This window comes from uncultured Roseobacter sp. (genome assembly GCF_947496515.1).
In the GTDB taxonomy this organism is placed as follows: Bacteria; Pseudomonadota; Alphaproteobacteria; order Rhodobacterales; family Rhodobacteraceae; genus Roseobacter.
Genome location: NZ_CANMDB010000008.1, coordinates 54,945 through 108,682 on the forward strand (window position 1 = coordinate 54,945; position 53,738 = coordinate 108,682).

At 64.6% G+C, this 53,738-nt stretch carries 58 protein-coding genes and 1 riboswitch (2 of these 59 cut by a window edge); of the genes, 44 read left to right on the forward strand and 14 right to left on the reverse strand.

The window, feature by feature from the left end:
* Both Q1A53_RS14525 and Q1A53_RS14530 read left to right on the forward strand, forming a co-directional pair.
* Positions 1-577, forward strand: the end of a protein-coding gene (locus Q1A53_RS14525) for an AAA family ATPase (RefSeq protein ID WP_299968436.1). Its footprint begins 2,879 nt before the window's first position; only the last 577 of its 3,456 coding nucleotides appear in the window; its start codon lies off the left edge, out of view; it ends in the stop codon at positions 575-577.
* 60 nt (positions 578-637) lie between these two features.
* A complete protein-coding gene (locus Q1A53_RS14530) occupies positions 638-1,006 on the forward strand; it encodes a hypothetical protein (protein WP_299968100.1) in 369 nt (122 codons plus the stop codon).
* Positions 1,007-1,370: 364 nt separating this feature from the next.
* On the opposite strand, the gene Q1A53_RS14535 is transcribed toward Q1A53_RS14530, so the two are convergent.
* Genes Q1A53_RS14535 through Q1A53_RS14545 form a run of 3 tightly spaced genes read right to left on the reverse strand, consistent with a single transcriptional unit; the run spans position 1,371 to position 4,409 of the window.
* Positions 1,371-2,531, reverse strand: coding sequence for a lytic murein transglycosylase (locus tag Q1A53_RS14535; protein ID WP_299968103.1), 1,161 nt, complete (start codon positions 2,529-2,531; stop codon positions 1,371-1,373).
* Positions 2,532-2,553: 22 nt separating this feature from the next.
* Positions 2,554-3,459: an adenosylcobinamide-phosphate synthase CbiB gene (cbiB, locus tag Q1A53_RS14540; protein WP_299968105.1), complete on the reverse strand. Its 906-nt coding sequence runs from the start codon at positions 3,457-3,459 to the stop codon at positions 2,554-2,556.
* Entirely contained in the window at positions 3,456-4,409 is a 954-nt protein-coding gene (locus Q1A53_RS14545; RefSeq protein ID WP_299968108.1) for a threonine-phosphate decarboxylase, read from the reverse strand. Before Q1A53_RS14545 ends, cbiB begins: the two co-directional genes overlap by 4 nt.
* A 200-nt stretch (positions 4,410-4,609) precedes the next feature.
* Between Q1A53_RS14545 and Q1A53_RS14550 the strand changes: the two genes are divergently transcribed.
* Entirely contained in the window at positions 4,610-4,990 is a 381-nt protein-coding gene (locus Q1A53_RS14550; RefSeq protein ID WP_299968111.1) for a response regulator, read from the forward strand.
* 6 nt (positions 4,991-4,996) lie between these two features.
* Here Q1A53_RS14550 and Q1A53_RS14555 read toward each other — a convergent pair whose 3' ends face one another.
* Positions 4,997-5,971 (reverse strand): glutathione S-transferase family protein, encoded by a 975-nt coding sequence (locus Q1A53_RS14555; RefSeq protein ID WP_299968114.1) that lies wholly within the window; start codon positions 5,969-5,971, stop codon positions 4,997-4,999.
* Between the two features lie 200 nt (positions 5,972-6,171).
* Between Q1A53_RS14555 and Q1A53_RS14560 the strand changes: the two genes are divergently transcribed.
* Positions 6,172-6,522, forward strand: a complete 351-nt coding sequence (locus tag Q1A53_RS14560; protein WP_299968117.1) for a hypothetical protein — start codon at positions 6,172-6,174, stop codon at positions 6,520-6,522.
* An 883-nt stretch (positions 6,523-7,405) separates the two neighbouring features.
* On the opposite strand, the gene Q1A53_RS14565 is transcribed toward Q1A53_RS14560, so the two are convergent.
* Positions 7,406-8,599 carry a MalY/PatB family protein gene (locus Q1A53_RS14565; RefSeq protein ID WP_299968119.1) on the reverse strand — a complete coding sequence of 398 codons (1,194 nt, stop codon included), beginning with the start codon at positions 8,597-8,599 and terminating at the stop codon, positions 7,406-7,408.
* A 111-nt stretch (positions 8,600-8,710) separates the two neighbouring features.
* On the opposite strand from Q1A53_RS14565, the gene def (Q1A53_RS14570) reads away from it, so the two are divergent.
* The 5 genes from def (Q1A53_RS14570) to Q1A53_RS14590 are packed head-to-tail and all read left to right on the forward strand — an operon-like array spanning position 8,711 to position 11,385.
* Positions 8,711-9,229 carry a peptide deformylase gene (gene def, locus Q1A53_RS14570; protein ID WP_299968121.1) on the forward strand — a complete coding sequence of 173 codons (519 nt, stop codon included), beginning with the start codon at positions 8,711-8,713 and terminating at the stop codon, positions 9,227-9,229.
* Complete coding sequence (def, locus tag Q1A53_RS14575; protein WP_299968123.1) at positions 9,226-9,729, forward strand: peptide deformylase; 504 nt, start codon at positions 9,226-9,228, stop codon at positions 9,727-9,729. The genes def (Q1A53_RS14570) and def (Q1A53_RS14575) overlap by 4 nt, the downstream gene beginning before the upstream one ends.
* Complete coding sequence (def, locus tag Q1A53_RS14580; protein WP_299968126.1) at positions 9,726-10,223, forward strand: peptide deformylase; 498 nt, start codon at positions 9,726-9,728, stop codon at positions 10,221-10,223. Before def (Q1A53_RS14575) ends, def (Q1A53_RS14580) begins: the two co-directional genes overlap by 4 nt.
* A 6-nt stretch (positions 10,224-10,229) precedes the next feature.
* Positions 10,230-11,138, forward strand: coding sequence for a methionyl-tRNA formyltransferase (gene fmt, locus Q1A53_RS14585; protein WP_299968129.1), 909 nt, complete (start codon positions 10,230-10,232; stop codon positions 11,136-11,138).
* Between the two features lie 10 nt (positions 11,139-11,148).
* Positions 11,149-11,385: a hypothetical protein gene (locus tag Q1A53_RS14590; RefSeq protein ID WP_299968131.1), complete on the forward strand. Its 237-nt coding sequence runs from the start codon at positions 11,149-11,151 to the stop codon at positions 11,383-11,385.
* Positions 11,386-11,387: 2 nt separating this feature from the next.
* Here the strand turns inward: Q1A53_RS14590 and Q1A53_RS14595 are convergent, their stop codons facing one another.
* The 3 genes from Q1A53_RS14595 to Q1A53_RS14605 form a co-directional block, all read right to left on the reverse strand.
* The gene (locus tag Q1A53_RS14595) at positions 11,388-14,552 is read right to left on the reverse strand and encodes an efflux RND transporter permease subunit (RefSeq protein ID WP_299968134.1); all 3,165 of its coding nucleotides are present in this window, start codon (positions 14,550-14,552) and stop codon (positions 11,388-11,390) included.
* Between the two features lie 12 nt (positions 14,553-14,564).
* Positions 14,565-15,686, reverse strand: coding sequence for an efflux RND transporter periplasmic adaptor subunit (locus Q1A53_RS14600; RefSeq protein ID WP_299968137.1), 1,122 nt, complete (start codon positions 15,684-15,686; stop codon positions 14,565-14,567).
* Between the two features lie 272 nt (positions 15,687-15,958).
* Complete coding sequence (locus Q1A53_RS14605) at positions 15,959-16,831, reverse strand: hypothetical protein (protein ID WP_299968140.1); 873 nt, start codon at positions 16,829-16,831, stop codon at positions 15,959-15,961.
* 111 nt (positions 16,832-16,942) lie between these two features.
* Between Q1A53_RS14605 and miaB the strand changes: the two genes are divergently transcribed.
* From miaB to rpsA, 13 genes are all read left to right on the forward strand, one after another.
* Positions 16,943-18,268: a tRNA (N6-isopentenyl adenosine(37)-C2)-methylthiotransferase MiaB gene (gene miaB / locus Q1A53_RS14610; RefSeq protein WP_299968143.1), complete on the forward strand. Its 1,326-nt coding sequence runs from the start codon at positions 16,943-16,945 to the stop codon at positions 18,266-18,268.
* A gap of 245 nt (positions 18,269-18,513) precedes the next feature.
* On the forward strand, positions 18,514-19,026 hold the full coding sequence (locus Q1A53_RS14615) for an OmpA family protein (protein ID WP_299968438.1): 513 nt from the start codon (positions 18,514-18,516) through the stop codon (positions 19,024-19,026).
* Positions 19,027-19,042: 16 nt separating this feature from the next.
* Positions 19,043-19,351, forward strand: a complete 309-nt coding sequence (locus Q1A53_RS14620; protein WP_299968146.1) for a hypothetical protein — start codon at positions 19,043-19,045, stop codon at positions 19,349-19,351.
* Between the two features lie 115 nt (positions 19,352-19,466).
* Complete coding sequence (locus Q1A53_RS14625) at positions 19,467-20,483, forward strand: PhoH family protein (RefSeq protein WP_299968149.1); 1,017 nt, start codon at positions 19,467-19,469, stop codon at positions 20,481-20,483.
* Between the two features lie 51 nt (positions 20,484-20,534).
* A complete protein-coding gene (ybeY, locus tag Q1A53_RS14630; RefSeq protein WP_299968152.1) occupies positions 20,535-21,047 on the forward strand; it encodes an rRNA maturation RNase YbeY in 513 nt (170 codons plus the stop codon).
* 36 nt (positions 21,048-21,083) lie between these two features.
* Positions 21,084-21,980 (forward strand): hemolysin family protein, encoded by an 897-nt coding sequence (locus tag Q1A53_RS14635; protein WP_299968155.1) that lies wholly within the window; start codon positions 21,084-21,086, stop codon positions 21,978-21,980.
* Positions 21,980-23,515: an apolipoprotein N-acyltransferase gene (lnt, locus tag Q1A53_RS14640; RefSeq protein WP_299968158.1), complete on the forward strand. Its 1,536-nt coding sequence runs from the start codon at positions 21,980-21,982 to the stop codon at positions 23,513-23,515. The genes Q1A53_RS14635 and lnt overlap by 1 nt, the downstream gene beginning before the upstream one ends.
* 39 nt (positions 23,516-23,554) lie before the next feature.
* A riboswitch (SAM-SAH riboswitch) is annotated at positions 23,555-23,604 on the forward strand.
* 4 nt (positions 23,605-23,608) lie between these two features.
* Positions 23,609-24,790, forward strand: a complete 1,182-nt coding sequence (gene metK / locus Q1A53_RS14645; RefSeq protein WP_299968161.1) for a methionine adenosyltransferase — start codon at positions 23,609-23,611, stop codon at positions 24,788-24,790.
* A 41-nt stretch (positions 24,791-24,831) separates the two neighbouring features.
* Complete coding sequence (locus Q1A53_RS14650) at positions 24,832-25,533, forward strand: tRNA (guanine(46)-N(7))-methyltransferase TrmB (protein ID WP_299968164.1); 702 nt, start codon at positions 24,832-24,834, stop codon at positions 25,531-25,533.
* Positions 25,534-25,611: 78 nt separating this feature from the next.
* Positions 25,612-26,964, forward strand: a complete 1,353-nt coding sequence (aroA, locus tag Q1A53_RS14655) for a 3-phosphoshikimate 1-carboxyvinyltransferase (RefSeq protein ID WP_299968167.1) — start codon at positions 25,612-25,614, stop codon at positions 26,962-26,964.
* A gap of 9 nt (positions 26,965-26,973) precedes the next feature.
* Positions 26,974-27,588 carry a (d)CMP kinase gene (locus Q1A53_RS14660; protein WP_299968170.1) on the forward strand — a complete coding sequence of 205 codons (615 nt, stop codon included), beginning with the start codon at positions 26,974-26,976 and terminating at the stop codon, positions 27,586-27,588.
* 103 nt (positions 27,589-27,691) lie between these two features.
* Positions 27,692-28,225, forward strand: a complete 534-nt coding sequence (locus Q1A53_RS14665; RefSeq protein ID WP_299968172.1) for a hypothetical protein — start codon at positions 27,692-27,694, stop codon at positions 28,223-28,225.
* A 227-nt stretch (positions 28,226-28,452) separates the two neighbouring features.
* On the forward strand, positions 28,453-30,135 hold the full coding sequence (gene rpsA, locus Q1A53_RS14670; RefSeq protein ID WP_299968173.1) for a 30S ribosomal protein S1: 1,683 nt from the start codon (positions 28,453-28,455) through the stop codon (positions 30,133-30,135).
* 91 nt (positions 30,136-30,226) lie between these two features.
* On the opposite strand, the gene Q1A53_RS14675 is transcribed toward rpsA, so the two are convergent.
* Positions 30,227-30,838, reverse strand: coding sequence for a chemotaxis protein CheB (locus Q1A53_RS14675; RefSeq protein WP_299968175.1), 612 nt, complete (start codon positions 30,836-30,838; stop codon positions 30,227-30,229).
* 326 nt (positions 30,839-31,164) lie between these two features.
* Between Q1A53_RS14675 and ihfB the strand changes: the two genes are divergently transcribed.
* The 5 genes from ihfB to trpB all read left to right on the forward strand — a co-directional run bounded on the left by ihfB (position 31,165) and on the right by trpB (position 34,129).
* Complete coding sequence (gene ihfB / locus Q1A53_RS14680) at positions 31,165-31,449, forward strand: integration host factor subunit beta (RefSeq protein WP_299968176.1); 285 nt, start codon at positions 31,165-31,167, stop codon at positions 31,447-31,449.
* The gene (locus tag Q1A53_RS14685; RefSeq protein WP_299968178.1) at positions 31,449-31,799 is read left to right on the forward strand and encodes a LapA family protein; all 351 of its coding nucleotides are present in this window, start codon (positions 31,449-31,451) and stop codon (positions 31,797-31,799) included. The genes ihfB and Q1A53_RS14685 overlap by 1 nt, the downstream gene beginning before the upstream one ends.
* Positions 31,800-31,845: 46 nt before the next feature.
* On the forward strand, positions 31,846-32,487 hold the full coding sequence (locus Q1A53_RS14690) for a phosphoribosylanthranilate isomerase (protein WP_299968180.1): 642 nt from the start codon (positions 31,846-31,848) through the stop codon (positions 32,485-32,487).
* Between the two features lie 34 nt (positions 32,488-32,521).
* Entirely contained in the window at positions 32,522-32,767 is a 246-nt protein-coding gene (locus Q1A53_RS14695) for an N-(5'-phosphoribosyl)anthranilate isomerase (protein ID WP_299968182.1), read from the forward strand.
* 129 nt (positions 32,768-32,896) lie between these two features.
* Positions 32,897-34,129 (forward strand): tryptophan synthase subunit beta, encoded by a 1,233-nt coding sequence (gene trpB, locus Q1A53_RS14700; RefSeq protein WP_299968184.1) that lies wholly within the window; start codon positions 32,897-32,899, stop codon positions 34,127-34,129.
* A gap of 67 nt (positions 34,130-34,196) precedes the next feature.
* Here the strand turns inward: trpB and Q1A53_RS14705 are convergent, their stop codons facing one another.
* Positions 34,197-34,862 (reverse strand): DUF1045 domain-containing protein, encoded by a 666-nt coding sequence (locus Q1A53_RS14705; protein WP_299968186.1) that lies wholly within the window; start codon positions 34,860-34,862, stop codon positions 34,197-34,199.
* Positions 34,863-34,996: 134 nt separating this feature from the next.
* On the opposite strand from Q1A53_RS14705, the gene Q1A53_RS14710 reads away from it, so the two are divergent.
* The 12 genes from Q1A53_RS14710 (at position 34,997) to Q1A53_RS14765 (ending at position 45,080) form a co-directional block, all read left to right on the forward strand.
* Positions 34,997-35,959, forward strand: coding sequence for an NADPH:quinone oxidoreductase family protein (locus Q1A53_RS14710; RefSeq protein WP_299968188.1), 963 nt, complete (start codon positions 34,997-34,999; stop codon positions 35,957-35,959).
* Between the two features lie 323 nt (positions 35,960-36,282).
* The gene (locus Q1A53_RS14715; RefSeq protein ID WP_299968190.1) at positions 36,283-37,221 is read left to right on the forward strand and encodes an ABC transporter ATP-binding protein; all 939 of its coding nucleotides are present in this window, start codon (positions 36,283-36,285) and stop codon (positions 37,219-37,221) included.
* Entirely contained in the window at positions 37,218-37,979 is a 762-nt protein-coding gene (locus Q1A53_RS14720; protein ID WP_299968192.1) for an ABC transporter permease, read from the forward strand. The genes Q1A53_RS14715 and Q1A53_RS14720 overlap by 4 nt, the downstream gene beginning before the upstream one ends.
* Positions 37,980-38,048: 69 nt before the next feature.
* Positions 38,049-38,846 carry a S49 family peptidase gene (locus tag Q1A53_RS14725; RefSeq protein WP_299968194.1) on the forward strand — a complete coding sequence of 266 codons (798 nt, stop codon included), beginning with the start codon at positions 38,049-38,051 and terminating at the stop codon, positions 38,844-38,846.
* A gap of 6 nt (positions 38,847-38,852) precedes the next feature.
* The gene (locus Q1A53_RS14730) at positions 38,853-39,023 is read left to right on the forward strand and encodes a hypothetical protein (protein WP_299968196.1); all 171 of its coding nucleotides are present in this window, start codon (positions 38,853-38,855) and stop codon (positions 39,021-39,023) included.
* 2 nt (positions 39,024-39,025) lie between these two features.
* Entirely contained in the window at positions 39,026-39,970 is a 945-nt protein-coding gene (locus Q1A53_RS14735; protein WP_299968441.1) for a calcium/sodium antiporter, read from the forward strand.
* Between the two features lie 19 nt (positions 39,971-39,989).
* A complete protein-coding gene (locus Q1A53_RS14740; protein WP_299968198.1) occupies positions 39,990-40,769 on the forward strand; it encodes an SDR family oxidoreductase in 780 nt (259 codons plus the stop codon).
* A 291-nt stretch (positions 40,770-41,060) separates the two neighbouring features.
* Positions 41,061-42,938, forward strand: a complete 1,878-nt coding sequence (gene uvrC / locus Q1A53_RS14745; RefSeq protein ID WP_299968200.1) for an excinuclease ABC subunit UvrC — start codon at positions 41,061-41,063, stop codon at positions 42,936-42,938.
* A 139-nt stretch (positions 42,939-43,077) separates the two neighbouring features.
* Positions 43,078-43,743 carry a CDP-diacylglycerol--glycerol-3-phosphate 3-phosphatidyltransferase gene (gene pgsA / locus Q1A53_RS14750; RefSeq protein ID WP_299968202.1) on the forward strand — a complete coding sequence of 222 codons (666 nt, stop codon included), beginning with the start codon at positions 43,078-43,080 and terminating at the stop codon, positions 43,741-43,743.
* Positions 43,744-43,749: 6 nt separating this feature from the next.
* Entirely contained in the window at positions 43,750-43,995 is a 246-nt protein-coding gene (moaD, locus tag Q1A53_RS14755; protein WP_299968204.1) for a molybdopterin converting factor subunit 1, read from the forward strand.
* Entirely contained in the window at positions 43,995-44,435 is a 441-nt protein-coding gene (locus Q1A53_RS14760) for a molybdenum cofactor biosynthesis protein MoaE (protein ID WP_299968206.1), read from the forward strand. The genes moaD and Q1A53_RS14760 overlap by 1 nt, the downstream gene beginning before the upstream one ends.
* Before the next feature lie 198 nt (positions 44,436-44,633).
* Positions 44,634-45,080, forward strand: coding sequence for a universal stress protein (locus Q1A53_RS14765; RefSeq protein WP_299968208.1), 447 nt, complete (start codon positions 44,634-44,636; stop codon positions 45,078-45,080).
* 263 nt (positions 45,081-45,343) lie between these two features.
* Here the strand turns inward: Q1A53_RS14765 and Q1A53_RS14770 are convergent, their stop codons facing one another.
* From Q1A53_RS14770 to ubiA, 3 genes are all read right to left on the reverse strand, one after another.
* On the reverse strand, positions 45,344-45,670 hold the full coding sequence (locus tag Q1A53_RS14770) for a hypothetical protein (RefSeq protein WP_299968210.1): 327 nt from the start codon (positions 45,668-45,670) through the stop codon (positions 45,344-45,346).
* The gene (locus tag Q1A53_RS14775) at positions 45,663-47,561 is read right to left on the reverse strand and encodes an OmpA family protein (RefSeq protein WP_299968212.1); all 1,899 of its coding nucleotides are present in this window, start codon (positions 47,559-47,561) and stop codon (positions 45,663-45,665) included. Before Q1A53_RS14775 ends, Q1A53_RS14770 begins: the two co-directional genes overlap by 8 nt.
* 61 nt (positions 47,562-47,622) lie before the next feature.
* Positions 47,623-48,576 carry a 4-hydroxybenzoate octaprenyltransferase gene (gene ubiA, locus Q1A53_RS14780; protein ID WP_299968214.1) on the reverse strand — a complete coding sequence of 318 codons (954 nt, stop codon included), beginning with the start codon at positions 48,574-48,576 and terminating at the stop codon, positions 47,623-47,625.
* A 12-nt stretch (positions 48,577-48,588) separates the two neighbouring features.
* On the opposite strand from ubiA, the gene Q1A53_RS14785 reads away from it, so the two are divergent.
* The 4 genes from Q1A53_RS14785 (at position 48,589) to Q1A53_RS14800 (ending at position 52,095) form a co-directional block, all read left to right on the forward strand.
* Positions 48,589-49,320 (forward strand): 16S rRNA (uracil(1498)-N(3))-methyltransferase, encoded by a 732-nt coding sequence (locus Q1A53_RS14785; protein ID WP_299968216.1) that lies wholly within the window; start codon positions 48,589-48,591, stop codon positions 49,318-49,320.
* Positions 49,317-49,844: a hypothetical protein gene (locus Q1A53_RS14790; RefSeq protein ID WP_299968218.1), complete on the forward strand. Its 528-nt coding sequence runs from the start codon at positions 49,317-49,319 to the stop codon at positions 49,842-49,844. The genes Q1A53_RS14785 and Q1A53_RS14790 overlap by 4 nt, the downstream gene beginning before the upstream one ends.
* 67 nt (positions 49,845-49,911) lie before the next feature.
* Positions 49,912-51,282 carry a glutamate--cysteine ligase gene (locus Q1A53_RS14795; protein WP_299968220.1) on the forward strand — a complete coding sequence of 457 codons (1,371 nt, stop codon included), beginning with the start codon at positions 49,912-49,914 and terminating at the stop codon, positions 51,280-51,282.
* 168 nt (positions 51,283-51,450) lie between these two features.
* A complete protein-coding gene (locus Q1A53_RS14800; protein ID WP_299968224.1) occupies positions 51,451-52,095 on the forward strand; it encodes a hypothetical protein in 645 nt (214 codons plus the stop codon).
* A 100-nt stretch (positions 52,096-52,195) separates the two neighbouring features.
* Here Q1A53_RS14800 and Q1A53_RS14805 read toward each other — a convergent pair whose 3' ends face one another.
* Positions 52,196-52,774 carry a TlpA disulfide reductase family protein gene (locus tag Q1A53_RS14805; protein ID WP_299968226.1) on the reverse strand — a complete coding sequence of 193 codons (579 nt, stop codon included), beginning with the start codon at positions 52,772-52,774 and terminating at the stop codon, positions 52,196-52,198.
* A gap of 24 nt (positions 52,775-52,798) precedes the next feature.
* Here Q1A53_RS14805 and argH point away from each other — a divergent pair, with 24 nt between their 5' ends.
* Positions 52,799-53,738, forward strand: the 5' portion of a protein-coding gene (argH, locus tag Q1A53_RS14810; RefSeq protein WP_299968228.1) for an argininosuccinate lyase. It continues 464 nt past the right edge of the window; 940 of the gene's 1,404 nt are visible here — the first part of the coding sequence; it begins with the start codon at positions 52,799-52,801; its stop codon lies off the right edge, out of view.

The following is a 53,738-nucleotide window of genomic DNA, read 5'->3' on the forward strand; positions in this document are numbered from 1 at the left end:
CCAGACCGAATACGACACGCTGACCGGTGAAAAGGCGGAACTGGAGGAAGCCATCCGCACCCTGCGCAGCGGGATCGCGAGCCTGAACAAGGAAGGCCGCGCGCGGCTGCTGACCGCCTTTGAGCAGGTCAATGGTAATTTCTCCATGCTGTTCCGCCATCTTTTCGGTGGCGGGGAAGCCAATCTGGTGATGGTCGAGAGCGACGATCCGCTGGAGGCCGGGCTGGAGATCATGTGCCAGCCTCCGGGCAAGAAGCTCTCGACCCTGAGCCTGCTGTCGGGCGGCGAGCAGACGCTGACCGCCATGGCGCTGATCTTTGCGGTATTCCTCGCGAACCCCGCGCCGATCTGTGTGCTCGATGAGGTGGACGCGCCGCTGGATGATGCCAATGTGACGCGCTTTTGCGATATGCTCGACGAGATGTGCAGTCAGACCGATACGCGGTTTTTGATCATCACGCACCACGCGGTGACGATGGCACGGATGGACAGGCTCTTTGGCGTGACCATGGGAGAGCAGGGCGTGAGCCAGCTGGTGTCCGTGGATCTGAAGAAGGCCGAGACGCTGGTGGCCTGAGCCGCGCGACCGGTCAATCCTGTGTTGATGATCCGGGGTCGGGGCGCGTAAGGTCGTCGCATGAAACCCTTTGTGCTTCTGTTCGCGCTGATTGTCCTGCCCGGGGCGGGGTTAGCCCAGGACTGGGCGTTGCGCGCGGATGACAGGGTGCTGACGCGCCAGGAAGTGTTGACGCTGACGGAGGGGAGCACGCTGGTTTTCTACGATGACGGACAATCCGCCTATGGCCCGGAGGGTGCCTATTCCTATACTTACGCCAGTGGTGCGGCGGCCTTCGGTGCCTATGAGGTCGGGGCGGATGGCACGGTGTGCATCGCCTACCGGAACGGGTTCGGGCGCTGCGATCGCTACGTGGAGAGCCGCGGGCGCATCGTTCTGCTGACCGAGCGCGGTGAACGGTTCCCGGTGCGGCCGCCTAGGGTGGACTAGCTCAGTGGCTGCCGGTGTGTTTTGCTGCGGGGGGGGTGTTCTGTGGTCGGGGTGCGGTGCTCTATCATGTCTTTATACTTGGGCGACCGGCTTGGCAGGAGGAGAGCTGCGCCTCCGGCGGGAGTTTATCCTGCAAGATGAGCGAGCGGTTTTGCCATGTGACTGCGCGGGGCACGACGCTGTTTTACAGGCCATGGGGCGGTGGATGTTGCCGTCATGCGGGGGTATGGGCGGAGTGCTTGCAGACAGAAAAGACCCTGCGGCACGGGGGCACGCAGGGTCGTGAGGTGAGAACAGACCTGAATGACTGTTTCGCGGAGCACCCTAGCTTTGGGCGCGTAAAGAATGGTTAACGGCGAGCGCGTCAGAGGCGCGCCAGCAGCGCAGGTGTGGGCCAGGCGTCGGCGGGCAGGCCAAGGCGTTGTTGTTCTGCCTGCACGGCTGTGCGCGTGCGGGCGCCGAGGATGCCATCCACGCTGCCCACGTTATGCCCGCGGGCCTGAAGCTTGCGCTGCAGGTCCTTCATCTGGTCACCGGATAGGCCTGGTTCGGGGTTGCCTGCGGCATAGACCTGCGCGCCTTCCAGCCGGTTGGCGAAATAGGCGGCGGTGAGCACGTAGGTAAAGCTCTGGTTCCATTCGAAATAGACGCTGAAGTTGGGGTAGGCGAGGAACGCCGGGCCGCGATGGCCTTGCGGCAGGATCAGGCTGGCGGGCAGGCGGGCGAGGGATCCTTCGCGCAGACGCACACCCAGGGACTGCCAGTCGGCGGTGGATTTGACCGTGCGCAGCCCGCTTTGCGACCAGTCGAACTGCGCAGGCACAATCACCTCCTGCAGCCACGGCTCGCCTGCGCGCCAGCCGAGGCTTTGCAGCATTTTGCCGCCCGACATCAGCGCGTCGGTGGCAGAGGTCTTGAGCGAGACGGTGCCGTCGCCGTCGCCATCCACCCCGTTCTCAAGGATGTCGCGGGGCAGCATCTGCACCATGCCGATCTCGCCCGCCCAGGCGCCGGTGGTGCGGCGGGGATCGAGGCCGCCCTGTTCGAAAAGCTCAAGCGCGGCAAAGACCTGCGGGCGAAAAAGCTCGGGCCGCCGACAATCGTGCGCCAGGGTCACCAGCGCGTTTACCGTGTTGAAATCCCCCTGAAATCCGCCGTAGTCCGTCTCAAACGCCCAGAAGGCGAGGAGCACGCCGCGGCTGACGCCGTAGCGCTGTTCGATCCGGTCGAATACGGTATCGTAGCGTTGGGCATTCTGGCGGCCCTTGTTCAGCCTGTCGCGCGAGATCAGCCGCTGCGAAAAATCCAGAAAGGGGCGCTGAAAGACGCCCTGGGCGCGGTCGGCGCGCAAGACGGCTGCATCCTGTGCGACACCGTTGAAAAACTGGGAAACGGTTGCGCGGTCGTGGCCGCGGCTGATCGCCTCGGATGCGAGATCGTTGACGAAACCGGAAAAGCCGCCGCCGCAGGCCTGCACCATGGCAGGCAGGGCGAGAAAGCAGCTTGCGAGAAGGGGTAGGCGCATCAGGATTCTCCTGCAGGGTCTGTCACAACACGGCCGCCAGCGCGCAGAGTGCGGCAAACCCGGCCCAGGCACGCCACAGCATCGCGATACTGGCGTCGATGTCCAGCGGCCCCAACTCTCTACGCCCGTTCGTGTTAACAAAGGGAAAATCGCGCATCGCCCCGTCGTAGGCGCGTGGCCCGGCGAGGGCCACGCCGATGGCGCGGGACATGGCCGCCTCCGGCCAGCCTGCGTTGGGCGAGCGGTGCAGGCGGGCGTCCCGGCGAATACCGCCTATGTCTAAAACACCGGCGGGCAGCGCGATCAGCAGGGCTGTGAGCCGCGCAGGCGCGAGGTTCAGCAGATCATCGAGCCGGGCGGCGGCCCAGCCGAAATCCGCATGGCGCGGGGTGCGGTAGCCGATCATGCTGTCTGCGGTGTTGACCATCTTGTAGATCACCAGCCCCGGCAGCCCGGCCAGCGCGAACCAGAAGGCAGGGGCGATCACCCCGTCCGAGAGGTTCTCTGCCCCGCTCTCGATGGCGGCGCGGGCAACGGCGGCCTCGTCCATGCTCCGGGTGTCCCGGCTGACGATACGGGCGACCATCGTGCGACCGTCGGGCAAGGCGCGGCGCAGGCCCGCGGCCACATCTGCCACATGCTGAACCAACGCACCGTGGGCCAGCAGGATCGCGGCACAGAGCAGTTGAACGAGCGGGCCGAGCAGGCTGAGGCCCCAGCCGATGGCACCGCCGATGGTGATGAGCAGCAGGACGCAGGCGATCCCCTTGAGCTTGCGCCCGGTGCCGCGATTGAACCGCGCGTCCAGCGCGCCGATCAGCCGCCCCATCAGCACCGCGGGGTGGGGCAGTCTGCTCCAGAGCCAGTAGGGCTCCCCCAGCAGCGCATCGAGGGCCAGCGCACCGAGCAGGATCACAGCCGTACTCATGCCAGAGCGGCGTTGATCCGGGGCCAGTGCAGCGCATGTGGCAGCCCCAGACGCAGCCAGCGCGGGTTGTAGGGGAAAATGCGGCTCCAGATCCGGTGCTGTGCCAATTTGGTTTGCCAGGCGGCGGCATCCTCGACCTCGTAGAGCCGGAAGAGCGTGGTCCCTCCCAGCACCCGCGCGCCCGCGATCTGCATCAACGCATCAAGCCTCGCCGCATCTTCGGCCAACCGGGCCCGGGTGGTGCGCGCCCAACCGGCGTCAGCCAGCGCCTCGGCGCCCACGGCCAGTGCAGGCCCGGCGACCGGCCAAGGGCCCAGGGCGGCGCGCAGCTGTGCGACCAGGCCCGGATCGCCCGCCACAAAGCCCAGTCGCAGGCCCGCAAGCCCCCAGAACTTGCCGAAGCTTTTGAGCACCAGCGACCCCGGCGCGGCGGCGCGCGCCATCAGCGATTGTGTCGGGGACACGTCGCAAAAGCTTTCGTCGATTATCGTGAGTGCGGCCTGCGGGGCGGGCAGGGTCTGCTGGGTCCAGATACGGCCGTCGGGGTTGTTGGGATGCACGATCACCTGGGCTGTCGCGTCGGTGCGATCGGTGACCGTCCAGCCATGCGCGGCAAAGGCGGCGGCGTGTTCGTTGTAGGTCGGCCCCGGAATGGCGACGGATCCTGCAGGGGCCAGCCCGGGGATCCGCGCAATCAGCGACGAGGCACCGGGCGCGGCGAGCAGATCCGCTTCGGGCGGGACGTTCCAGAGAGTGCGGGCCGCATCCAGCAGGCGGCTAGCGGCGGCGCTGTCGGGCAGGGCTGTCCAGGCATCGGATGGCAGGGTTCGGATGGGATAGGGATGCGGATTGATCCCCGTCGACAGGTCGATCCAACCGATTCGCGTGCCCTTGAATCGGGCAATGGCGGCGTCGATGCCACCGCCGTGGTCACGTTGCTCTTTGGTCAACAATCCACTCTCATTCCATGGATAGTGGCATTATTTCACGCCTTTGCCGCTGGGACAAAGCGGAAACCAGCCGGTTATTCAAGTGTGAACGGCTTTGACGGGCCGTTAGGGATTTGCTTAATCGTTTGTTAACCTTTTCGGGCGCACCACAGATGTTACAGAGTGCAACAATTTCGGGAGCATCCCGGAATGGAGGACAGATGAAGGTTCTGATTGTAGAGAGCCAAAAAGATCTGGCGACACTGTGGCAGCGACATCTGGAGCGCATGGGCATGACTGTGTCCCGCGCCTTTGGACAGGTCGATGCCATCAATCACCTGAGCACCTATCCCACCGACATCATCATCATGGATCTGGTGCTGAATGATGGCTCGGCGCTGGCTGTGGCGGATTATGCCAGCTACCGGCTGCCAGAGGCGAAGGTGATTTTCGTGACCAATACGTCGTTCTTTTCCGACGGGTCGATCTTTTCCCATGCGACAAATGCCTGCGCCTTTGTGCAGAGCGCCACGCCGCCCGAGGATCTGGCGGCGATGGTGGAACACTATGGCGGCACGCCCGAGCAACCGGGCGTGGCCTGACGCAGCCTAGCCGCGGTCGTGCGGTGCGTTGAAATCCAGATCCGGGTTAATGGGCAGGATGCGGTGTGGGTTGATGCTTTCGTGGCTGTAGTGGTAGTGCCGCACGATGTGAGCGAAGTTTACCGTCTCCGCCACCCCGGGCGTCTGGTAGAGCGCGCGGGTGTAAGACCACAGGTTGGGATAGTCGATGATCCGCTTGCGGTTACATTTGAAATGCAGATGGTAGACTGGATCGAAGCGGACCAGAGTGGTGAAGAGCCGCCAGTCCGCCTCCGTCTGCCGGTCGCCCATCAGATAGCGGTTCTCTGACAGGCGGTTTTCCAGCCAGTCCAGTGTCTCGAAAAGCGGCACGACGGCAGCATCGTAGGCCTCCTGACTGGTGGCAAAGCCTGCCTTGTAGACCCCGTTGTTGACCGTGTCGTAAATGCGCGCATTCACCGGTTCGATCGCGTCACGCAGATCTTCGGGCCACAGATCGAGGGTATTTCCGGTCAAACCATCAAAGGCGCTGCCCAGCATGCGGATGATCTCGGCGCTCTCGTTTGAGACGATGGTCTCGCGCTCCTTGTCCCAGAGGATGGGCACGGTGACGCGCCCGGAGAACATCGGATCGGCGCGCAGGTAGATCTCACGCGCGAAGGCGTGACCGTAGAGCGTGTCGCCGGTGGCACCCTTATCGTCGGTCTCGAAAGTCCATCCTTCTCCCAGCATGTCCGGGTGCACGACGGAGACAGAGATGTGCGACGTTAGATCCTTCAGCGTGCGAAAGATCAATGTGCGGTGGGCCCAGGGGCAGGCGTGGCTGACATAGAGATGATAGCGACCGCTCTCAGCCGGGAAACCGCCGTCCCCAGATGGGCCCGCGCTGCCGTCAGCGGTGAGCCAGTTGCGAAACTGCGCCTCTGAGCGTTCGAATTTCCCGCCCGTCGATTTGGTGTCGTACCACTTGTCATGCCAGACGCCGTCTACCAAGAGACCCATATGCGCGCTCCTTTGTCTTTGCGATTGCGTGAGAGGTAGAGGCCTGGCGCGATGCGGCAAAGGTCCATCCCCGCGCAGGGAACTTCGCAGGAATGCACAGGTGGCATGGGCGGGGTTTTGCAGTGCCACAAAACCTTAACTTGATTTTCAGCCGATTGGGCCATCCTGTAGGGCGTAACGGTTGCCCGGGGGGTCACAGAATGGAATCGGTTTTTCCAAAGGAAGTGCAGGCGGGGCTGGACGCGGCGCGGCGGACGGCATTGAAGCGCGCGATCCGCTTGAGGGTGCGCGCGAACGGGCAGACGCATCCGGTGCTGCGGTTTTGGAAGACGGGATTTGCGCTGGACGACGAGGCGCCCGCCCTGCGCGGCGCGGTCGATCTTTACGATGGGTCGACGCATTTGTTTCAGTGCCTGATCGTGACCTCCGCCGAAGATGCGGGCGAGCGGCTCTACGACTTCAAACGCGCGACACCCGTGGCGGATCGTCCCGCGCGGGATTTCGTGGTGGCTGGCGATGCGCCGGTGGGGCTGATCGAAGACGCCCGCTGAGAGCGGCCGGGAGCGGGGCTGGGCCAGATCGGGCCAGGATGTCCGTTCGGATGCCGATATGATGTTTCGATAACGGCCGTGATAGTGCGGCGATGAAGAGCAGGTCGGGGCCGCTGTCGGCAGGCGCTATTGAGATGTATTTCTGGACAGTGGGGCGATGCGGCAAAGCGGCTCCTGCGTCGGCGTCGCCTTGTTCGGCGAGCGGCGATGCTGCTGGCCGAGGTAAGACCTTTAGCCTCATCTCGGCGGCGGGTGGCGGTGCTGGCGTGCCGATGTGTGTTTAGCGGCACGGAGCTTCTCCGGTTGTGGTCCTCGAAAAACGCCGGTTCTTTGCTATCACCTTGGGTATCGGAATGCAGATGCGACCCCCTCCGACGGTCCCTGTCTTTGGAAGAACGACCGGAGCTGACCCGGTGAGGCGGACAGATAGCGGTGCGTCGGTAGCAGGTACGGGCATGCCTTCGTGTCATGCGGTGGAGATGATCCGGTAGGCGGGGGAAGCCACCTCCCCTCCATCGAGGAGGGTCGGTGGCTGCCCAGCCCGAGGGCTGGGGGGCCAAGCGGGCAAGGCTGGCTGGTGCGTGTGACGTCGCGCGTGTTGCTTGCCGTCGAGGGGGTTAGGTCGGTCCCGGCGTCACGAAGGCACTTTTTGCGCCAGGGTGGGATGCCGGGCGAGGACAGCTCCTTCGGCATCCAAGCAGCCGCAGGGTTCTCTTTGTATTCTGCGCCCGTGGTTCCTACCGAGGGCTTTGGAACCTCGGTGCGCGCCATGCCAGCATGAGCCGTGCTCTGCGGGCGCGTGCGATCAGGGGCGCTTTACCGCCGGGGATCCTTCGCCATACTGCCTGTTCCGACACCACACTGACGGCTGTGGTCGCGGTCCCTATTGCAGGTCACCGAAGGCACGGGCGAGGCGCTCGCAGGCTTCCTGCACGCGGGCGCGCGGCGTGCCGAGGTTGAACCGCATGAAGCTCTCTCCGCCGCTGCCGAAGGTCGTGCCGAGGTTGGCGGCGATACCGGCGTCCTGCTGAATGCGGCGGGTCACCTCCTCGCGCGTCATGCCTGTACCAGCGAAATCAACCCAGGCGAGATAGGTACTCTCCAGCTCCATGGACTGGAGCCCGGGGATGGCGTTGACGGCCTCGTCGAAGAGCCGCCGGTTGCCGTCGAGATAGCCGATCAGCCCTTCCAGCCATTCGGCTCCAGCGGGCGAGTAGGCGGCCCGTGCCATCACCAGACCGAAGGAGTTTGCGGACATGCCCAGCCCGGCCATGCGTTGGGCAAACCGCGTCCGCAACTGCGGGTCCGCGATGATCACATTGCCGGTGTGGTGGCCCGCGAGGTTAAAGGTCTTGCTGGTGGCTGTCATCATCACCAGCCGGTCCGCGACACCGTCGATCTTGGCCATGGGCGTGTGGGTATGACCGGGCATGACGAGATCGTGGTGGATCTCGTCCGAGACCAGAACAAGATCGTGGCGCTGGCAGAAGGCGGCAACCGCTTCCAGCTCCGACCTGCTCCAGACGCGCCCACCGGGGTTGTGGGGCGAGCAGAGGATGACCATCCGCTCGGATCCGGTCATCTGCGCGTCATAGGCGTCGAAATCCATTTCGTAACGACCGTCCACCTGCACCAGCGGGCACTCGACCACCTTGCGCTCGGCCGCGTCGATCACCCGGGCGAACGCATGATAGACGGGTGTGAAGAGCACGATCCCGTCGCCCGGCTCGGTAAAGGCGTCGATGCACATGCCGGTGCCGTTGACCAGACCGTGGGTGCTGAAGATCCAGTCCGGCTCTACCTGCCAGCCGTGCCGTTCCTGCATCCACCAAGTGATCGCGGCATGGTAGCTGTCCTGATTGCCGTAATACCCGTAGACGCCGTGTGCCAGCATGTCCCGCAGCGCATCCTGCACAACCTCCGGCGGGCGAAAGTCCATGTCCGCGACCCACATGGCGATGCCATCCTGCGGATCCACGCCGTAGATCCCCTGCATGCTGTCCCATTTCGCGCAATCCGTGCCGCAGCGGTCGATCAGCGGGTCAAAACGGTCGTCCCAGGGGGTATCAAGGCTCATTGCGGTCTCCTGTCTGTCGGCCCTGAGGCTAGCGGGTTTCTGCGCGGCTGCAAGGGTCGGCGGGGCGCAGAGTATGTTGCAGACGGGCTGCGGCTGTCATACATCCCAGTTATGAAGCGGACCATCCTGTTGCACCCTGATCCCCGGCTGAAAAAGCCGTCTGTTCCCGTTGAGGATCTGAGCGATGCGCGGCGCGCGCTGGCCGATGACATGCTGGAGACGATGTATGCGGCCCCGGGCATTGGCCTCGCGGCGCCGCAAATAGGCGTGCTGGAGCGGCTGATCGTGCTCGACTGTGTGAAGGGGGAGAACGAACGCGCGCGGCCTTTGGTCATGTTCAACCCGGAGATCGTCGCGGCCTCCGAGGAAACCAGCGTCTACGAAGAGGGATGTCTGTCGATCCCCGAGCAGTTTGCTGATGTCACCCGCCCGGCGGAGGTTCAGGTGCGCTGGATTGATCCCCAGGGGGCGGAGCAACAGGAGGGGTTCGATGGGCTCTGGGCCACCTGTGTCCAGCACGAGATCGACCATCTGGATGGCAAGCTGTTTATCGACTATCTCAAGCCGCTGCGGCGTCAGATGATCACCCGCAAGATGGTCAAGATGAAGCGCGAGCTGGCGCGCGAATGAGCCTGCGCGTGATTTTGCGCTGGCCGGATGCGCGGTTGCGCATGGTCTGTGCGCCGGTACCGGAGGTGACGCCCGAGATACACGCCCTGGCCGGTGATTTGCTGGAGACGATGTACGCGGCTCCCGGTCGGGGGCTCGCCGCCCCGCAGGTGGGCGAGGTGTGCCGGGTCTTCGTCATGGATACCGGTTGGAAGGAGGGCGTGCCGCAGCCGCGCGTCTTTGTGAACCCCGAGATCCTTGCGCGCAGCGACGACACGGTGACGCGGGCCGAAGGGTGTCTGTCGATCCCCGGTGTGTCCGTCGATGTGACCCGCCCGGCGGAGATCACCCTGCGCTGGACAGATCTGGAAGGTCGCGTGCAACAGGATCGTCTGACCGGGTTCGCCGCGGCCTGCGCGCAGCATGAGATCGACCATCTGGATGGGCGGGTGACCTTTGACCGGCTCACGGCCGAGGCGCGCGCGCTGGCCGAGGCGCAGTTCGTGGACGTGAGCGCATGACCCGGCGCGCCTTTGTGCCTTGGCCCGATGCGCGGCTGCGCACCGCGGCAGAGCCGGTGGCGGAGGTGACCGACGAGATCCGCACGCTCTGCGACGACATGATCGAGACGATGGACGCGATGCCGGGCGTGGGCTTGGCCGCACCGCAGATCGGGGTGATGCTGCAGGTGGCGGTTGTGGATGCCTCCGACAGCCGCGATGCACGGATCCGGCTGGCCAATCCGCAGGTCGTGCAGGCTTCCGCCCAGATGAACGGCCATGAAGAGGCGAGCCCGAACCTGCCGGGTGTCTGGGCCAAGGTCACGCGGCCCCGGGAGGTGACGGTGCGCTATCTCGATGAAAGCGGCACTGTGGTCGAACGGGATTTTACCGGGTTGGAGGCGACGAGCGTGCAGCACCAGATCGACCATCTGCAGGGGCGGATGTATTTTGATCGGCTGAGCAAGGTGAAACGGGATATGCTGCTGCGCCGCGCGCGCAAGGTGAGAGGCTAGGACGCGATGCGGGTGATCTTCATGGGTACGCCGGTGTTTTCGGTGCCGGTGCTGGAGGCGCTGGTGAAGGCCGGGCATGAGGTGGCGTGCGTCTATTCGCAACCGCCGCGGCCTGCCGGTCGGGGCAAGCAGCCGCGCCCGAGCCCGGTGCATCAGCGGGCGCTGGATCTTGGGTTGGAGGTGCGCACGCCGGTGTCGCTGAAGGACCCGGATGCTCAGGCAGTCTTGGCGGCGCTCGAGGCCGATGTGGCCGTCGTCGTTGCCTACGGGCTGCTCTTGCCGCAGGCGGTGCTGGATGCGCCCGCGCGCGGCTGTCTGAACATCCACGCGAGCCTTCTGCCGCGCTGGCGCGGGGCGGCACCTATCCACCGGGCGATCATGGCGGGGGATGCGGAAACGGGGGTCTGCATTATGCAGATGGAAGCAGGGCTCGACACCGGCCCGGTCCTGTTGCGCGCCACCACGCCCATTGGAGCAGAGGAGACGACAGCCACGCTGCACGACCGGTTGAGCGGGATGGGCGCAGGTCTGATCGTGGAAGCGCTGGCGCGTCTTGATCAGCTGACGCCTGAGCCTCAACCCGAGACGGGCGTCACCTACGCCGCCAAGATCGACAAATCCGAAGCGCGGGTGGATTGGCAGCAGCCAGCGAGCCAGGTCGACCGGCAGATCCGGGGCCTCTCGCCCTTTCCCGGGGCCTGGAGCATGGTGGGCGAGATGCGGGTGAAACTGCTCGAAAGCCATCTGGCGGCGGGCGAGGGGGCGCCGGGCACGGTGCTTCTGCATCCGTTGCGGGTGGTCTGCGGCGATGGCGCCGTGGTGCTCACCCGCTTGCAAAGGGCGGGCAAGGGCGCGCAGGATGCGCAGGAGTTCCTGCGCGGCGCAGGCTGGGCCGCGGGTACGGTGCTGACATGAGAGGTGCGCGATGTTTCCAACCCTGATCGGCACGGTGGTGATCGCGGGCATCGTGGGCTATCTGTCGGAAAAGACGGGCTTTACCCACAACGGCATCCTGCCCAGCATCATCATCTGCGTGGGCGGCGCGTTTGTCTTTTACTTCATACGCATCATGTTCGGGATCGGCTTTGGCAGCGCCGGGCTCGATGCCATCGTCTCGTCCATCGGTGCGCTGCTGATCGTGCCGACCCACTGGCGCAAATAGCGTTATTCGGCGGGTTTGGCGGTGGTGAGCGGCGCGTCATCGCTGCGCGGCGCGCGCACGCAGAGCCGCAGAAGCGGCGGCACCGTGAGCAGCGTCAGGAAGGCGGACATCGACAGCCCGCCGACGACCACGGCGCCCAGACCCTGATAGAGTTCTGAGCCCTCACCGCTCAGCAGGACCAGCGGCAGCATCCCGAAGACGGACGTCAGCGTGGACATGAAGATGGGCCGGATGCGGTTGCTGGTGGCCTCTTCGATGGCGTCGATGGGGCTCATCCCCTCGGTGCGCAGGTGATAGAGCGTCTGGTGTACGATCAGGATGGCGTTGTTGACCACGATCCCCACCAGAATGATGAAGCCCAGCAGGGTCAGCATGTCGAGCGGCTGGGTCTTGTAGAGGTTGAGGAGCGCCAGCCCGCCGACCCCGCCCGCGGCCGCCACGGGGACGGAGACAAGGATCACCAGCGGCAGCACGAAGCTTTCGAACAGGATCGCCATCACCAGAAACACGATGATGAGCGCCACGGCCAGGTTGATCTGAATGGCGCTCCAGGTCTGGCTGAGCTGATCGGCGGTGCCTGAGACGCTGACGCGGATCCCCGAGGGCAGGCCCTGTTGCTCCAGTGGTGCCACGACCTGTGCCTCCAGCATCTCCACCGCCGCCTCCAGCGGCAGCGCGTCCGAAGGGCGCACTTCCAGCGTGACGGTGCGCAGCCGGTCGCGGTGGCGGATCTCCGTCGGGCCAGCGGTCACGATCACATCCGCGAGCGCATTGACGGGCACGATCTGCCCGGTCGGTGTGACGACCGGATAGTTGCCGATGTCCTGCGTGCGCTGCGCCAGTTGCAGGCCCGGATCACCCTTGAGCATGAGGTTGAGCCGCTCTGCGCCCACGGTGATTTCGGCCACGCGCAGCCCGTCGTTGAACGCATCCACTGTGACGGCCAGATCAGAGCCCGTCAGCCCGGCATCCGCGAGCCGCAGCCTGTCGGGCACCAGCCGCACTTCGGGTGCGCCCAGCTCCAGCCCCGGGATGGGGCGGAACTGGTGACCTTCGGACCGCGGCAGCAGCCCGGCGATCATGCCTGCCGCCTGACCTGCCACGCCGAGGATCTCCTCCAGATCCTGACCGGAGATGTTCAGCTCGATCGTGCGGCCACCGCCCACGCCGCGGCCAAAGAGCGAGGGCTGCGTCATGAAGCCAAAGGTGCCGGGTTCGGCAAAGATCGGTCCAGACAGCACCGGAATGAGTTCGCCCGCGCGGCTGCCGTCGACCGCGGCGGCACCGACGAAGCTGGTGCCTGGGGTCGCCACGAAAAAGAAGTTCTCGATTGTGGGGGTGCCATCCTCCATCTGCGGCTCGGGCGCGGCTTCCCAGAGCGGGCGGGCCGTCGCCTCGATCCGCTGGGCGATAGTCTCGGTGGTGTCGAGGTTGTAGCCCGGCGGCGGGATGATCAGGCCAAAGACAAGGTTGCGGTTCCCTTCGGGCAGATATTCCAGCCGCGGCAGGAACAGGATGCTGGCGGCCATGGCACTGCCCGCGATGGCCGCGACCATGATCACGCCGATGGCGCGCGCGCGCACGGTCAGGCGCACGTAGCGCATGACCATGCCGTGAAACCCGCGCGCCAGATGGTCGAGACCCCAGATACGCATGGTGACCTGCTGGCCCTGTTTCAGCAGCCGGCTGGCCAATGCAGGGATGACGGTGACGGCCACCACCAGAGACAGCAGCACGGAGACGGAGATCGCCACGGCGATGTCGCGGAAAAGCTGGCCCGCCTCCAGCTGCATGATCAGGATCGGCACAAAGACCAGCACGGTCGTCAGGGCGGAGACGAGGATCGCGCCCCAGACCTGCTTAGCCCCGAGATAGGCGGCCTCGCGCCTCGATTTGCCCTGTTCGCGGAGCCGGTAGATGTTCTCCAGCACGACGATGGCGGCGTCTACGATCATGCCCACCGCAAAGGCGATGCCCGCCAGCGAGATCACGTTGAGCGTTCGGCCCGTGGCGGCCATCGCCACGAAGGTGGCCACGATGCTGACGGGGATGGCGAGGCTGACCACCAGTGTCGCGCGCGGGCTGCGCAGAAACGCCAGCAGCACGGCGGCGGCCAGCGCGCCACCGATCCAGATGTTCTGCGTCACCAGATTGATGGCACCGTCGATATAGACCGTCTCGTCATAGACCTGCCGCATGTTGAGGCCTGCGTCCGAGACCGGGCCGTCGTTGAGCTCACTCAGCACCGCCCGCACCTCGTCCATGGTCTCAATCACGTTGGCGCCCGGTTCGCGCACGATGTTGAAGGCCAGCCCCGGCTCACCCCGAAAGCGCAGCCGCGCGCCCGGTTCCTGATAGGCGAAGCCGACGTTGGCCACGTCGCTCACACGCACGCGCCCCGAGCGTCCGTTGCCGAGATCGGATCGCAGGACGACCTCCTCGATGGCGGCGACGGTGTTGAGGTTGCCTTCGGCGCGCACGACATAGCGGCGCTTGCCCTCATCCACATCGCCTGCGGACAGCGAGATGTTCTCCGTCCTCAGGATCTGCACCACTTCGGGGACCGTGAGGTTGAACCGGGCCAGCTGTCGCGGATCCACGACCACCTGCAATTCGCGGGTGACGCCGCCAAAGACATTGACAGCCGAGACCCCTTCGATCCGCTCGATCCGGTCCTGAATGATGTCTTCGACGAAATCACCGTAGGTAGGCATGTCGCGGGTGTTGCCTTCCTGTGCCGTCAGCAACACCCAGGCGATCGGGCTGTCATCACCGCCCGAGGTGTCAAGCGAGGGCTCGCCCGCCTCATCGGGGTAGTCGCCCACCCGGTCCAGCCGGTTGGAGACCAGGAGCAGCGACTGGCTCATATCCGTGCCGATGCCAAACTCCAGCGTCACCTCGGCCTCGCCCGATTGCGCACGCGAGGTCATCACGTCGAGCCCGTCGAGCCCGCGCAACGCCTCCTCCTGGGGGTTGATGATCTCGCGCTCGATCTCCGACGGGGCGGCACCGGGCCAGTTGGTGGTGATCACCACGATGGGTTTGCGCACATCGGGCGCCAGCTGGATGGGGATGCGGGTGACGGCGATGATCCCGAAGAGCACCGCCATCACGACGATAGCGATCACCGCCACGGGCCGGTCGATTGCAAAGCGGATGATGTCCATGGCCGGGCTCTCCTAGTTGCTCGCTCCCATCGGGGCGATGGGTTGGCCGGGGCGCAGCCGTTCGTTGCCGCGGGTCACGACCACATCGCCCTCGGCCAGCCCGTTCAGCACCTCGAACCGGTCGCCGAGGGCCACGCCGATGTCGACCGTGCGGGGCTGTGCGGCCCCTTCTTCGGCCACGAAAACGGTCCAGCCGCCGCGCGCCTGCACCAGCGCGTCCTTGGGAACGGACAATACTTCGCGCGGGGCGCTGATCGGGATCGAGACGGTCAGGGACTGGCCGATGGCGATGGTGTTGAGCCCGGCGAGGCCCGCCGAGGTGAAGCGCACGGGCCGGGTCCGGGTGGCGGTGCTCTCCACGGGCAGGATGACGCGCACGGCCAGATCGAGCTCTTCGCCCGCTTCGGTGACACCGCTCACTTCAAGCCCGGGTTCCAGCACGCGGATGTAGCGGGAGGGGACGCTTGCCTCCACCTCGAAGGACTGGGTGTCGAGCAAGGTGACTACCGGCGCGCCGGAGCTGATGAACTCACCGGGGTTGACGTTCACGTCCAGCACGATGCCCGCGTAGGGCGCGGTAATCCGCGCGCGGTCGAGCTGATAACGTGCCTCCGCGGCTGTGGCTTCGGCGGTTTTGACCCGCGCTTCAGCTTCGGCGAGCTGACCTTGCGCCTCCAGAAAGTCGCTTTGCGCCTCGTCAAAGCGGCTGGTCGAGAAGGATGTGGTGTCGCGCAGCCCCTCGATCCGGGCGAGCGCGTTGGTGCTGCGGTCCACCCGTGCCCGGGCCGTGGCGATGCCCGCGCGCGCCTCTGCCAGACCCGCTTCGGCCTGTTGGGCGAGGATGTTCAGCAGCTCGGTGTCAAGCTCCGCGAGGATCTCACCTTCGGAGACGGTGACCCCTTCGAGCACGGCAACGGTGTCGACTGTGCCCGCAATCCGGCTGGCGATAATGCCCTCGCGTGAGGTCACAACCTCGGCGAAAAGCGGAACGGTCTCTGCGATGGCCTGAACCTCGACGGTTTCGGTGCCGACGGCTGCCGGTCCACCCTGTGCCAATAGCGGTGCGACCGGCAGCGACAGGCACCCCGCCAGCATCAGGGTGCGCACCGGCCGCGGCATAGAAAAACATCTCATGATTGTGCCGTCTCCGCCGGATCTGTCATCTTAGCCCAGCACTTAGCACATTCGGAGTGGATTCAAACAACACAATACTGTTTGCAAGTGGCATCCGTGCTACCCCGGATGCCCGGGTTTCTTGGTGGGGCGCGATGTGTCGGATGTGCTTGAAAAAGGGGGTCTGACGGCAGTTTCCTTAAGGGCTTGTTGGCCTGCGTGTCAGCCCGTTCGGCGCCGGGCCCGCCACCCAGGTTCAGGCCGCGGCAAGCAGCGCCCCTCGCCGGGATTGCTCAAAACCACTGACCGGGCTCGATCAACCCCAGATCAAGCAGTTGCCGGGCACCCCAGGTGAAAGGGACCGAGTTTTGCCATTTGAACGTCGGGATCGCAGCCGCGCTTTGCGGATTTCGGCGCAGTGCCTTGGCGGTGCGAAAGGAACAGACCGCGGCAGTCAGATTGTGGTGCCAGGGGCAGGCGTAGGTGTTGTATTCCTCCTCTGAGAAAACATGGTCCCACCGAAGGATAACCCCGGGCTGCGCCCGAAAAAGACTGATCCGGTCGATCCGGCGCTGCCAGGCGGGCACGTGTTCCTCAAAGCGCCAGTTCAGCCCGCCGTAGAAATCATACTGCCGGTCTTTGGGCGTGTGGTTGCGCGCGTCCTGCTCCGTGCGTGCGAGCGCGTAGTATCCCACGCTGTCCAGATGCGCCCGTGTGCGGCAGACTGCATGCGGCGCTGCCTCCAGATCGTCGGCGTATAGGTCAATCACATAGGTCAGCATCGCCTGGCGCTGTTCGCCCGCGTGAAAGTCCAGCATCTCGCCGATGCTGCGGGTCTCGCAGAACGGAAAGAAGAGGTATTCGGCGTTGTAGCAGTAGAACATCCATACGCCCGGTGCAGCGGCGGCCAGCCGGTTGACGCCGGTCTGCAAGCTGCCATCGGCGGTCGTGTCATGGTCGATGCGGTGGATCTGCAGGGCGTCCTTTTCGGGCAGGTCGAAGCCTTTGGGCATCAGCGCGATCACACAGCGAAACCCCAGACGCAGGTGATGGCGCAAGGTCGAGGTGACCTCGATCTCATCCTCGACGCAGATCACGGCGACCGGTCCGGTCTGCAGCGCCGGGAGCGCGGCGGAGAGAAAATGCTCAATGTCGTGGTATCGCATGGCAGGCTCCGCCGGGATCGAGGCCGCAGAATTGGCCAGGCGGCGCGCGATTGCAAGCGGCGGCGGCGGCTGTTACTGGCTGGGCACCCCCTAGTCACCGGATCCCTTGCCATGACCGCGCCGAAAAAGCTCTTTGTGAAAACCTACGGCTGCCAGATGAACGTCTATGACAGCGAGCGCATGGCCGAAGCGCTGGCGCCGCAGGGCTATGAGCAGACCGAGGTCGCGGCAGAGGCCGACATGATACTGCTGAACACCTGTCACATTCGCGAAAAGGCGGCCGAAAAGGTCTATTCGGAGCTGGGGCGGCTCAAGGCGTTGAAGGTCGACAAGCCGGATCTCAAGATCGGGGTGGCAGGCTGTGTGGCCCAGGCCGAGGGCGAGGAGATCATGCGCCGTCAGCCTGCGGTCGATCTGGTGGTGGGGCCGCAATCCTACCACCGGCTGCCGCAGATGGAGGCGAAGCTGCGCGACGGGCGCAAGGCGCTGGACACCGATTTCCCGGCGGAGGACAAGTTCGACACGCTGCGCACGCGCCCCAAGGGAAGGCGCGCGCCCGCGGCCTTTCTGACGGTGCAGGAAGGCTGTGACAAATTCTGCGCCTTCTGCGTGGTGCCCTACACACGGGGTGCCGAGACCAGCCGGCCGGTCAGCCGCATCCTTGAGGAAGCGCGCGATCTGGTCGACCGCGGTGTGCGCGAGATCACGCTGTTGGGCCAGAACGTCAACGCCTATCACGGCACAGGGCCAGATGGCCGGGAGTGGAGCCTCGCACAGCTGATCTGGGCGCTGAACGAGATCGACGGTCTGGCGCGCATCCGCTTTACCACCTCGCACCCCAATGACATGAGCGATGATCTGATCGAGGCGCATGGGAGCTGCAAAAAGCTGATGCCCTATCTGCATCTGCCGGTGCAGTCGGGCTCGGACCGGATTCTCAAGCGGATGAACCGAAGCCACACTGCCGAGAGCTACCTGCGCCTGATCGAGCGGATCCGCGCGGCGCGGCCCGACATCGTCCTGTCGGGGGATTTCATCGTGGGCTTTCCCGAAGAAACCGAGGCGGATTTTCAGGCCACGCTCGATCTGATCGACGCTGTGGGCTACGGCTATGCCTATTCGTTCAAGTACTCCACACGCCCGGGCACCCCGGCGGCGGAGCGGGCGCTGGTCGATCCAGCGGTCGCGGATGAGCGGTTGCAGCGCATTCAGGCGTTGATCACCCGCCACCAGACCGCCGTTCAGGAGGCGATGGTGGGCCGCGAGGTCAATGTGCTGGTGGAGAAGCCGGGCCGGGCGCCCGGCCAGATGCTGGGCAAGTCCGATCACCTGCACGCGGTGCATATCGAGCAATCCTCGGCACAGGTTGGCGATCTTGTTCCGGTGCGAATCACTCAGAGCAAGCGCAACTCCCTCGCGGCGGTGACGATACGGTAACGCGCGCTGTGCACACAGAGGCCGAAATGGCACGTTTACCGGCGTAGTGATGCGCAGTCGGCGACAAACCACCGTATCGCTTGCGCGAATATGCTTAAAACTCTTACTACTTCCTAATCAGTGCGATGGCCTTGGTCGTCGACCGCGGCAGAAAAGCGCCGCACGTGAGGGGGGAAGTGACTGTGAAGAAAAGCATTTGCGGCGCGTGGTGCCGTGCAATGGGCGTGGTCCTTGCCGCATCCGCGATGGTGGCAGGCGGCGGTGCCGGGGCGCAGACGGCCTCACAGGAGGGGCTCGATAAGGGACAATACGTGCCGAGCATCTGGGTCGATCCCGACGGCTGCGAGCATTGGGTGATGGATGATGGTGTCGAAGGGTTCATGACCCCGCATGTCACCCGCGACGGCATTCCGGTCTGCCGCGAGGCCAACCTTTGTGCGGTGATGACCTCGGATCAGTTCTTTGCCGTGGACAGCGCACGGCTTGGTTCCGGTGGACGCGCGCGGCTCAGCGAGTTTTTTGCCGGATCGCGGGCAAGTGCCTTTGTGATCACCGGACATACGGACAGCACAGCCTCGGATGCCTACAACATGCAGCTTTCGGTGGCGCGGGCGCGGGCTGTGGCGCAGATCGCGCGCGGGCAGGGGGCAATCGTGTCGGATGTACGCGGTTTTGGCGAACGCCAGCCCGTGGCCACCAATGACACTAGCGCCGGGCGGGCTCAGAACCGCCGCGTTGAAATCACCTGCATTGAGTGATGGAAGGGCCACACCCATGAGACATCTTTCCTCCACCGTGCTCCTATGCGGGACACTAGCCCTCACGGGCTGCGCCGAGCTTGGCTCCGACAAGGCCTTTGACCGCGGCCCCGACGCCAAGGATCTGCTCGATCTGCAGGCGGGCATCTGGGTCGACCCCAACGGCTGCGACCACTGGATTATCGACGATGGGCTTGAAGGCTACCTGTCGGCCCGGCTCGATCGGACGACCGGCAAGCCGGTGTGCTCCGGCGTGGCGCCGCCGACCCAGACGGTCGGCGATTTCAAGGCGGGCGGCACCGAGATCATCGGCGATCCCTTCTGACGCCTGACTGCGGGCGTCTTTTTTCAAGAAGCGGGGCGAATTTCGGCCTGTGGCGCTTGCGCCAGGCTGGGGGAATTGGCACCGTTGGGCCGAACGCATGTCCGAGGAGCAGCGATTGGCCGCCAGCGACCCAAGTTTGACAGACACAGTGACCGCAGCCCCCGGTGGCACGGTCGAATTCCCTGACAACCGGCTTTTGATTGATCTGTGCGGCGCCTATGACGCCAATCTCGCGCAGATTGAAAAGGCGCTCGGCGTGCAGATCGTGCGGCGCGGCAATCAACTGGCGGTGATGGGCGAGACTGCGGCGCAGACCGACGCGATGCGGGTGCTGCACGCGCTCTATGCCCGGCTGGAGACAGGCCGTGTGGTGGAGGCTGCGGATGTGGACCGCGAGTTGCGCATGGGACCCTTTGAGGAGGCGACCGGCGTGCTCGACGGGGATCAGATGGAGATGCCCATCGGCAACCGCATCGAGATCCAGACCCGCAAGAAACGCGTGGAACCGCGGACGGATGCGCAGAAGGCCTATGTGCAATCGCTGTTCGACCATGAACTGGCTTTCGGCATCGGCCCCGCGGGGACCGGTAAGACCTATCTAGCGGTTGCGGTGGGCGTGTCCATGTTTCTCTCCGGCCAGGTGGACAAGATCATCCTCAGCCGCCCCGCGGTGGAGGCTGGCGAGCGTCTGGGCTTTCTGCCCGGCGACATGAAGGACAAGGTCGATCCCTACATGCAGCCGCTCTACGACGCTCTGGGCGATTTTCTGCCGGGCAAGCAGCTGGCCAAGCTGATCGAGGAAAAGCAGATCGAGATTGCCCCGCTGGCCTTTATGCGCGGCCGCACGCTCAGCAACGCCTTCGTGGTGCTCGACGAGGCGCAAAACGCCACGTCCATGCAGATGAAGATGTTTCTCACCCGTCTTGGCGAAGGCTCCCGCATGGTGATCACCGGCGACCGTACGCAGATCGATCTGCCGCGGGGTGTTTCCTCGGGGTTGGCGGATGCGGAGCGGCTGCTGAAGACCATTCCCAAGATCAGCTTTAACTACTTCACGTCCAAGGATGTCGTGCGCCACCCGCTGGTGGCTGCCATCATTGAGGCCTACGAGGCGGAGACACCGCCTGCATGATCGGCATCCGTGCGCGTTGGCGTGTCCGAACGCTCCGGAGGGGCGCAGCCGGTGTCGACTGAGCCTTTGCTGGAGATCGCGATCGACGCGCCCCAGTGGGAGACCCTGCCGCTGGAGGATCTCTGTGTAAGGGCGGCGGCCGCCACGCTTGATTGGCTGGGTCTGAATGGCGCGCCTGCCAGCATATCGGTACTTGCCTGCGATGATACTCGGATCGCCGCACTGAACGGCGATTTCCGTGACAAGCCCACGCCCACGAATGTGCTCAGCTGGCCTGCGGAAGACCTTGCCCCCGAGGCCCCCGGCGGCCGTCCGCTGCCACCCGGACCGGACCCGGAGGGCGTTCTGGCTCTTGGTGATATCGCCATTGCCTACGAGACCTGCGCGCGCGAAGCCGCCGAGATGGGCAAGCCGCTGGCGGACCACGTGACCCATCTGGTCGTTCACGGAATATTGCATCTTTTGGGCTATGACCATATCGACGACGCCGATGCTGCGGTGATGGAACAGCTTGAGATTGAAATACTTGGCAAAATGGGTCTGAATGACCCATATAGGATTTGAACGGCACAGCACCCTGCCAATCTGACACAGGACCCAATGGGCGACACCGACGGACACCCCGACGCAGCGCAGCGCGCGCATGCCGAGACAGCACCCCCCTCAGACCCCGAAGCGTCAAGGCCGGGCGGCTTTTTCAGCCGCGTGATCGAGGCGTTGAGCCCCGGAGAGGACGCCGAACAGCCCCCCCGGCAGGAGCAGACGGACGCCCCGCCGCCAACTCACGGCATGATCAACCTGCGCCGCATGCGGGTCGAGGATGTGATGCTGCCCAAGGCCGACATCACGGCCGTATCGGTCGGCGCGCCATTGCAGGAAGTCGTGGCGGTTTTCAAGGAAAGCGGATTGACGCGGCTGCCCGTGTTCGAAGGCACGCTCGACACGCCCGTGGGTCTTTTGCATCTCAAGGATCTGGCGCTGCACCACGGCTTCAACGGCAGCGCGCATGATTTCGATCTGCGTGCGATGCTGCGGCCGTTGGTCTTTGTGCCGCCTTCGATGACCATCGGCGTCCTCCTCACCAAGATGCAGGCGGAGCGACGGCATATGGCGCTGGTGATCGACGAATACGGCGGCGTGGACGGGCTGGTCACCATCGAGGATCTGATCGAGCAGGTGATCGGCGAGATCGAAGATGAACACGACGTGGACGAAGGTCAGTATTGGACCGAGGAGAAACCGGGCAACTATCTGGCGCTGGCCAAGACACCGCTGCGGGATTTCGAGGCGGAGATCGGCCGGTCGCTCACGGATCATGACGAGGTGGATGAAGAAGAGATCGACACGCTGGGCGGCCTGGTCTTCATGCTCTCGGGTCACGTGCCTGCCCGCGGCGAGGTCGTCGTTCACCCCGATGGCCCGGAATTCGAGGTGATCGACGCGGATCCTCGTCGGATCAAACGTTTGCGGGTCCGCGCTACCCCGCGCAGCAGCTGATGCCGCAGGCCCGCCCGGGGGGCTACGCTCCGCGGGGATGGTATGCGGAACGCGGCGCGCTCGCGCGGTCGGTGCTGGCAGCCGCGGTGGGGGGCGTCGGCGCCTTGGGGCAGGCGCCCTACGATCTGCCGATACTGCTGTTCCTTGCGCTGGTGCTGGGCTTTGTGATGCTGCGCCGCCAGCCGAGCGCGCGTGCGGCAGGGCGGATCGGCTGGTGCATGGGTCTGGGTTACTTTGCCGTCGCGTTGGTCTGGATCCTGCAGCCCTTTCAGGTTGACCCGGATCGGCATGGATGGATGGCGCCCTTTGCGCTGGTCCTGCTCAGCGGGGGTCTGGCGCTTTTCTGGGGGCTGGCGTTTTACCTTGCGCGGCGGCTGTCGCGGCGCAGCTGGCCGCTGATCCTGACGTGGACAGCGGCGGAACTCGCGCGGGCCTACGTCTTCACCGGCTTTCCCTGGGCCAATCCTGCACAGGTGCTCGTGGACGGTGCCGCGGGGCAGGGCCTGTCGATGGCCGGGCCGCATGGGATGACCCTGTGGCTCTTGTCGTGTGCCTGGTGTGTCTCTCTGCCGGTGCCACGGCTGCGCGCCAGGGTGATGCGCGCGGGACAGGCGGTGTTGCTGGGGCTTGTCGCGCTCGGGCTGCACCTGCCGCCGGGAAAGCCGCCTGCGCCGCTGACCGAGCACACCGTGCGGCTGATCCAACCCAACGCGGCACAACACCTGAAATGGCAGCCGGAGCATGCATTTGGGTTCTTCGAGACGCAGCTTGCGCTGACCGCTGCAGCACCGGAGCCGGGCACCCCGCTGCCAGCGCTGACGGTTTGGCCAGAGACGGCGATACCCTGGACCTATGAGGGGGCCGATGAGGCACTGACGCAGATCCGCACCGCGGCTGGCGGGCGCGCGGTGGCTGTCGGTGTGTTGCGACGTCCGGGTGAGCGGCTCTTTAACAGTCTGGTATTGCTGCCCGGGGGGGGCGCGCCGGACCAGATCTACGATAAACACCATCTGGTGCCCTTCGGGGAATACATTCCCCTGTCCCCGATTGCCGAGCGGTTGGGGTTGACCGGGCTGGCGCAGGTATCGGCCACCGGGTTTCAGCGCGGGCCCGGTCCGCGGACGCTGGATTTTGGCGCATTGGGCCGTGGCCTGCCGCTGATCTGCTATGAGGCGGTCTTTGCCCATGATGTGAACGGCGCGCCAGCGCGTCCCGATTTCCTGATCCAGATCACCAATGACGCCTGGTTCGGCCAATACGCAGGGCCCCAGCAGCATCTGGCCCAGGCGCGGATGCGCGCCATCGAACAGGGGCTGCCGCTGATGCGGGCGGCCAATACAGGTGTGTCTGCCATGATTGATCCCTACGGCCGAATCCTGCGCGCGCTGCCACTGGGGGAGCAGGGCTTCATCGACGCGCCACTGCCCGCCCCGTTGCCAAAAACCCTCTACAGCCGTACGGGCGATTTACCTTTGGCTCTCTTGTTGCTCATAGGTCTCAGCACGTCATGGTTGCGCCGTATTCGATCTAATTAACGATTGACCCGGGGCGAGACCGACAATATTGACGCCCGACACCTGCCACAACGGCTTCCTGACGTGGCGGGCGAGACCCTAACGGAGCGACCCATGTCCCGAAAAAACTATATCTTCACCTCGGAATCCGTTTCCGAGGGCCACCCCGATAAGGTCTGCGACCGGATCTCGGATGCCGTGCTCGATGCGTTTCTCAGCGTAGAGCCGCAGGCGCGTGTCGCGGCAGAGACCTTTGCCACCACCAACCGCGTTGTGATCGGCGGCGAGGTGGGGCTCGCGGATAAGTCGGCGTTGCGCGAATACATTGGCCGGATCGAGGAGATCGCCCGCGCCTGCATCAAGGACATCGGTTATGAGCAGGAGGAGTTCCACCACGCCACCTGTGAGATCACCAACCTGCTGCATGAGCAGTCAGCCCATATCGCGCAAGGCGTAAACGCCAGCGGCAACAAGGACGAAGGCGCAGGCGATCAGGGGATCATGTTCGGTTTCGCCACCGATGAGACGCCCGAACTGATGCCGGCCCCCATCCACTATGCCCACGCGGTGCTGCGTCGCTTGGCGGAGGTGCGCAAGGATGGCACGGAGCCCACGCTGCGTCCCGATGCGAAAAGCCAGCTGTCGGTACGCTACGAAGAGGGCAAGCCCGTGGGCGTCAGCTCCATCGTGCTGTCAACGCAGCACGCGGACGAAAGCCAGACGTCATCTGACATCCGCGCCATCGTGGAACCTTACATCCGCGAGGTCCTGCCTCAGGGCTGGATCACGGAGGATACCGAATGGTGGGTGAACCCCACCGGCACCTTCGTGATCGGCGGACCCGACGGTGACGCCGGGCTGACGGGCCGCAAGATCATCGTGGACACCTACGGCGGGGCAGCCCCGCACGGCGGCGGCGCATTCTCCGGCAAGGATCCGACCAAGGTGGACCGCTCTGCGGCCTATGTGGCGCGGTATCTGGCCAAGAACGTGGTGGCCTCCGGCATGGCGCGCAAATGCACCATCCAGTTGAGTTATGCCATCGGGGTCAGCAAGCCGTTGTCGATCTACTGCGACACCTTCGGCACTGGCGACGTTGACGATGGCGCCATCGAGCGGGCGATCCCCCGTGTCATCGACCTCACGCCCCGTGGCATCCGCGAGCATCTGCAGCTCAACAAGCCGATCTACGAGCGCACGGCAGCCTACGGCCACTTTGGCCGCGCACCGGATGCGGACGGTGGGTTCAGCTGGGAAAAGACGGATCTGGTGGACGCGCTCAAGAGCGCCGTCTGAGCGGGATTGCGGCGGCGGTCACAGGGCGGTAAAGCCCGCCCATGAGCCAAAAAGACCGCCCCCGCCGCAACTTCTATGGCCGCCTGAAGGGCAAAACCCTCAAGGCGTCGCAACGGACCTATCTGGCCGAGGACCTCGCGCATCTTTCCCCCGGCCCTGTGAGCTGGGAGGAGAACCCGGAGCGGGTGCCGCTGGATCTGGCCGTGCGATTTGGTGGCAAGCCCGTCTGGCTTGAGATCGGCTTCGGCGGTGGTGAGCATCTGGTGCATCAGGCCGCGGGCAATCCTGACACCGCCATCATCGGGGCGGAGCCTTACATCAACGGTGTCGCCATGCTGCTGGGCAAGATCCGGCGCGCGGCGGTGAGCAACCTCGCGGTACATCCCGGAGACGCGCGCGATCTCTTCGATGTGCTACCCGGCGCAAGCATCGACCGGGCGTTTTTGCTCTACCCCGACCCCTGGCCCAAGACGCGGCACCACCGTCGCCGCTTTGTCACGGCAGAGCATCTGGAGCCGCTCGCACGCGTGCTGCGACCCGGTGCGATCTTTCGTGTGGCCACAGACATTGAGGACTACGTCCGCCAGACCCTGGAGGAGGTGCCGCGCCACGGGTTCGAGTGGCTGGCCGAGCGTCCGGGCGACTGGCGCGTCCCCTGGGAAGACTGGATCCCCACCCGCTATGAGCAAAAGGCCCTGCGCGAGGGGCGCACGCCGCACTATCTGACCTTTCGCAGGACCTGAGCCGCGCGCCCGTCGGGGCTGGACCCTCGCAGGCCGAGCGGGTAAGTCCCGCGCCAAAGACCTAATCAGAGTAAGCCCATGTCCAGCCACGGCGCGCCCGTTCCCATGACCTCCCATGCCGCAGGGCCGCTCGCGGGCCGCGCCGAGGTGCCGGGCGACAAATCAATTTCCCACCGCTCCCTGATCCTCGGTGCGCTCTGCGTGGGCGAGACGCGCATTTCCGGGCTTCTGGAAGGGCAGGACGTGCTGGACACCGCGAAAGCGATGCGGGCCTTCGGTGCGGAGGTGACAGACGAGGGCGGCGGCAACTGGTCGGTGCACGGGGTCGGTGTCGGTGGTTTTGCCGAGCCCGATCAGGTGATCGACTGCGGCAATTCCGGCACCGGCGTGCGGCTGATCATGGGGGCGATGGCGACCTCCCCGATCAGTGCGACCTTTACCGGCGATGCCTCGCTCAACGGCAGGCCCATGGCACGGGTCACCGATCCACTCGCGCTCTTCGGTTGCCAGGCCGTTGGGCGCGCGGGTGGACGTCTGCCCATGACGATTGTGGGGGCGAAAGACCCTCTGCCCGTGCGCTATGAGGTGCCCGTGCCGTCTGCGCAGGTCAAATCCGCCGTGCTGCTTGCGGGGCTTAACGCGCCCGGCAAGACTGTGGTGATCGAGGCGGAGGCGACCCGCGATCACACGGAGCGGATGCTCAGCGGTTTCGGCGCCGAGATCACCACCGAAGAGACGGAGGACGGCCGTGTCATTACGCTCACTGGTCAGCCGGAACTGACCCCGCAGCGGATCGACGTGCCGCGCGATCCCTCCTCGGCGGCCTTTCCGGTCTGTGCGGCGCTGATCGTGCCCGGCTCGGACGTGCTGGTACCGGGCATCGGTCTGAACCCGACGCGGGCGGGGCTCTACACCACGCTGCGCGAAATGGGCGCGGATCTGACCTACGAGAACGAGCGCGAAGAGGGGGGCGAGCCGGTAGCAGACCTGCGCGCGCGGTTCTCCCCCGATCTGACAGGCATCGAGGTGCCGCCCGCGCGCGCGGCGAGCATGATTGACGAATACCCGGTGCTGTCGGTCGTGGCGAGTTTTGCGGCAGGCCAGACGGTGATGCACGGCGTCAAAGAGCTGCGTGTCAAGGAAAGCGACCGGATCGACGCCATGGCGTCGGGCCTGCGCGCCAATGGCGTCACGGTCGAGGACGGCCCCGATTGGTGGACGGTCACGGGGCTGGGGCATGGCAACGTGCCGGGCGGCGCCACCTGTGCGAGCCATCTGGACCACCGGATCGCCATGTCCTTTCTCATCCTCGGTATGGCGACCCGGCAGCCCGTGACGGTCGATGATGCCGGACCGATTGCGACCTCCTTCCCGATCTTCGAGCCGCTGATGACGCGTCTCGGCGCTGATTTGCGCCGCGCGGCGGGCTGACAGGCCGCGATGAGCACCGGCCCTTTCACGATTGCGATCGACGGTCCTGCCGCTGCGGGCAAGGGCACGATTTCGCGGGCGGTCGCAGCGCATTTCGGCTTTGCGCATCTGGACACCGGGCTTTTGTACCGCGCGGTAGGCGCGCAGGTCTTGGCGGGATCGGATGCGGTAGCCGCGGCGCGAGCGCTGACGGCCGCAGATCTCGCAGCCTCCGGCCTGCGCAGTGCCGAGGTTGCACAGGCGGCGAGCCGTGTGGCCGCCATCCCGGAGGTGCGCGCGGCGCTCACCGCCTTTCAGCGCAGTTTTGCCCGCCGGGCGGGTGGTGCGGTGCTTGACGGGCGCGACATAGGCACGGTGATCTGCCCCGACGCCGAGGTGAAGCTTTTCGTGACAGCCAGCGCCGAGGTCCGCGCCGAACGGCGCTTTGCGGAGCTGCGCGAGGCCGGGGCCGATGTGACGCGCGCGGGCGTGCTGGCCGATGTGCGCGAACGGGATGCGCGCGACAGGGAGCGGTCGACGGCACCGCTTGTGCCCGCCAGCGATGCCATCGAGATCGACACCTCCAGCCTCAGCGTCGATGCAGCGATCGCAGCAGCCATCGCGGTCGTGGAGGCCCGCCGCTGAGCCATCCGCGCGATTGTTGCAACACGCTCACCAAAGGGTGCTTGGCGTTTGTGCGGGGCTGCGCCTAGTCTTTGTGCCGAGACAAGGCGAAAGGGCATTTTCAATGAAACATCTATTTCTGACGCTGACGCTGATCGGCTTTGCAAGCATGGCGAGCGCACAAGAGGACGCGGGCCCTGACGCAGAACCGCCAATGACGCTGGCGCGACTGACCGAGATAATCCTCGCCATTGACGAAGACGCCAGCCCGCGCGGCAATGCCATCGAATTCACCGTCGATGACATTCCTGTTCTCGTTGTCACCGATCCGGTGGCAGACCGGATGCGCGCCATGGTGCCGATCCGCTCTGCAGAAGGGCTGGAGCCCGAAGAGCTGATGCGCATGATGCAGGCCAATTTCGACAGTGCGCTCGACGCGCGCTATGCGGTGGCGCAGGGGCGGCTCTGGGGCGTGTTTATTCATCCGCTGAGCCCGCTCGAGCAGGACCAGTTCCTGTCGGCTATGGTGCAGACGGTCAATGTGGCGCGCACCTATGGTCAAAGCTATTCGGGTGGCGCGCAGGTCTTTGGTGGGGGCGATTCAGGCGGTATCTACCGCGAACTGCTGGAAGAGCTGCGCAAGGGTCAATCGCTCTGACAGACCTCCGAGCGCCTTGATATGAAGGCTTGCAGCAGGGGGCAGCGCAGTCTATAGACGCGGCTGTCAGAGCGGCGGGACAGCCGCGCGACACGGAATACGGGCAGGGTCGGCAATGTCGGCCCTGTTGCCATTTGGAAATACCCCTGTCCCGACCACAATTCGCAAAAGACCGGCGGAGACAACCGCACGGCCAGATCAAAACGTAAAAGGAAACGCACAGCTTCATGGCTCAAGACAAAATGATGGAGGAATTCGAAGCCCTCCTGAACGAAAGCTTCGAAATGGACACGCCCACCGAAGGGTCCGTTGTCAAAGGCAAGGTGATCGCGATCGAAGCGGGCCAGGCCATCATCGATGTCGGCTACAAGATGGAAGGCCGCGTCGAACTCAAGGAATTTGCAGACCCCGGTGAGGCGCCCAAGATCGATGTGGGCGATGAGGTCGAGGTCTTTTTGCGCCAGGTGGAGAACACCCGCGGCGAAGCCGTCATCAGCCGTGAGATGGCCCGCCGCGAGGAAGCCTGGGATCGTCTGGAAAAAGCCTATGCGGACGAGCAGCGCGTTGAAGGCGCGATCTTCGGTCGTGTCAAAGGTGGCTTTACCGTTGATCTCGGCGGTGCCGTGGCCTTCCTGCCCGGCTCGCAGGTCGATGTGCGTCCCGTACGCGACGCGGGCCCTCTGATGGGTCTGAAACAGCCGTTCCAGATCCTCAAGATGGACCGCCGCCGTGGCAACATCGTTGTGTCGCGTCGCGCGATCCTCGAAGAGAGCCGCGCCGAGCAGCGCGCAGAAGTGATCGGCAACCTGACCGAAGGTCAGACCGTGGACGGTGTGGTCAAGAACATCACCGAATACGGTGCGTTTGTGGACCTCGGCGGTGTCGACGGCCTGCTGCACGTCACCGACATGGCTTGGCGCCGGGTCAACCACCCGTCCGAGATCCTGTCGATTGGCGAGACAATCAAGGTGCAGGTCATCAAGATCAACAAGGAAACCCACCGTATCAGCCTCGGCATGAAGCAGCTGCAGGAAGATCCATGGGATCTGGTCGGCGCGAAGTATCCGCTCGACAGCACGCACACGGGCCGCGTGACCAACATCACCGATTACGGTGCGTTTGTTGAGCTGGAAGCCGGTGTCGAAGGTCTCGTCCACGTCTCCGAGATGTCCTGGACCAAGAAGAACGTGCATCCCGGCAAGATCGTGTCCACCTCTCAGGAAGTGGAAGTCATGGTGCTGGAAATCGATAGCGCCAAGCGCCGTGTTTCTCTTGGTCTCAAGCAGACCATGCGCAACCCATGGGAAGTCTTTGCAGAAACGCACCCAGAGGGCACAGAGGTCGAAGGCGAGGTCAAAAACATCACCGAGTTCGGTCTGTTCGTAGGTCTCGACGGCGACATCGACGGTATGGTCCACCTCTCCGATCTCAGCTGGGACCAGCGCGGCGAGGAAGCCATTCAGGAGTACCGCAAGGGCGATGTCGTTCAGGCGGTGGTCTCCGAAGTGGATGTTGAGAAAGAGCGCATCTCGCTCTCGATCAAGGCCGTGGGTGGCGACAAGTTCGCCGAAGCGGTGGGCGGCGTGAAGCGCGGCTCCATCGTGACCGTGACCGTGACGGCCATCGAGGATGGCGGCGTCGAGGTCGAGTACGAAGGCATGAAGTCGTTCATCCGTCGCTCCGACCTCAGCCGCGACCGTGCCGAGCAGCGCCCCGAGCGGTTCTCTGTCGGGGACAAGGTCGACGTGCGCATCACCAATGTGGACAATAAATCCCGCCGGTTGGGCGTGTCCATCAAGGCACGCGAGATCGCCGAAGAGAAAGAGGCCGTGGAACAGTACGGCTCCTCGGACTCCGGTGCATCGCTGGGCGACATCCTGGGTGCCGCGCTCAACAAAGGCGACGACTGAGCGCTTGACGCTTCACTGAAATGAGGAATGCCCCGCAGTCTGCTGCGGGGCTTTTTTCTTGCCGGAACACGGCGCGCTTGGCAATCGGGGTTCAGTCGCTGTCCGCGGTGGCCTCTGCCTTTTGCTTGGGTTCCGGACCGATCTTGTCGCGCAGCCAGCGGCCGAGATCACGTGCGGTCATGATCTCCTTGGGGTGGTCCGCGGCGATCACGTTGCTGGGCATATTGGAAAATCCCGCTTCATCGGGGCTTTGCACGACCGTCATGCCGCCCATGTCGTAGATCACCTGGGCGCCACGCATGCCGTCGTTCATGTTGCCCGACAGGACAACCGCGATGGCACGGTCGCCGTGCTCGGCCGCCAGCGTCATGAAGAGCGCGTCGATGGAGGGGCGGAAGCCGGAATTCTTCACTGTCTTGGACAGCCGAAGATCGCCGCCGCGGAAAAAGGCGTGGGTGGCGCCCGGGACGATGTAGATCCAGCCGTTGTTCAGTCGCTCGTCATCCTCGGCGCGCTTGATGTTCAGCGCACTCCTGGTTTTCAGGATCTCCGTCAGTCGCGAATCCGGCGCGCTGTGGACCGCGATCACGATGGGCGCGGCCAGCCCTTCGGGAAGCTCGGCGATCAGAGTTCGGATCGCGTCGAGCCCACCGGCCGAGGCGCCGATAGCGACCACATGTGATCGGGTCGGGGTTGTGGACATGGGACGGTCCTCTTTGACAGCGGTCATCATACCCTACCGCTGTACCATAAAGAAACAAGCTGTTGCTGTCTTTGCACAGGGCACCGCACGGTCGCCAGTTGATCGGCGCAGGCAGAGCCGAATCAAGCCGTGACGCCGCGCCGCAGCACCGGCAGCCGAAGACCCGGCGGCGAATATATGCGCGAAAAATCGCGCCAAAACAGAACCTTCGGGTCAAAAAACCTGTGTTCGGCGGAATGGCGTGGCTTTCGGAAAGGGGCGAATGTTCCTATAGTCGGCCCCAGCGGCGCGGCAAAAGCGCTGATTGCTGAAAAGGGGGTGCTGCCATGATCCGTTCCGAACTGATCCAGAAGATCGCCGATGAAAATCCGCATCTGTACCAGCGGGATGTGGAACGTATCGTCAACACCATTTTCGAGGAAGTCACCGGTGCCATGGCGCGCGGTGACCGGGTTGAGTTGCGGGGCTTCGGCGCGTTCTCGGTGAAGAAGCGCGATGCCCGGGTCGGTCGCAATCCGCGGACCGGTGAATCGGTTCATGTGGAGGAAAAGCATGTGCCGTTTTTCAAGACAGGCAAGCTGCTGCGTGATCGTCTGAACGGGAAAGCCTGATGCGCTACATTCGCTACGCCTGCATCGCTATTTTCGGCATCGCCCTGATTACTGTGGCCCTCGCGAACCGCGAGATGGTCGCGTTGCAATTGATCCCGGCGGAAGTGGCGGGATGGTTCTCTGTCACGCCGGAGATACAGCTGCCCCTTTTCATCGTGATTTTCGGTGGCATCGTGGCCGGTTTGCTCATCGGTTTTGTGTGGGAATGGATCCGCGAACACGGGCAACGCGCCGAAGCCGCCCGTCAGGCGCGCGAGATGCGCAGGCTGGAGCGTGAGGTTGCGCGGCTCAAGGGCGAGAAACACGCCGGCAAGGACGAGGTCCTCGCGCTTCTGGAAGAAGCAAGCTGAACCAGCGGCGCTTGTGGTGGCCGATGATGCGTGATCAAAGATGCGCATGGACCAGAAGACCACCGTCAAGATTTGCGGGCTGAGAACACGCGCCGACCTCGATGCCGCGGCCGCGGCCGGGGCGGCCTACGCCGGTTTTGTCTTCTTCGAGAAATCACCGCGTCACCTGTCGCTTGAGGCGGCGCGCGAACTCGCAGTGGCCGCACCACCCGGACTTGCCAAGGTCGCCCTGACGGTCGATGCGGACAATGGGTTTCTCGATGCGCTGACGGATCAGGTGCCGCTCGACATGCTCCAGTTGCACGGAGCAGAGACGCCCGGGCGTGTGGAGGAGGTCAAGGCGCGCTATGGTCTGCCGGTCATGAAGGCCGTTGGGGTCGCGGATACAGCGGATCTGGCCCTGTTGGAGCGCTACTTTGGCGCGGCGGATCAGATCCTGGTGGATGCCAAGCCGCCGCGGGAGGCGCCCTTGCCAGGCGGCAACGGGCTCAGCTTTGACTGGCGACTGATCGCCGGGCGGCGCTGGCCGGTACCGTGGATGCTGGCCGGAGGGCTGACGCCGGACAATGTGGGCGAGGCTATTGCGATGACAGCTGCGCGTCAGGTCGACGTCTCCTCCGGTGTGGAAAGCGCCCCGGGCCAGAAGGATGCAGAACTGATGCGGGCGTTTGTCTCGGCCGCTGGTTAATCCGGTCTTTACCAGAATCGGCCAGCCTGATCGGATGGCGGCACTTCCCGATCATCTCACTCCGCAAATCTGGTTGAACCAGATTTTCACGTCGCGCGAGGCGGCACAGGGCGGTGTTGTCAAACGCCAGGTGCGCGATGTGGAACGGCTCGTCGGACGACGCGCATTTGAGGCGGAACTCACACGGCGCGGATATCAGGCGGTCGAGAATAACCGATATTTCGTGATCTTCTGTAATCGCTTGCCGATCACGCGGGTAAGGGCCTTCGAAGGCCCTTGAAGGTGCGCGATGTCCGGTACCTGCGACAGGTCGTCCGGGCGCGGTCCAAGGCGGATCGATCCGCCTTGGGTCCCTTGTTTCCATGGGCGCACTGGATTACCACCGGCGGGTAGCCAGCGGAGGTGCGCCATGCCAGACGATCTTTTCAATTCCTTCATGAACGGCCCCGATGAAAACGGGCGCTTTGGTGATTTCGGCGGTCGTTTTGTGTCCGAGACGCTGATGCCGCTCATTCTGGAACTGCAAGAGCAATATGAGCGCGCCAAGACGGATGATGCTTTCTGGGCGGAGATGAACCACCTCTGGACCCATTACGTGGGTCGGCCTTCACCCTTGTATCTGGCGGAGCGCCTGACCGACCACCTTGGTGGCGCCAAGGTCTATATGAAGCGGGACGAGCTCAACCATACGGGCGCGCATAAGATCAACAACGTCCTGGGTCAGATCATCCTCGCGCGCCGCATGGGCAAAACCCGCATCATCGCCGAAACGGGGGCGGGCCAGCACGGGGTTGCCACTGCCACGGTCTGCGCGAAATTCGGACTGAAATGCGTTGTTTACATGGGCGCGCATGACGTGGAGCGGCAAGCGCCCAACGTGTTCCGGATGCGGCTGCTGGGTGCAGAGGTAGTCCCCGTCACCTCCGGTCGCGGTACGCTGAAGGATGCGATGAACGATGCGCTGCGGGACTGGGTGACCAATGTGCGCGATACCTTTTACTGCATCGGGACGGTCGCAGGCCCGCACCCCTATCCTGCCATGGTGCGCGATTTTCAGGCCATCATCGGCAAGGAAGTGCGCGAGCAGATGACGGCCGCCGAAGGACGGTTTCCCGATACGGTCATTGCGGCCATCGGGGGCGGATCGAACGCCATGGGTCTGTTCTATCCTTTCCTCGACGATCCGGATGTGCAGATCATTGGCGTTGAGGCCGGTGGGAAAGGTGTCAACGAGAAGATGGAGCATTGCGCCTCCCTCACCGGCGGGCGACCCGGCGTGCTGCACGGCAACCGCACCTATCTCTTGCAGGACGACGACGGGCAGATCCTCGAAGGCTTCTCGATCTCGGCAGGGTTGGACTATCCGGGGATCGGACCGGAGCACGCCTGGCTGCATGACATCGGTCGCGCGCAGTATGTCTCGATCACCGACAAGGAGGCGCTGGCGGCGTTCCAGCTATGCTGCGAGCTGGAGGGGATCATCCCCGCGCTGGAGCCGAGCCATGCACTGGCCCATGTGCTCAAGATTGCGCCCGATCTGCCACGCGATCACATCCTGTGCATGAACATGTGTGGACGGGGCGACAAGGACATATTCACCGTGGCCAAGGCGCTCGGGTTCGAGATGGGCGAGTTCGCCTGACAGCACATCGCAGCGACCGGGTTCCCCTGTCGGCAGAAAGGCCTGCGCTTGGGCTCAACGGGGCTTTCTAGCCCCGGCCTAGGCTATGCCGCTGAATTTCATGGAAAAACCCGCCCTCCGCCTCTCCCGCCAGGGTCAGGCTGTCGATGAGAAAGGGCCGGGGTGGCAGGTCTCCGAAATGGGCGACGGCATCGCTGGTGACCTTGCCCTGCAATTCGGCCGGCAAGGGTCCGGTCAGGGTCATATGGAAGCGGAACGCCTCCATCACGTGAGGGTAGCCCCACTCCTGCAGGTTGCGTTCCTGCAGCGGGGTCAGGCCTGACTGCCGCCGGCGGGCCAGTTCGGCTGCATCGGGCGGTGCACGGAAGACGTCGAGGGTGCGGACGACTTCGGCTGCCAGATCGCCCAGCGGGCGGGTGTCGCCGACAGGTGTGAGGGCCAGAAAACGGCCGATGCGATCGAGTGTCACACCGTCGAGGGCGACAGGTGCCAGCGTGGCGGCGAGCTTTGCGGTAGCCTCTTGCAATGCTTCGAGATTTTGACCCTCGGACAGGCGAAAGGGTGGTTTGATGGTCCCGTGAAAACCGTATTTTCTAGGACGTTTCGTGATGCGGTCGTCGGGGGTCCCGACAGCTCTGCCGTGGGCGATATCCCACCCCAGCCAGGCCGCGCCCGCATCCGCGAAGGGGCCGGGGCGTGGTGTGAAATAGATGCCATAGCGGGTGTAGACCATGGGCCGGATCCTTCTGCCAAGATGCGCGACCCTGTCATGCCATCTTTGCGGGGCCGCGCCAATCCTTGCGCCGGGGGCCTTGCCAAGGGGCGGCAGTTCTGGCCTTGTCAGCGCATCTATCAGCGAGGTTTTCCATGCGTGCCATGCAAGTCACAGAGCTGGGCCAGCCCCTGCAAATGAGCGACATCCCGACACCGGATCCAGGGGCAGGGCAGGTGCAGGTCAAGGTGCATACCTGCGGTCTGAACTTCGGGGATTTGCTTGCAATCAAAGGGACTTACCAGGAGCGGCCCGAGGTGCCCTTCACGCTCGGGATGGAGCTTTGTGGGACGGTGACGGCGGTGGGCGCGGGGGTCGAGACACTGCAGGCAGGCCAGCGGGTGGCAGCTTATTGCGGGTTCAACGCGCTGGCGGAGCACGCAGCGATTGACGCCAATATCTGCGTGCCGATCCCCGACGCCATGAGTGATGAGGATGCCGCGGCCTTCCTGATTGCCTATGGCACCAGCCATGTGGCGCTGGACTACAAGGCGCATCTGAAACCGGGCGAGCGGCTCTTGGTGTTGGGGGCGTCGGGGGGCATCGGGCTCACGGCGGTGGAACTGGGCAAGCTGATGGGGGCCGAGGTGATCGCGGTGGCCCGGGGCGCAGAAAAGCTCGCGGTGGCAAAGCAGGCCGGGGCGGATCATGTCATCGATTCTGATGCGGATGATTTGCGCAGCGTTGTCAAAGGCTTGGGCGGTGCCGATGTGGTCTATGACCCGATTGGCGGCGATCTCTTCAAGGCGGCGATGCGGGCCTGCAACCCCGAGGCGCGGCTGATCCCCCTGGGCTTTGCCAGTGGGGAGGTGCCGCAGATCCCGGCCAATCATCTGCTGGTCAAGAACCTGACCGTCATCGGGTTTTACTGGGGCGGATACACCCGGGTGAAGCCGAGCGTTCTGACGGACAGTTTTCGGGTTCTGACGGAGTGGTATGTGGACGGGCGGATCAAGCCGCATGTGAGCCACGTGCTGCCCTTGGAAGAGGCGAACGAGGGGCTCGACTTGCTCAGGACGCGGCAGGCGACGGGCAAGGTGGTGATCCGGATCGCTTAACGCGCCGCGCGCGCAACACGCACGCCGCGCGGCGTGCGCATCCGCTCAAAACCCACGTTGATGCCGTGATTTCAGGGCATTGGCCACGTCGGTATCGTGTCGGTATCACGTCGGTATTCTGTCGGTGCGCCTGACGGTATCGGGGCGTTTAACAGACCGCGCGCCGCGCTCTGTTACGGGGCGGTGAACCCGGCGCGCGCCGGGTTGCGCCCCGCGGGCACCGCCGCACAGACTGCGCCGTTGTCTGTGCGCGGCTGCGCTGTTATTGGATGTCTCTGCGCCTTAGTGTGCAGCTGAGAAGAGAACCGGAGCGGATACCATCAATGCAGCCAATTCTTCAGATCAAGGGTCTGCGCAAGGCCTATGCGGACGGGTTCGAGGCGCTCAAGGGCGTGGATCTGGAGATCGCGCAAGGCGAGATCATCGCGTTACTGGGGCCCAATGGCGCGGGCAAGACCACGCTGATCTCGACCGTGTGCGGGATTACCATGGCGACCTCGGGCAGTGTCACGGTGGGCGGGCACGACATCATCAGCGATTTCCGCGCGGCGCGCAGCATGATCGGCCTCGTCCCGCAGGAGATCAACCTGGAACCCTTTGAGCGGGTCAAGAACACGGTCAAATTCTCCCGCGGGCTGTTTGGCAAACCGCAGGACGATGCGGTGATCGAGCGGATCCTGCGGCAGCTGTCGCTGTGGGACAAGCGCGACAACCAGATCCGCGAGCTGTCGGGCGGGATGAAGCGGCGGGTCCTGATCGCCAAGGCGCTGAGCCACGATCCGCGGCTGCTGTTTCTGGATGAGCCAACGGCGGGCGTGGATGTGGAGCTGCGCCGCGACATGTGGGAGATCGTCGAGGGGCTGAAGGCCGATGGCGTGACCATCGTGCTGACAACCCATTACATCGAGGAGGCCGAGGCCATCGCCGACCGCATCGGCGTGATCGCCAAGGGCGAGTTGCTGTTGGTCGAGGAGAAGGAGCGGCTGATGGCGCGCATGGGGCAAAAACAGCTCGACGTGCAGCTGACGGAACGACTGGAAGCGGTGCCGCAGGCGCTGTCGGGCTATGATCTGGTGCTGTGCGAGGATGGCTGCACCCTGCGCTATTCCTACGACACGCGGGGCGAGCGTACGGGCATCACCAAGCTCTTGCGGGACGTGTCCGAGGCCGGGCTGGTGCTGCGCGACGTGGCCACACGGCAGAGCAGTCTGGAGGACATCTTTGTCGGGCTGGTGCACGAAGAACCGGGAGATGCGGCATGAATTTCACGGCGATCAAGGCCATTTATCTTTTTGAAATGGCGCGATTTTTCCGAACGCTTGCGCAGAGCTTCATCTCGCCGGTGTTGTCCACGTCGCTCTATTTCGTGGTCTTCGGCGCGGCCATCGGCAGCCGCATCGACCAGATCGAGGGTGTGAGCTACGGCGCGTTCATCGTGCCGGGGCTGATCATGCTGTCGGTGATCACCCAAGGGATCTCCAACGCGTCCTTCGGCATCTATTTTCCGAAATTCGTGGGCACCATCTACGAGCTTTTATCCGCGCCGGTGAACTTTCTGGAGATCGTGGCGGGCTACGTGGGCGCTGCGGCGACCAAGGCGCTGTTCATCGGGGTGATCATCCTGATCACGGCGTTCTTCTTTGTCGATATTTCCATCGCGCATCCCTTTGCGATGGTCGGATTTCTGCTCCTGACCGCGCTGAGCTTTGCGCTGTTGGGGTTCATCATCGGGATCTGGGCCACCAATTTCGAGCAGTTGCAGCTGGTGCCGCTGCTGGTGGTCACGCCCCTGGTGTTTCTGGGCGGAGCGTTCTATTCGATCTCCATGCTGCCGCCTGTCTGGCAGAAGATTTCCTATTTCAACCCGGTGGTTTACCTGATTTCAGGCTTCCGGTGGTCCTTCTTCGGTACGGCGGATGTGCCGATTGCCGTCTCGCTGCTGGCCATTGCGGGGTTCACGGCGCTCTGCATGGCGGTCGTGTGGTGGATTTTCAAGACCGGCTGGCGGCTTCGGCAATAAAGCCGCAGAGCGAAACTCTCTGGTCGCGCCGCCTTGTTTGCGGGGGGGCGCCAATCTACATGGGTCCTCATGAAACGCTGGATCCCTTTCGTCAAATCAGACCCAACAGTTGCCGTTCTTCGGCTGTCAGGCATGATCAGCGCCTCCGGTCGCGGCACGCTGAACGATGCGAGCCTGGCACCGGTGATCGAAAAAGCCTTCAGCCGGGGCAAGCCCGCGGCGGTGGCGCTGCAGATCAATTCCCCCGGTGGCAGCCCCGTGCAATCCTCGCTGATCGGAGCGCGGATCCGGCGGCTGGCGGAGGAAAAGGAGATCCCCGTCATTGCCTTTGTGGAGGATGTGGCGGCCTCGGGCGGGTACTGGCTCGCGGCGGCGGCGGATGAGATCTACGGCGATGCCTGTTCGGTCGTGGGGTCCATTGGTGTGATCTCGGCCTCCTTCGGGGCGCATGAGCTGATCGGGCGTTACGGGATCGAGCGGCGGGTCTATACCGCTGGCAAATCCAAGAGCATGCTGGATCCGTTCCGCCCCGAGAACGAAGAGGATGTGGCGCGGCTGAAAGACCTGCTGGAGGACATCCACGGCACCTTCAAGGCGCATGTGAGCGCGCGGCGGGGCGGCAAGCTGCCGGAGGATCGTGATCTCTTCACGGGCGAGGTCTGGCTCGCGCGAAAGGCGACCGAGCTGGGGCTGATCGACGGCATCGGGCATCTCAAGCCGATGATGCAGGAGCGATTTGGCGAAAAGGTAAGGTTTCGGCGCTATGAAATCCGCAAGCCGTGGTTGGCACGGTTTGGCGCGCAGATGGCGGGCGATGCGCTGCATGGGCTCGAAGAACGCAGCGCCTTTGCGCAATTCGGACTTTAGCCCCGCATGATATTCAAGATCGTTTCGCTGTTCCTCGTCGTGATCGTCGTGCTGGGGTTTTTCGGCAAGATGCACTGGCTGGGGGGCGGCCGGCTGAGCCGCGCGAAATGCCGGGCCTGCGGGCGCTACCGGATCGGGCGCGGACCCTGTCCCTGCGGGAAGGGGGAGCGGTCATGATCATGCCGTGGGTGTTGTGCGGCTTTGGTCTGATCCTGCTGCTGCTTGCGGGCGATGCGCTGGTAAAGGGCGCCGTCAATCTCAGCCTGCGGCTGGGGGTGCCTGCGCTGATTGTCAGCCTCACGATCGTGGCCTTCGGCACCTCGGCGCCGGAGCTTTTGATTTCCGTTCAGGCAATTCTGGATGGGGCGCCGGGGCTGGCACTTGGCAATGTGGTGGGCTCGAACACGGCCAATGTGCTGCTGGTGCTGGGGGTGCCTGCCCTGCTGGCGACCATGCACACGGCCGAATGCAACACGCGCAAGACCTTTGCGGTGATGATCGCGGGCAGCCTGCTCTTTATTGCGCTGGCGTTTCGCGGGGTCTTTGACTGGATCGCCGGGCTGATCCTGCTGGCGGGGCTGGCCTTGATGCTGGGGGACGCCTTTCGCGATGCGCACCGGCACCGGCAGGCCTGCAAGGACGATGACGAGGAAGAACCCGAAGGGGCAGATCCCGACATGCCCGGCTGGCGCATCGCGGTTTTTTTGCTGCTGGGGCTGGCGGGTCTGCCACTGGGCGCCAGCCTGCTGGTGGAGAATGCCACGATCATCGCCAAGACCTATGGTGTCTCCGACACGGTGATCGGCTTGACGCTGGTGGCGATCGGTACCTCGCTGCCGGAGCTTGCGACCACGGTTATGGCGGCGCTGCGGCGGCAGGCCGATGTTGCCCTGGGCAATGTGATCGGGTCGAACCTGTTCAACCTGCTGGCCATCATCGGCATCGCCAGTCTGGTCGGTCCGATCCCGGTGGATCGCAGCTTTTTGACATTTGATTTATGGGTGATGCTGGGCGCCTCTGTCCTTTTGGTGCCCTTCGTCTACTTCAGTTGGAACATCACGCGGGTCTGGGGCGTGATCCTGACCGGGCTCTACCTCGCCTATATGGTCATCGTCCTGGGCTGAACGAGCGGAAGGGGCCGGGATGGGCACAGCATTGGTAACGGGCGCGGGGCACAGGTTGGGTCGCGCCATGGCAGTATTTCTGGCGAAACGCGGTCTTGACGTAGTGTTGCACTATGCTGCCTCGCGCGAGGGGGCGGAAGCCGGGGTGGCAGAGATCACGGCAGCGGGCGGTCGGGCGGTGGCGTTGCAGGCGGATCTGCTCGACGATGCCCAGACGGAGGCGCTGTTTGCCCAGGCGGCAGCTGCGTTTGGCGGGCCGGTCACCTGCCTGATCAACAACGCGTCGATCTTTGAATACGATAGCGTGACCAGCGCCACCCGGGAGAGCTGGGACCGCCACATGCAGAGCAATCTGCGCGCGCCTTTCATTCTGACACAAAAGGTGGCCGCGCAAGGGATAGCACCGCTGACCGATGACGCGGGTGAGCCTCAGGCGGCGGGGCTGATCGTCAACATGATCGACCAGCGCGTGCGCAAGCTGACGCCTGAGTTCATGACCTACACGCTGGCCAAGATGGGCCTCTGGGCAATGACGCAGACGACCGCGCAGGCGCTGGCGCCCGCGATCCGGGTCAACGCCATCGGACCCGGCCCGACGCTGCAGGGCGCGCGCCAGTCGGCGGAACATTTCGCCACGCAGCGGGCCAGCACAACCTTGGGTCGCGGGGCCAATCCGGGCGATATCACGGCGGCCTTGGGGTACTTTCTGGATGCGCCGGCCATCACCGGACAGCTGCTGTGTGTCGATGGCGGCCAGCACCTGGCCTGGCAGACGCCGGACGTGCTGGGCGTGGAGTAGACCAGAGGCCGACCAAAGTTTTGCACGGGCTTAATGAGTGTTACAAATCCGTTACCAAAAGGCCTTTGTTTTCAGTCCCTTGCACGGATAAAAAGAAAATATTGTTTGAAATCAATGGCCTGAAAACTTGCTCAAATTTTAGGCAAATCGCTGAAATGCCGAAACTGCAACGAAAATTTCCCGGTGCCCAGAAGTTATGGTCAGAGTTATCCACAGCAATCGTGGACAGCTTAAGGCTTGCAGTTACGTACGCTACATTGCAGCGAAGCGGCAGAATCACGATGAGGCAGCATGACGTCAGACCCTGAAGCAGAGCAGGCCCCGGTGCTCACCGGCCCGGACGTGATCCAGGGGTATCTGCGCACCCTCGACAGCTCCCCCGGCGTGTACCGGATGCTGGATGCCGAGAGCCGCGTGCTCTACGTGGGCAAGGCGCGCAACCTACGCGCGCGTGTGAGCAATTACGCGCGGATGACCGGGCACAGCCCGCGGATCGCGCGGATGATCTCCATGACGGCGTCGATGATGTTCCTGACGACCCGGACCGAGACCGAGGCGCTGCTGCTGGAGCAGAACCTGATCAAGCAGCTCAAGCCCAAGTTCAACGTGCTGCTGCGCGACGACAAGAGCTTTCCCAACATTCTGGTCACGGCGGAGCATGACTATCCGCAGATCAAGAAGCATCGCGGGGCGAAGAAGGAGAAGGGCGCCTATTACGGGCCTTTCGCGAGCGCGGGGGCGGTGAACCGGACGCTGAACCAGTTGCAGCGGGTGTTCCTGCTGCGCGATTGTTCCAACGCGATGTTCGAGAGCCGCACGCGCCCCTGTCTGCAGTACCAGATCAAGCGGTGCTCTGCCCCTTGCGTGGGCAAGATAGACCCGGCGGACTATGGCCAGACGGTGAAGGACGCCGAGAAGTTCCTGACCGGCAAGACCACCGATATTCAGGCGCGGCTGGCGGGCGAGATGCAGGCGGCCTCCGAGGCGATGGAGTTCGAGCGGGCGGCGGCACTGCGCGACCGGATCAAGGCGCTGACCCAGGTGCAGACGGTGCAGGGGATCAACCCGCAGACGGTGCAGGAGGCCGACGTGATCGCGTTGCATCTGGACGGTGGGCAGGCCTGCGTGCAGGTCTTCTTTATCCGCGCGGGACAGAACTGGGGCAACCGGGATTACTACCCGCGGGTGGGCGATCACGTGGCCGAGGCGGAGGTGCTGGAGGCTTTCGTCGGTCAGTTCTACGACACGCGAGAGCCGCCGCGACAGCTGATCCTGAGCCACGGGATCGAGAACCCCGATCTGATGGCCGAGGCGCTGAGTGGCAAGCTGGGACGCAAGGTGGAGTTGCTGGTGCCGCAGCGCGGGGAGAAGGCGGAGCTGGTGGGTGGCGCGCTGCGCAATGCGCGCGAGAGCCTGGCACGCAAGATGGCCGAGAGTGCCACGCAGACGAAGCTGCTGAAGGGGCTGGCGGAGGCCTTCGGGCTGGAGGCACCGCCCGCCCGCGTCGAGGTCTATGACAACAGCCACATCCAGGGCGCCTTTGCCGTGGGGGCCATGATCGTGGCGGGGCCCGAGGGGTTCCTGAAGAACCAGTACCGCAAATTCAATATCCGCGGCGATGCGCTGACCCCCGGGGATGACTTCGGGATGATGAAGGAAGTGCTGACACGCCGGTTCAAGCGGTTGATCAAGGAGGATCCCGAGCGCAAGGAGGGGCACTGGCCGGACCTGCTGTTGATCGACGGTGGCGCGGGGCAGGTGAGTGCGGTACGCGAGATCATGACCGAATTCGGTGTCGAGGATATCCCGATGGTCGGTGTGGCCAAGGGGCTGGATCGCGACGCGGGCAAGGAGGAGTTCCACCGCACCGGCAAGCAGCCTTTCGCGCTCCGGCACAATGATCCGGTGCTCTATTTTGTCCAGCGCCTGCGCGATGAGGCGCACCGTTTCGCGATTGGCACGCACCGGGCGAAACGCGCGAAATCGGTGGGGGCGACGCCGCTGGATGACGTGCCGGGCGTGGGGGCGGCGCGCAAACGCGCGCTGCTGGCGCATTTCGGCTCCGCCAAGGCGGTGGCGCGCGCGAACCTTGCCGATCTGAAGGCGGTGGAGGGCGTGTCCGGGGCGCTGGCGGAAAAAATCTATGATTTTTTTCACGAGCGGGGCTAGCGCTGGCGCTGGAGTGGTGCGCGGGAAAGGCTTTTGCAAAAGCCTTGCCGCCGCGCCGCGGGGCCCGCTCGGTCAGTTTCAGCCGGTCGCGGGAGCGGAGGCGCTTTTACCCCGTGAGGTGCCGGTGTAGGGTGACGCCATGACGCTGACCCTCCCCAACATTCTGACGATCGTGCGGCTCGTTGCGGCGCCCATGGTGGCGGTCATGTTTCTCTATTTCACCCGGCCTTATGCGGATTGGTTCGCGCTTATCCTGTTTGTCTTTGCTGCCGTGACCGACTGGTTTGACGGGTATCTCGCGCGGGCCTGGAAGCAGGAGACCAAGCTGGGCGCCATGCTGGATCCGATCGCGGACAAGGCGATGGTGGTGATCGCGCTTATGGTGATCGTCGGATTTTCCGATGTCTACTGGACGCCCTGGCTGGTGCTGCCTGCGACAATGATCCTTTTTCGGGAGGTTTTCGTGTCGGGTCTGCGGGAGTTTCTGGGCGACACGGCCGGAACGCTCAAGGTGACTTCGCTGGCCAAATGGAAGACAACCGCGCAGATGGTGGCCATCGCGGTCTTGTTTTCGCGCGGGATCTTCGAACATCATCTGGTGATGAACAGCTACGGTATGGATGCCGCGCTGATTGCCCAGGTGATGTCCGGTGAGGTCGAGGACGTGCACGGTCTGCGCTGGTTCTTCCATGCGATGACCTGGGCGGGGCGTATCGGACTTTGGATGCTGTGGATCGCTGCGGGTTTGACGATGATTTCGGGTTTCGATTACTTCCGGAAATCGGCCCCCTATTTGAAAGGATGACTGCGGATGAACGTGCTGTATTTCGCCTGGGTGCGCGAGCGGATCGGATTGCCGCGCGAGGAGGTGGCCAGCGAGGCCGCAACCGTGGCAGAGCTGGTGGATGAGCTGGTCGCGCGCGAGGAACGCTACGCTGCGGCCTTTGCCGACCGCTCGGCCCTGCGGGTGGCGCTGGATCAGGAGCTGAGCGATTTCGATGCGCCGCTTGCGGGCGTGCGCGAGGTGGCGTTCTTTCCACCGATGACCGGCGGCTGATGCGCATCCGCGTGCAGGAGGCGCCGTTCGATCTGGGTGCCGAGGTCAACCGCTTTACCGCGGCGCAGGCCGATATGGGCGCTGTGGTGAGCTTTACCGGCGTGGTGCGCGGGGGCGGCGGGACCCTCAGGCATATGGAGATCGAGCATTACCCCGGCATGACCGAAAGTGCCCTTCGCGACATCTCGGAGCAGGCCTGCGCGCGCTGGTCTCTGGGCGATGTGCTGGTCATCCACCGCTACGGCAGGCTGGCCCCCGGGGCGCAGATCATGATGGTGGCCACCGCGTCGCGGCATCGCAAGGATGCGTTCGAGGCGGCAGAGTTCCTGATGGATTACCTCAAATCTCGCGCTCCCTTCTGGAAACGCGAAGTGACCGAGGACGGGGCGGCCTGGGTGGCGGCGCGCGATGAGGACGAGGCGGCGCTGACCCGCTGGTAGGGGCCGTTTCCGGCATTGAAGGGCTGCGTTTTTCAGATCCGGGTGCGTATCCTCGAAGCCCTTCTGACCTTTGAAAAAGCTCAGATTTCCTGTGGTAGATCAGCCTTTCGAGGACCTTCTTGATGTGGGTCAAGGCGGCGCTGCCGCACTCTCTTTATGGTTCTGACCGAACCCCAAACTGGAGAGGAGAGAGCAGATATGTTTAGCAGAATAACGGTAGGTTTCGATGGATCGCCCCCGTCGGAGAACGCGCTGCGACTGGCCTGCGATATGGCCCAGAAGTATGACGCGGAGGTCCATATCTGTCATACGCCCAAGCCCGAGACCGTTGCCTTTGCCCTAGGGGCAGTGTCGGGCTACCACGTGGCCACAACGATGCCGCACCCCGACCAGATCGCCAAGGCCGAGGCCAAGCTGATGGAACAGGCCTGCGGAATTGCCGCCGATATGGGCTGCGCGGCACCTATCACCCATGTGGGTGAGGGCGATCCGGCACAGGCGCTTCTGGATCATGCGGAGCAGATAGGCTCGGATCTCATCGTCACGGGGCGGCGGGGTTTGGGAAACCTCACCGCGCTGGTGCTGGGCAGTACCTCTCAGCAGGTGGGGCATCTGGCCAAATGCGCCCATCTGACCGTGGCCTGAAGGCGTCACCGGACCGGACGCAGACCAGGGCAGGTATTGCGAGGCGTGTCACGGCGTAGGTTTGAGACCGGCATTCGGTTCACCGGACCCGCACAGCCCCCGATCTAAATCGGGGGCTGTGTTTTTCGATCAAAGGCTTTGAGCGTCGGGGGTAACTTACGTTCGGTACGCCCCCAAAGGAGGACAGGCGGGCGGCGGAGCGCGCCCTGCTTCTGTCGCCTCAAGCCAATAATCTGTACAACCAGATCGCGCGACTGACTGGGTCAGCCGACGTTTTCGCGGTTCAGCCGGGCGCGCAGGTCTTCTGCCTCGAACCGGGCATCGCGCAGCCCGTCCATGGCGGCGCGCAGCTCCGCTTCGGTCTGGGCCAGCCTGGTGGTCAGCTCCGCTTCGCGCTGCTCCACATAAGTGATGGCCTGATCGCGGGTTTCTTCGGCTGCGTGCAGCTCCTGGCTCATGCGGTCGAGCTGGGCCACATCATCGGCGGCAACCCGGGTGAAGCGGTGAACCAGCCAGTTGGCGAACCACCCCAGGGCAAAGGCCACAAAAAGAATGACCGCCGTTGCCACCACGAATTCCGTTCTACTCATCACCAGCTTCCTCAGACCCGTCTGCCGTTGCAGCATCGCCGGTTTCAGCGGCATTTTCCAGCGGAAGATCGCCAGGAGCAGGGGGGCCTGCGGTCTCGATCAGGCGAAATTCGATGCGGCGGTTGGCCTCGCGGCCCGCCTCCGTGCCGTTGTCGGCGACGGGGGTCGCCTCGCCATAGCCCTTGGCCAGAAAACCGGTGGTCAGCACCCGCCGGGCGCGCAGCTCATTGAGGACTGATTCGGCGCGCGCCTGACTGAGCGCGAGGTTCATCTCCTCCCGGCCCTGGCTGTCCGTGTGGCCCTGCACTTCGAGCCGGATGTCGCCACAGTCTTTCAACACATCGGCGATGCTGTCCATGGTGGCCAGCGCGCTGTCGTCGATGGTGGCGCTGCCGGGTTCGAACGTGATCTTGGACGCGGCGGCGATGGTCCCGATCTCGGCCTCGCATTCCTGCGGTGTGGGCAGACCGGCGAGCGGGTCGAGCGCTTCGAGATAGACCACATCGATGGCGTATGTGCTGTCCTGTCCCAGTTTGTCGGCCATGAAGCGGGCGATATCGGCCCGGGCTGCGGTGTTGCCCGTGGCCCCCGAGAGGGTGATGGCCTCGCCGGTCACGGTGACAGCGCCGTTGTCCAGATAGGAGAGAGCCTGCAGTCCGGTAAGGACGCGTTTGGACCAGTCAGCCGGCATGTCCTGACCGATGCGCGCCGCGGTATAGACATTCTCGGAGCCGAATTTCGCGCGGGCAAAGCTATCGGCGACGCTGCGCATCTCTTCGCCGGGCAACCGGCCGCGCAGCTGCACCTGTCCTTCGGGGCTGAGGGTCGCGGTGAATTCCGGTGGTTCGGCCTCTGGCGTGGCGCTGGCGGGCAGCACCGCGTGCAGCACGAAGACCTCCGGCAGATCGGCCTGCAGCGCGCCTGCCACCCGGTCAAAAAGGCGCGGATCGGTGCCCTTTGGGGCTACCAGCGTGACATCCGCATCGGAGAAGGTGACGCTGCCTGCGCCCAGTTCTGCGAGGGCGTTGATCGCGGTCTCGCCCGCCGCACCCCAGGTGATCGACGGCACGCCGAGACCGACGGTGCAGGGGCCGGGATCCTCTGCGCCGGCGGCGGTCGCTGCAGCCATGAGCCTATCGCGGGCCGCGTCCGTATCAGCGGAGCAGGCATCGAAACGCGCGCCCTCGCCGTCCATGACAAAGCGCAGGGTGAAGGGGGTGATGACCGGGCGCGGTGCGGTGATGTTGAGGGTGAGGCGCAGCGACGGCGGCGCGGTGCGGGTGAGGGCGGCTTCCAGCTCGCGCCGGGCGTCGGAGCTTTCGGCGGTGGCGGTGACGGCGACGCGACCGGCGGCGACTGAGATCTTGGCGCGTGGCAGATCGCGGGTCGCCCGGATGGCGAAGGCCAGCGCCTCGTTCCAGCCTGCGGGCGCGGGGTGGTCGGCGGTCTCCAGCAGGTCGGTGAGCGGCAGGTCGCTGGCAGCGGTGAACCCTTCGACGAGGGCGTTTCGGTCGGTGCTCTCAGGGATCAGCCCGATGATCGACAGACCGGAGCCCGTGCGCAAGACCTCCGCCGAAAACTGCGGCGGGGCGATGGCGCGGGCTGCGGTAACCTCCATCTCGTCAATGATGCGCTCTGCGTCGACCCTCGTTCCGGCGGTGGTGAGGGCGGCAAAGCGCAGCGCCTCGGTGGGGGCGGTGCCTGCAATGAGGACCCGCAGGCCATCGGCCTCGACCTCGGCCCAGGTCAGGTTGCTGTCATCCAGCGCGCGGCGGACCTGTGTCTCGGCGCTGTCTTCGACCAGTTCAACGGAGGCATTGGCAGTGAAAAGCGCAAGCGCTGCTGCGCCGGTAAAGGCGGCGGCGCTCAGGAGGGTGGCGGATCGGGGCATGGGACCTGCGTATCTGCGAAAGGATTAGGCAGGTGATACGCCCCCGGGCGCGCGGTTTCAATCATACCAGCAGGGCAGCGGCGAAAAACGCCGCGGCAATGAGGCCCGCGTCCCGGTTGCTGCGAAAGAGGCGCAGGAGGGTGCCGGTATCGGATGTGTCCAGACGGCTGAGCTGCCAGGCCATGTGCAGCCCAAGGCCCAGCGGTGCTGCCAGTGCGATGCCGGTGGCGAGCGGGGAGCCCATACTCAGCAGTACGGCCGCGGCCATCAGCCCGACGCTGATCACGGCAAAGCGGCGCAACCATATGGCGCTGCGGTCGCCGAAAAGCCGGGCGGTGGATTTCACGCCGATGAGCGCGTCATCCTCCGTGTCCTGATGGGCGTAGATGGTATCGTAGAACAGCGTCCAGGCGATGCCCGCCGCATAGAGCAGCACGGGGGCGGCCTGCAGCGTCCCGCTATGCGCGGCCCAGGCCAGCAGCGCGCCCCAGTTGAAGGCGAGGCCGAGGAAGACCTGCGGCCACCAGGTGAAACGTTTGGCAAAGGGGTAGACGGCCACCGGTAGCAGAGCCAGCACGCCAAGTGCGATGGCCGCGGGGTGGAAGGTGAGCAGGATGCAAAAGGCGATGAGCGATTGCGCGCACATCCAGACAGCCGCGCCGCTGACGGTGACCTGACCCGCGGGGATCGGGCGCGAGCGGGTGCGGGCCACCTGGTCGTCGATGTTGCGGTCGGTGATGTCGTTCCACGTGCAGCCAGCACCGCGCATCAGCCAGGCCCCGGCAGCACAGCCCACCGCGATCCACAGATCGTGCCAGCCCGCGCGACCGCTGTTCAGCATCGCCAGCGCCAGCCCCCACCAGCACGGCAGCAGCAAAAGCCAGGTGCCGATGGGCCTATCCGCCCGGCTCAGCCGCAGGTAGGGGCGCGCGGGTGCAGGCGCCAGCGTGTCGACCCAGTTCCCCCGGACCGCGTCGGCGACCGCACCATCTGGTGCCAGCTTCGGGCTTTGCATATGGTCCCTCTCATGGAAAATCAGGTCACGGCCAAGGTTCGGCTTTTTGTAGAACATGCGCTTGCCGAGGGGCAATCGGTTCCTGTGTCGCGGGCGCAGGCGCACTATCTTTTCGGGGTGATGCGGCTGGGCGCGGGGGCGCAGGTGCTGCTCTTTGACGGTCAGAGCGGCGAGTGGCTGGCGGAGGTCGCGGAGACGGGCAAGCGCGGCGGCGTGCTGTCGGTCCTCAGCCGGACGCGCCCGCTGCAGATGCCGCCGGATCTGTGGCTGATGTTCGCGCCGATCAAGAAGGCGCGCACCGATTTCATCGTGGAAAAGGCCGCGGAGATGGGCGCTCGGCGCATTCTGCCGGTGCAGACGGCCTTCACCAATGCGGGCCGTATTCAGCGCGACCGGTTGCAGGCCCATGCGGTGGAGGCGGCGGAGCAATGCGGCGGCACCTACGTGCCCGAGGTGGCGGAGATGGTGCGGCTCGACCAATTGCTGGGCGCCTGGGAGCCCGCGCGCCGGATCCTGTTCTGCGACGAGGCGCGGGTGGGCGACAGCACTGGCCTGCCCGACAAGCGCGGTCCCTGGGCGATCCTGATCGGACCGGAGGGCGGGTTTTCCGCGCCGGAACGCAGCCGGCTGCAGGGGATGGATGCGGCGTATCCGGTATCGCTCGGCCCGCGGATCCTGAGAGCGGATACGGCGGCAGTGGCGGCGATGGCGCTGTGGCAGCGCGCGTTGGGGGACTGGGCGTGAGCTTTCTGAGGCCTGAGGCCCGCCGGACGCTCTGGCGCTGGCGCGAGGCATTGGTGGGCGTTGCCCTGGTGATTACGGGGGCGTGGTGGCTGCTGGGGCCGGGGCGACTTTTGGTGCTGCCGGGGGCCGCTTTGGTGGTGGTAGGCGCGGCGCTGGTCTGGCTCGGCGGTCAGCGTGCGCAGTTTCGCAATGACGGGCAGGGGCCCGGCACGGTGGAGGTGGACGAAGGGCAGATTCGCTATTTCGGCCCGCTGACCGGTGGTGCCGTTGCACTGCAGGATCTGACCGCGCTCAGCCTTGACCGGGCGCAGTTTCCCGCGCACTGGCGGCTGAGCCAGCCGGGCCAGCCCGACCTGATGATCCCGACCAATGCGGATGGGGCGGAGGCGCTTTTCGACGCCTTTGCCACGCTGCCGGGGCTGCAGACGGCGCGGATGCTGCAGGAGTTGCAGCGCGAGGGCGGCCACGCGGTTGTGATCTGGCGGCGCGGGTCGGCGGGGGTGACGCGGCTGCCGGTGCATTGACACCTCTGGATTTTCGGCTCATCCCTGACGGTCTGACTGGCAGCGGAAAGAACGAACGGAGCCCCCCATGTCCATCCCTCAATCCGGCGGCGGCCCAATCACCGACCGCGCGCAGCTGGCGCAGTATCTCGCAGACGGCTGCAAACCGCGCGAGGCGTGGCGCATCGGCACCGAGCACGAGAAGTTCGGCTATTGCCGCGATACGCTGAAGCCGCTGCCCTATGAGGGCGAGCGGTCGATCCGCGTCATGCTGGAGGGGTTGCGCGACACCCACGGCTGGGCGCCGGTGGAAGAGGCGGGCAAGCTCATCGGGCTGGAGAAGGCGGGGGCCAATATCTCGCTGGAGCCCGGCGGTCAGTTGGAACTCAGTGGCGCGCCGCTGGAGACCATCCATGAGACCTGCGACGAGGTGAACACGCACCTGCGCGAAGTGCAGGATGTGGCGGACCGCATCGGCGCGGGCTTCATCGGGCTGGGGGCGGCACCGGAGTGGACCCACGATCAGATGGATCTGATGCCCAAGGGCCGCTACAAGCTGATGAACGACTATATGGCGCGCGTGGGCACCATGGGGCGGGTGATGATGCGGCGCACTTGCACCGTGCAAGTGAACCTCGATTTCGGGTCCGAGGCCGACATGGTGCAAAAGATGCGCGTGGCGCTGGCGCTGCAGCCGGTGGCGACCGCGCTCTTTGCCAATTCGCCCTTCTTCGAGGGGCAGCCCAACGGGCATAAATCCTGGCGCAGCGTGGCCTGGCGCAATCTGGATGCGTCGCGGACGGGCATGCTGCCCTTTGCGTTCGAAGAGGGGTTTGGGTTTGAACGCTGGGCGGAGTATGCGCTCGATGTGCCGATGTATTTTGTCTACCGCGACGGGCAGTATCTGGATGCGCTTGGCATGTCGTTCCGCGATTTTCTGGAGGGCAAGCTGCCCGCGCTGCCAGGTGAAATCCCGACGCTCAGTGACTGGGCGGATCATTTGACCACCATCTTCCCGGAAGCGCGGGCAAAGCGGTTCATCGAGATGCGCGGCGCGGACGGTGGGCCGTGGCGCAGGCTTTGCGCGCTGCCCGCGTTCTGGGTCGGGCTGATGTATGATCAGACGGCGCTCGATGCCGCATGGGATCTGGCGAAGGGCTGGGACATGGGCACGCGCGATCTGATGCGGGTCGCGGCCTCGGTCGACGGGCTGCAGGCGGAGGTCCATGGGATCAGGCTGCACGACGTGGCGCGCGAGGCGGTGGCCATCAGCCACGCAGGGCTCGCGGCGCGCGCGCGCGCCGGCGCGGGCGGTATGGTGCCGGACGAAACCCATTTCCTCAACGCGCTGCAGGAAAGTGTCGAGAGCGGCAAAGTGCCCGCCGATGAGCTGCTGGAGCGGTACGAAGGCGACTGGGGCGGGGATCTGAGCAAGATCTACGCGGAATATTCCTACTAGCGCGATCTGTGCGGTCTCTGGCTAAAGGACAGGCCGCGCAGGTCTGTCCGGTGGCCGCGGGATCACTTTTTCGCGCGGCGCGGCGCGAACCTTCCCGCGGCCTCGGGGCACCTACGGTCCATACGCCTGACAGATGTGTCCGGGCGGATTGGAAAAAGGACCGTAACGATGACAACGAAAATCCCTGTACCCCCCGGCATGGGACTGAAGCTGAACAAGATCCTGCCGCTCATGCAGAACAACGCCCTCATGGCAGGCCATTTTGAGAACATGCTGCGCGACAACGAGGCGTTGGGCGCGTGGTATATCTGCAAGTTCCCGCCGACCACCGTGGTGCATATCAAGAAATACTACGACCGCTACAAGCCGGTGACGCCCCGCAACCTCAAGAAGCCCGTCGAGGGGGCGATTGCCCGTGGCCGCGATCTGAATGCACAGCAGCTCAACGCCTTGATTGCCGCACTGACGGACTGGGCGACCACCAAGGTCGAGCTGGGCTTCAAGGTGTTCAACAAGCCTGCGAACGATCACTACGAGCTGTTCATGATGGATATCGCCACGAATAGGATCATGAAGTTGAAACGTGCGCCGGTCGATGCGGTCTTCATCGGTCCCGACCGCCAGATCGTCCAGAAGCCCAAGGTCAAAAAGCAGCTCGACAAGGCGATCCGCGCGGCAGCCATGGCCAACAGGACGGCCTGCGACAAGGAGGTTACCGAGTTGCTGAAGGTCATCGCCAAGGACAAGACCAACAGCAAGACCAAGTATTCGGTAAAAATGATCTCTGACGCGATCTACAAAGCGCTGCCATAGGCTTAGTTCTCGCCGAGCCAGTGGGCGGAGTGACGTCGAAAAAGAGGGAGACCATGTGCGGTCTCCCTCTTAGCGGGTATTTCGAAGGATGCTGGCGAGCCTAGGTGCCGCCGCCCCCGATCGCCGCGCGCAGGAGCGCCTTGGCGCTGTCACTGGCCCAGTCAGCGTCACCGCGCAGCCGGGCGACCTCGCGGCCGTCGGGGTCGATCAGCACGGTGATCGGCAGGCCGAAGATGGCCATCTGGCTGGCGAGTTTCTGCTGGGGATCCTGATGACGGGGCAGGTTGTCCACGCCGATCTCGGCCAGAAAGCTCTTGATGCCCGTGGGGGAGTTGCGGCCCGTGGCGATGGTCAGCACCTCGAAATCATCGCCGCCCAGTTCGGTCTGAAGCTCGGAGAGATGCGGCATCTCGATGCGGCAGGGGCCACACCAGGTGGCCCAGAAATTCAGCAGCACGTATTTACCCCGGTAATCCTCCAGCGTGGCTTGCCCGGCGCCGTCGGCCAGATCGAAGGGGACATTGGGGACAACTTCGGGGGCCTCGTGAAAGACCAGTTTCTTCATGTCTCCTTCGCGCAGGGCCGCGGCTGCTTCCAGATCGGCGGAGGCGCCGGTGGGGGCCGCGATTGCGCCCGCAACGAGGGCCGTATAGAGGAGTGCCGCAACAGTTCTTTTCATATCCCCTCCGAAGGGTTCAGACCAATGACCGACACACCCGATCCCGCTGCCAAAGCCGCCGCCAACCAGATGTGGGGCGGGCGTTTCGCCGACGGACCGGATGCCATCATGGAAGCAATTAATGCGTCCATCTCATTCGACAAACGATTGGCGGCACAGGATATCGCGGGATCGCGCGCGCATGCCGAGATGCTGGGCGCAACCGGCATTCTGGAGAGTAGCGATGTGGCAGCGATCCGGGAAGGCTTGCTCACGGTGTTGTCAGAAATCGAAGCGGGCACGTTTCAGTTCTCCGCAGCGCTCGAAGACATTCACATGAATGTAGAGGCGCGGCTGAAGGAGATCGTGGGTGAACCTGCCGGGCGTCTGCATACGGGCCGCAGCCGGAACGATCAGGTGGCGACGGATTTCAAGCTGTGGGTCAGGGACCAGCTGGACGCGACAGAGCAGGCGCTGCAGGCGCTGATTGCGGCGCTGCTGGATCAGGCGGAGGCGGGGGCCGACTGGGTGATGCCCGGCTTTACCCATCTGCAGACCGCGCAGCCGGTGACCTGGGGCCATCACATGATGGCCTATGTGGAGATGTTCGGGCGCGATTTGTCCCGGGTGCGCGACGCGCGGGCGCGGATGAATACCTCGCCACTGGGGGCGGCGGCGCTGGCGGGCACGTCCTTTCCCATTGACCGGGAGATGACGGCAAAGGCGCTCGGGTTCGACGCACCGGCGGCCAATTCGCTTGATGCTGTCAGCGACCGGGATTTCGCGCTGGAGTTTCTGAGCACGGCGAGCATCTGCGCGGTGCACCTCAGCCGCTTTGCCGAAGAGCTGGTGATCTGGTCCTCGGCGCAGTTCCGTTTTGTCACGCTCAGTGACCGCTTCTCGACCGGCTCATCGATCATGCCGCAGAAGAAGAACCCCGATGCCGCAGAGCTGATCCGCGCCAAGGTGGGGCGGATTTTCGGGG

What these genes read in the sequence shown, in the direction of transcription:
- def (WP_299968121.1), top strand. Translation starts at nt 8,711, where the DNA reads ATGAAGCGGACCATCCTGTTGCACCCTGATCCCCGGCTGAAAAAGCCG.
- Q1A53_RS14760 (WP_299968206.1), top strand. Translation starts at nt 43,995, where the DNA reads ATGCGCATCCGCGTGCAGGAGGCGCCGTTCGATCTGGGTGCCGAGGTC.
- Q1A53_RS14795 (WP_299968220.1), top strand. Translation starts at nt 49,912, where the DNA reads ATGTCCATCCCTCAATCCGGCGGCGGCCCAATCACCGACCGCGCGCAG.
- Q1A53_RS14740 (WP_299968198.1), top strand. Translation starts at nt 39,990, where the DNA reads ATGGGCACAGCATTGGTAACGGGCGCGGGGCACAGGTTGGGTCGCGCC.
- def (WP_299968123.1), top strand. Translation starts at nt 9,226, where the DNA reads ATGAGCCTGCGCGTGATTTTGCGCTGGCCGGATGCGCGGTTGCGCATG.
- Q1A53_RS14615 (WP_299968438.1), top strand. Translation starts at nt 18,514, where the DNA reads ATGGTGGCAGGCGGCGGTGCCGGGGCGCAGACGGCCTCACAGGAGGGG.
- Q1A53_RS14565 (WP_299968119.1), bottom strand. Translation starts at nt 8,599, where the DNA reads ATGAGCCTTGATACCCCCTGGGACGACCGTTTTGACCCGCTGATCGAC.
- Q1A53_RS14730 (WP_299968196.1), top strand. Translation starts at nt 38,853, where the DNA reads ATGATATTCAAGATCGTTTCGCTGTTCCTCGTCGTGATCGTCGTGCTG.
- moaD (WP_299968204.1), top strand. Translation starts at nt 43,750, where the DNA reads ATGAACGTGCTGTATTTCGCCTGGGTGCGCGAGCGGATCGGATTGCCG.
- Q1A53_RS14685 (WP_299968178.1), top strand. Translation starts at nt 31,449, where the DNA reads ATGCGCTACATTCGCTACGCCTGCATCGCTATTTTCGGCATCGCCCTG.
- miaB (WP_299968143.1), top strand. Translation starts at nt 16,943, where the DNA reads ATGACCGCGCCGAAAAAGCTCTTTGTGAAAACCTACGGCTGCCAGATG.
- Q1A53_RS14735 (WP_299968441.1), top strand. Translation starts at nt 39,026, where the DNA reads ATGCCGTGGGTGTTGTGCGGCTTTGGTCTGATCCTGCTGCTGCTTGCG.
- Q1A53_RS14710 (WP_299968188.1), top strand. Translation starts at nt 34,997, where the DNA reads ATGCGTGCCATGCAAGTCACAGAGCTGGGCCAGCCCCTGCAAATGAGC.
- Q1A53_RS14720 (WP_299968192.1), top strand. Translation starts at nt 37,218, where the DNA reads ATGAATTTCACGGCGATCAAGGCCATTTATCTTTTTGAAATGGCGCGA.
- metK (WP_299968161.1), top strand. Translation starts at nt 23,609, where the DNA reads ATGTCCCGAAAAAACTATATCTTCACCTCGGAATCCGTTTCCGAGGGC.
- cbiB (WP_299968105.1), bottom strand. Translation starts at nt 3,459, where the DNA reads ATGAGTACGGCTGTGATCCTGCTCGGTGCGCTGGCCCTCGATGCGCTG.
- Q1A53_RS14660 (WP_299968170.1), top strand. Translation starts at nt 26,974, where the DNA reads ATGAGCACCGGCCCTTTCACGATTGCGATCGACGGTCCTGCCGCTGCG.
- Q1A53_RS14550 (WP_299968111.1), top strand. Translation starts at nt 4,610, where the DNA reads ATGAAGGTTCTGATTGTAGAGAGCCAAAAAGATCTGGCGACACTGTGG.
- fmt (WP_299968129.1), top strand. Translation starts at nt 10,230, where the DNA reads ATGCGGGTGATCTTCATGGGTACGCCGGTGTTTTCGGTGCCGGTGCTG.
- pgsA (WP_299968202.1), top strand. Translation starts at nt 43,078, where the DNA reads ATGACGCTGACCCTCCCCAACATTCTGACGATCGTGCGGCTCGTTGCG.
- ihfB (WP_299968176.1), top strand. Translation starts at nt 31,165, where the DNA reads ATGATCCGTTCCGAACTGATCCAGAAGATCGCCGATGAAAATCCGCAT.
- def (WP_299968126.1), top strand. Translation starts at nt 9,726, where the DNA reads ATGACCCGGCGCGCCTTTGTGCCTTGGCCCGATGCGCGGCTGCGCACC.
- Q1A53_RS14800 (WP_299968224.1), top strand. Translation starts at nt 51,451, where the DNA reads ATGACAACGAAAATCCCTGTACCCCCCGGCATGGGACTGAAGCTGAAC.
- Q1A53_RS14530 (WP_299968100.1), top strand. Translation starts at nt 638, where the DNA reads ATGAAACCCTTTGTGCTTCTGTTCGCGCTGATTGTCCTGCCCGGGGCG.
- Q1A53_RS14705 (WP_299968186.1), bottom strand. Translation starts at nt 34,862, where the DNA reads ATGGTCTACACCCGCTATGGCATCTATTTCACACCACGCCCCGGCCCC.
- uvrC (WP_299968200.1), top strand. Translation starts at nt 41,061, where the DNA reads ATGACGTCAGACCCTGAAGCAGAGCAGGCCCCGGTGCTCACCGGCCCG.
- Q1A53_RS14695 (WP_299968182.1), top strand. Translation starts at nt 32,522, where the DNA reads ATGGCGGCACTTCCCGATCATCTCACTCCGCAAATCTGGTTGAACCAG.
- lnt (WP_299968158.1), top strand. Translation starts at nt 21,980, where the DNA reads ATGCCGCAGGCCCGCCCGGGGGGCTACGCTCCGCGGGGATGGTATGCG.
- Q1A53_RS14675 (WP_299968175.1), bottom strand. Translation starts at nt 30,838, where the DNA reads ATGTCCACAACCCCGACCCGATCACATGTGGTCGCTATCGGCGCCTCG.
- Q1A53_RS14620 (WP_299968146.1), top strand. Translation starts at nt 19,043, where the DNA reads ATGAGACATCTTTCCTCCACCGTGCTCCTATGCGGGACACTAGCCCTC.
- Q1A53_RS14725 (WP_299968194.1), top strand. Translation starts at nt 38,049, where the DNA reads ATGAAACGCTGGATCCCTTTCGTCAAATCAGACCCAACAGTTGCCGTT.
- aroA (WP_299968167.1), top strand. Translation starts at nt 25,612, where the DNA reads ATGTCCAGCCACGGCGCGCCCGTTCCCATGACCTCCCATGCCGCAGGG.
- Q1A53_RS14770 (WP_299968210.1), bottom strand. Translation starts at nt 45,670, where the DNA reads ATGAGTAGAACGGAATTCGTGGTGGCAACGGCGGTCATTCTTTTTGTG.
- trpB (WP_299968184.1), top strand. Translation starts at nt 32,897, where the DNA reads ATGCCAGACGATCTTTTCAATTCCTTCATGAACGGCCCCGATGAAAAC.
- Q1A53_RS14785 (WP_299968216.1), top strand. Translation starts at nt 48,589, where the DNA reads ATGGAAAATCAGGTCACGGCCAAGGTTCGGCTTTTTGTAGAACATGCG.
- Q1A53_RS14535 (WP_299968103.1), bottom strand. Translation starts at nt 2,531, where the DNA reads ATGCGCCTACCCCTTCTCGCAAGCTGCTTTCTCGCCCTGCCTGCCATG.
- Q1A53_RS14600 (WP_299968137.1), bottom strand. Translation starts at nt 15,686, where the DNA reads ATGAGATGTTTTTCTATGCCGCGGCCGGTGCGCACCCTGATGCTGGCG.
- Q1A53_RS14775 (WP_299968212.1), bottom strand. Translation starts at nt 47,561, where the DNA reads ATGCCCCGATCCGCCACCCTCCTGAGCGCCGCCGCCTTTACCGGCGCA.
- Q1A53_RS14805 (WP_299968226.1), bottom strand. Translation starts at nt 52,774, where the DNA reads ATGAAAAGAACTGTTGCGGCACTCCTCTATACGGCCCTCGTTGCGGGC.
- Q1A53_RS14590 (WP_299968131.1), top strand. Translation starts at nt 11,149, where the DNA reads ATGTTTCCAACCCTGATCGGCACGGTGGTGATCGCGGGCATCGTGGGC.
- Q1A53_RS14555 (WP_299968114.1), bottom strand. Translation starts at nt 5,971, where the DNA reads ATGGGTCTCTTGGTAGACGGCGTCTGGCATGACAAGTGGTACGACACC.
- Q1A53_RS14560 (WP_299968117.1), top strand. Translation starts at nt 6,172, where the DNA reads ATGGAATCGGTTTTTCCAAAGGAAGTGCAGGCGGGGCTGGACGCGGCG.
- Q1A53_RS14715 (WP_299968190.1), top strand. Translation starts at nt 36,283, where the DNA reads ATGCAGCCAATTCTTCAGATCAAGGGTCTGCGCAAGGCCTATGCGGAC.
- Q1A53_RS14650 (WP_299968164.1), top strand. Translation starts at nt 24,832, where the DNA reads ATGAGCCAAAAAGACCGCCCCCGCCGCAACTTCTATGGCCGCCTGAAG.
- rpsA (WP_299968173.1), top strand. Translation starts at nt 28,453, where the DNA reads ATGGCTCAAGACAAAATGATGGAGGAATTCGAAGCCCTCCTGAACGAA.
- Q1A53_RS14690 (WP_299968180.1), top strand. Translation starts at nt 31,846, where the DNA reads ATGGACCAGAAGACCACCGTCAAGATTTGCGGGCTGAGAACACGCGCC.
- Q1A53_RS14635 (WP_299968155.1), top strand. Translation starts at nt 21,084, where the DNA reads ATGGGCGACACCGACGGACACCCCGACGCAGCGCAGCGCGCGCATGCC.
- Q1A53_RS14605 (WP_299968140.1), bottom strand. Translation starts at nt 16,831, where the DNA reads ATGCGATACCACGACATTGAGCATTTTCTCTCCGCCGCGCTCCCGGCG.
- Q1A53_RS14595 (WP_299968134.1), bottom strand. Translation starts at nt 14,552, where the DNA reads ATGGACATCATCCGCTTTGCAATCGACCGGCCCGTGGCGGTGATCGCT.
- Q1A53_RS14765 (WP_299968208.1), top strand. Translation starts at nt 44,634, where the DNA reads ATGTTTAGCAGAATAACGGTAGGTTTCGATGGATCGCCCCCGTCGGAG.
- Q1A53_RS14665 (WP_299968172.1), top strand. Translation starts at nt 27,692, where the DNA reads ATGAAACATCTATTTCTGACGCTGACGCTGATCGGCTTTGCAAGCATG.
- ubiA (WP_299968214.1), bottom strand. Translation starts at nt 48,576, where the DNA reads ATGCAAAGCCCGAAGCTGGCACCAGATGGTGCGGTCGCCGACGCGGTC.